At 69.4% G+C, this 56,902-nt stretch carries 45 protein-coding genes and 7 pseudogenes (1 of these 52 only partly in view); 26 read left to right on the top strand and 26 right to left on the bottom strand.

Annotated elements, in window-relative coordinates; all coding sequences use genetic code 11:
* The 5 genes from Q8A52_RS37385 to Q8A52_RS37405 all read right to left on the bottom strand — a co-directional run.
* On the bottom strand, positions 1-477 hold the 5' portion of the coding sequence (locus Q8A52_RS37385; protein WP_316759934.1) for an alpha-amylase. It extends 897 nt beyond the left edge of the window; 477 of the gene's 1,374 nt are visible here — the first part of the coding sequence; it begins with the start codon at positions 475-477; its stop codon lies beyond the left edge, outside the window.
* A 135-nt stretch (positions 478-612) separates the two neighbouring features.
* The gene (locus tag Q8A52_RS37390; protein ID WP_316760211.1) at positions 613-2,295 is read right to left on the bottom strand and encodes a glycoside hydrolase family 13 protein; all 1,683 of its coding nucleotides are present in this window, start codon (positions 2,293-2,295) and stop codon (positions 613-615) included.
* 162 nt (positions 2,296-2,457) lie between these two features.
* On the bottom strand, positions 2,458-3,366 hold the full coding sequence (locus tag Q8A52_RS37395; protein WP_316759936.1) for a sugar ABC transporter permease: 909 nt from the start codon (positions 3,364-3,366) through the stop codon (positions 2,458-2,460).
* A 13-nt stretch (positions 3,367-3,379) separates the two neighbouring features.
* On the bottom strand, positions 3,380-4,384 hold the full coding sequence (locus Q8A52_RS37400; RefSeq protein ID WP_316759937.1) for a carbohydrate ABC transporter permease: 1,005 nt from the start codon (positions 4,382-4,384) through the stop codon (positions 3,380-3,382).
* A gap of 105 nt (positions 4,385-4,489) precedes the next feature.
* Positions 4,490-5,764, bottom strand: coding sequence for an extracellular solute-binding protein (locus Q8A52_RS37405; protein WP_316759940.1), 1,275 nt, complete (start codon positions 5,762-5,764; stop codon positions 4,490-4,492).
* A gap of 432 nt (positions 5,765-6,196) precedes the next feature.
* On the opposite strand from Q8A52_RS37405, the gene Q8A52_RS37410 reads away from it, so the two are divergent.
* The gene (locus Q8A52_RS37410) at positions 6,197-7,231 is read left to right on the top strand and encodes a LacI family DNA-binding transcriptional regulator (protein WP_316759942.1); all 1,035 of its coding nucleotides are present in this window, start codon (positions 6,197-6,199) and stop codon (positions 7,229-7,231) included.
* A gap of 161 nt (positions 7,232-7,392) precedes the next feature.
* Complete coding sequence (locus Q8A52_RS37415) at positions 7,393-8,256, top strand: phosphatase PAP2 family protein (RefSeq protein ID WP_316759944.1); 864 nt, start codon at positions 7,393-7,395, stop codon at positions 8,254-8,256.
* A gap of 785 nt (positions 8,257-9,041) precedes the next feature.
* On the opposite strand, the gene Q8A52_RS37420 is transcribed toward Q8A52_RS37415, so the two are convergent.
* The gene (locus Q8A52_RS37420; RefSeq protein ID WP_316759946.1) at positions 9,042-12,038 is read right to left on the bottom strand and encodes a bifunctional [glutamine synthetase] adenylyltransferase/[glutamine synthetase]-adenylyl-L-tyrosine phosphorylase; all 2,997 of its coding nucleotides are present in this window, start codon (positions 12,036-12,038) and stop codon (positions 9,042-9,044) included.
* Between the two features lie 483 nt (positions 12,039-12,521).
* Here Q8A52_RS37420 and Q8A52_RS37430 point away from each other — a divergent pair.
* From Q8A52_RS37430 to Q8A52_RS37440, 3 genes and pseudogenes are all read left to right on the top strand, one after another.
* Positions 12,522-13,276: pseudogene (locus Q8A52_RS37430) on the top strand (TolB-like translocation protein).
* A 66-nt stretch (positions 13,277-13,342) separates the two neighbouring features.
* On the top strand, positions 13,343-13,951 hold the full coding sequence (locus Q8A52_RS37435) for a hypothetical protein (RefSeq protein WP_316759949.1): 609 nt from the start codon (positions 13,343-13,345) through the stop codon (positions 13,949-13,951).
* A 1-nt stretch (position 13,952) separates the two neighbouring features.
* Positions 13,953-14,411: a toll/interleukin-1 receptor domain-containing protein gene (locus Q8A52_RS37440; RefSeq protein WP_316759951.1), complete on the top strand. Its 459-nt coding sequence runs from the start codon at positions 13,953-13,955 to the stop codon at positions 14,409-14,411.
* On the opposite strand, the pseudogene Q8A52_RS49270 reads toward Q8A52_RS37440, so the two are convergent.
* From Q8A52_RS49270 to Q8A52_RS37455, 4 genes and pseudogenes are all read right to left on the bottom strand, one after another.
* A pseudogene (locus Q8A52_RS49270) lies at positions 14,371-14,457 on the bottom strand (glutamine synthetase); the annotation flags it as partial. The gene Q8A52_RS37440 and the pseudogene Q8A52_RS49270 sit on opposite strands and share 41 nt — an antisense overlap.
* Positions 14,458-14,666: 209 nt before the next feature.
* The gene (locus tag Q8A52_RS37445) at positions 14,667-17,111 is read right to left on the bottom strand and encodes a DUF6185 family protein (protein ID WP_316759954.1); all 2,445 of its coding nucleotides are present in this window, start codon (positions 17,109-17,111) and stop codon (positions 14,667-14,669) included.
* A gap of 86 nt (positions 17,112-17,197) precedes the next feature.
* On the bottom strand, positions 17,198-17,578 hold the full coding sequence (locus Q8A52_RS37450) for a hypothetical protein (protein ID WP_316759955.1): 381 nt from the start codon (positions 17,576-17,578) through the stop codon (positions 17,198-17,200).
* A 124-nt stretch (positions 17,579-17,702) separates the two neighbouring features.
* On the bottom strand, positions 17,703-17,891 hold the full coding sequence (locus Q8A52_RS37455) for a hypothetical protein (protein WP_316759958.1): 189 nt from the start codon (positions 17,889-17,891) through the stop codon (positions 17,703-17,705).
* 851 nt (positions 17,892-18,742) lie between these two features.
* Here Q8A52_RS37455 and Q8A52_RS37460 point away from each other — a divergent pair.
* From Q8A52_RS37460 to Q8A52_RS49275, 3 genes and pseudogenes are all read left to right on the top strand, one after another.
* A complete protein-coding gene (locus tag Q8A52_RS37460) occupies positions 18,743-19,363 on the top strand; it encodes a hypothetical protein (protein ID WP_316759961.1) in 621 nt (206 codons plus the stop codon).
* Positions 19,364-19,394: 31 nt separating this feature from the next.
* On the top strand, positions 19,395-19,811 hold the full coding sequence (locus Q8A52_RS37465; protein ID WP_316759963.1) for a hypothetical protein: 417 nt from the start codon (positions 19,395-19,397) through the stop codon (positions 19,809-19,811).
* Between the two features lie 310 nt (positions 19,812-20,121).
* Positions 20,122-20,871: pseudogene (locus tag Q8A52_RS49275) on the top strand (helix-turn-helix domain-containing protein); the annotation flags it as partial.
* Between the two features lie 75 nt (positions 20,872-20,946).
* On the opposite strand, the gene Q8A52_RS37480 reads toward Q8A52_RS49275, so the two are convergent.
* A complete protein-coding gene (locus tag Q8A52_RS37480) occupies positions 20,947-22,308 on the bottom strand; it encodes a glutamine synthetase family protein (protein ID WP_316759965.1) in 1,362 nt (453 codons plus the stop codon).
* A 303-nt stretch (positions 22,309-22,611) separates the two neighbouring features.
* Here Q8A52_RS37480 and Q8A52_RS37485 point away from each other — a divergent pair, with 303 nt between their 5' ends.
* Positions 22,612-23,799, top strand: coding sequence for a globin domain-containing protein (locus tag Q8A52_RS37485; protein ID WP_316759967.1), 1,188 nt, complete (start codon positions 22,612-22,614; stop codon positions 23,797-23,799).
* On the opposite strand, the gene Q8A52_RS37490 is transcribed toward Q8A52_RS37485, so the two are convergent.
* Positions 23,796-24,230: an Rrf2 family transcriptional regulator gene (locus Q8A52_RS37490; protein ID WP_316759971.1), complete on the bottom strand. Its 435-nt coding sequence runs from the start codon at positions 24,228-24,230 to the stop codon at positions 23,796-23,798. The genes Q8A52_RS37485 and Q8A52_RS37490 overlap by 4 nt on opposite strands.
* Positions 24,231-24,372: 142 nt before the next feature.
* Here Q8A52_RS37490 and Q8A52_RS37495 point away from each other — a divergent pair, with 142 nt between their 5' ends.
* The 4 genes from Q8A52_RS37495 (at position 24,373) to Q8A52_RS37510 (ending at position 29,956) form a co-directional block, all read left to right on the top strand.
* On the top strand, positions 24,373-25,044 hold the full coding sequence (locus tag Q8A52_RS37495) for a DUF3105 domain-containing protein (RefSeq protein WP_316759974.1): 672 nt from the start codon (positions 24,373-24,375) through the stop codon (positions 25,042-25,044).
* Positions 25,041-25,667, top strand: coding sequence for a DUF305 domain-containing protein (locus tag Q8A52_RS37500; protein WP_316759977.1), 627 nt, complete (start codon positions 25,041-25,043; stop codon positions 25,665-25,667). Before Q8A52_RS37495 ends, Q8A52_RS37500 begins: the two co-directional genes overlap by 4 nt.
* A 209-nt stretch (positions 25,668-25,876) precedes the next feature.
* Positions 25,877-27,817 (top strand): S53 family peptidase, encoded by a 1,941-nt coding sequence (locus Q8A52_RS37505; RefSeq protein ID WP_316759979.1) that lies wholly within the window; start codon positions 25,877-25,879, stop codon positions 27,815-27,817.
* 90 nt (positions 27,818-27,907) lie between these two features.
* Positions 27,908-29,956 carry an NAD(+) synthase gene (locus tag Q8A52_RS37510; protein ID WP_316759981.1) on the top strand — a complete coding sequence of 683 codons (2,049 nt, stop codon included), beginning with the start codon at positions 27,908-27,910 and terminating at the stop codon, positions 29,954-29,956.
* A gap of 84 nt (positions 29,957-30,040) precedes the next feature.
* On the opposite strand, the pseudogene Q8A52_RS49280 reads toward Q8A52_RS37510, so the two are convergent.
* From Q8A52_RS49280 to Q8A52_RS37535, 5 genes and pseudogenes are all read right to left on the bottom strand, one after another.
* Positions 30,041-30,613, bottom strand: a pseudogene (locus Q8A52_RS49280) (Scr1 family TA system antitoxin-like transcriptional regulator); the annotation flags it as partial.
* Positions 30,614-31,360: 747 nt separating this feature from the next.
* Positions 31,361-32,584, bottom strand: coding sequence for an MFS transporter (locus tag Q8A52_RS37520; RefSeq protein WP_316759984.1), 1,224 nt, complete (start codon positions 32,582-32,584; stop codon positions 31,361-31,363).
* Between the two features lie 113 nt (positions 32,585-32,697).
* Positions 32,698-33,762 carry an endonuclease/exonuclease/phosphatase family protein gene (locus tag Q8A52_RS37525; protein ID WP_316759986.1) on the bottom strand — a complete coding sequence of 355 codons (1,065 nt, stop codon included), beginning with the start codon at positions 33,760-33,762 and terminating at the stop codon, positions 32,698-32,700.
* A gap of 182 nt (positions 33,763-33,944) precedes the next feature.
* Positions 33,945-34,574, bottom strand: coding sequence for a TetR/AcrR family transcriptional regulator (locus Q8A52_RS37530; protein WP_316759990.1), 630 nt, complete (start codon positions 34,572-34,574; stop codon positions 33,945-33,947).
* An 87-nt stretch (positions 34,575-34,661) separates the two neighbouring features.
* The gene (locus Q8A52_RS37535) at positions 34,662-36,260 is read right to left on the bottom strand and encodes an MFS transporter (RefSeq protein WP_316759993.1); all 1,599 of its coding nucleotides are present in this window, start codon (positions 36,258-36,260) and stop codon (positions 34,662-34,664) included.
* 274 nt (positions 36,261-36,534) lie between these two features.
* Between Q8A52_RS37535 and panB the strand changes: the two genes are divergently transcribed.
* From panB to Q8A52_RS37550, 3 genes are all read left to right on the top strand, one after another.
* Positions 36,535-37,401: a 3-methyl-2-oxobutanoate hydroxymethyltransferase gene (gene panB, locus Q8A52_RS37540; RefSeq protein WP_316759995.1), complete on the top strand. Its 867-nt coding sequence runs from the start codon at positions 36,535-36,537 to the stop codon at positions 37,399-37,401.
* Positions 37,402-37,644: 243 nt separating this feature from the next.
* Positions 37,645-38,670 (top strand): ATP-binding cassette domain-containing protein, encoded by a 1,026-nt coding sequence (locus Q8A52_RS37545; protein WP_316759998.1) that lies wholly within the window; start codon positions 37,645-37,647, stop codon positions 38,668-38,670.
* Positions 38,667-39,494, top strand: coding sequence for an ABC transporter permease (locus Q8A52_RS37550; RefSeq protein ID WP_316760001.1), 828 nt, complete (start codon positions 38,667-38,669; stop codon positions 39,492-39,494). Before Q8A52_RS37545 ends, Q8A52_RS37550 begins: the two co-directional genes overlap by 4 nt.
* Positions 39,495-39,509: 15 nt before the next feature.
* Here Q8A52_RS37550 and Q8A52_RS37555 read toward each other — a convergent pair whose 3' ends face one another.
* Together Q8A52_RS37555 and Q8A52_RS37560 are read right to left on the bottom strand one after the other, a co-directional pair.
* Positions 39,510-42,830 carry an AfsR/SARP family transcriptional regulator gene (locus Q8A52_RS37555; RefSeq protein ID WP_316760004.1) on the bottom strand — a complete coding sequence of 1,107 codons (3,321 nt, stop codon included), beginning with the start codon at positions 42,828-42,830 and terminating at the stop codon, positions 39,510-39,512.
* A gap of 14 nt (positions 42,831-42,844) precedes the next feature.
* Positions 42,845-43,288: a DUF6578 domain-containing protein gene (locus Q8A52_RS37560; RefSeq protein WP_316760007.1), complete on the bottom strand. Its 444-nt coding sequence runs from the start codon at positions 43,286-43,288 to the stop codon at positions 42,845-42,847.
* Between the two features lie 104 nt (positions 43,289-43,392).
* Here Q8A52_RS37560 and Q8A52_RS37565 point away from each other — a divergent pair, with 104 nt between their 5' ends.
* Positions 43,393-44,196 carry a site-2 protease family protein gene (locus Q8A52_RS37565; RefSeq protein WP_316760009.1) on the top strand — a complete coding sequence of 268 codons (804 nt, stop codon included), beginning with the start codon at positions 43,393-43,395 and terminating at the stop codon, positions 44,194-44,196.
* Here the strand turns inward: Q8A52_RS37565 and Q8A52_RS37570 are convergent.
* The 3 genes from Q8A52_RS37570 to Q8A52_RS37580 all read right to left on the bottom strand — a co-directional run bounded on the left by Q8A52_RS37570 (position 44,186) and on the right by Q8A52_RS37580 (position 46,310).
* Complete coding sequence (locus Q8A52_RS37570; RefSeq protein WP_316760011.1) at positions 44,186-44,398, bottom strand: hypothetical protein; 213 nt, start codon at positions 44,396-44,398, stop codon at positions 44,186-44,188. The two genes, Q8A52_RS37565 and Q8A52_RS37570, sit on opposite strands and share 11 nt — an antisense overlap.
* A gap of 87 nt (positions 44,399-44,485) precedes the next feature.
* Positions 44,486-45,199 (bottom strand): NADPH-dependent F420 reductase, encoded by a 714-nt coding sequence (gene npdG / locus Q8A52_RS37575; protein WP_316760014.1) that lies wholly within the window; start codon positions 45,197-45,199, stop codon positions 44,486-44,488.
* Between the two features lie 37 nt (positions 45,200-45,236).
* Complete coding sequence (locus Q8A52_RS37580) at positions 45,237-46,310, bottom strand: sialidase family protein (RefSeq protein ID WP_316760017.1); 1,074 nt, start codon at positions 46,308-46,310, stop codon at positions 45,237-45,239.
* 116 nt (positions 46,311-46,426) lie between these two features.
* On the opposite strand from Q8A52_RS37580, the gene Q8A52_RS37585 reads away from it, so the two are divergent.
* Together Q8A52_RS37585 and Q8A52_RS37590 are read left to right on the top strand one after the other, a co-directional pair.
* Positions 46,427-47,023 carry a hypothetical protein gene (locus tag Q8A52_RS37585; protein ID WP_316760020.1) on the top strand — a complete coding sequence of 199 codons (597 nt, stop codon included), beginning with the start codon at positions 46,427-46,429 and terminating at the stop codon, positions 47,021-47,023.
* A 94-nt stretch (positions 47,024-47,117) separates the two neighbouring features.
* Positions 47,118-47,525: pseudogene (locus tag Q8A52_RS37590) on the top strand (MFS transporter); the annotation flags it as partial.
* Here Q8A52_RS37590 and Q8A52_RS37595 read toward each other — a convergent pair.
* On the bottom strand, positions 47,526-47,759 hold the full coding sequence (locus tag Q8A52_RS37595; RefSeq protein WP_316760023.1) for a hypothetical protein: 234 nt from the start codon (positions 47,757-47,759) through the stop codon (positions 47,526-47,528).
* A 58-nt stretch (positions 47,760-47,817) separates the two neighbouring features.
* Here Q8A52_RS37595 and map point away from each other — a divergent pair, with 58 nt between their 5' ends.
* Together map and Q8A52_RS37605 are read left to right on the top strand one after the other, a co-directional pair.
* On the top strand, positions 47,818-48,675 hold the full coding sequence (gene map / locus Q8A52_RS37600; protein WP_316760025.1) for a type I methionyl aminopeptidase: 858 nt from the start codon (positions 47,818-47,820) through the stop codon (positions 48,673-48,675).
* 130 nt (positions 48,676-48,805) lie between these two features.
* Positions 48,806-49,453, top strand: coding sequence for a biliverdin-producing heme oxygenase (locus Q8A52_RS37605; protein ID WP_316760026.1), 648 nt, complete (start codon positions 48,806-48,808; stop codon positions 49,451-49,453).
* Here the strand turns inward: Q8A52_RS37605 and Q8A52_RS37610 are convergent.
* Positions 49,450-50,121, bottom strand: a complete 672-nt coding sequence (locus Q8A52_RS37610; RefSeq protein WP_316760029.1) for a PhzF family phenazine biosynthesis protein — start codon at positions 50,119-50,121, stop codon at positions 49,450-49,452. The genes Q8A52_RS37605 and Q8A52_RS37610 overlap by 4 nt on opposite strands.
* 75 nt (positions 50,122-50,196) lie before the next feature.
* Here Q8A52_RS37610 and Q8A52_RS37615 point away from each other — a divergent pair.
* The 5 genes and pseudogenes from Q8A52_RS37615 to Q8A52_RS37635 form a co-directional block, all read left to right on the top strand.
* Positions 50,197-50,466: pseudogene (locus Q8A52_RS37615) on the top strand (hemin ABC transporter ATP-binding protein); the annotation flags it as partial.
* Between the two features lie 196 nt (positions 50,467-50,662).
* Positions 50,663-51,805: an iron uptake system protein EfeO gene (gene efeO / locus Q8A52_RS37620; RefSeq protein ID WP_316760032.1), complete on the top strand. Its 1,143-nt coding sequence runs from the start codon at positions 50,663-50,665 to the stop codon at positions 51,803-51,805.
* A 10-nt stretch (positions 51,806-51,815) separates the two neighbouring features.
* The gene (gene efeB / locus Q8A52_RS37625; protein WP_316760034.1) at positions 51,816-53,078 is read left to right on the top strand and encodes an iron uptake transporter deferrochelatase/peroxidase subunit; all 1,263 of its coding nucleotides are present in this window, start codon (positions 51,816-51,818) and stop codon (positions 53,076-53,078) included.
* 3 nt (positions 53,079-53,081) lie between these two features.
* Entirely contained in the window at positions 53,082-53,936 is an 855-nt protein-coding gene (gene efeU, locus Q8A52_RS37630; protein WP_316760037.1) for an iron uptake transporter permease EfeU, read from the top strand.
* A 526-nt stretch (positions 53,937-54,462) separates the two neighbouring features.
* Positions 54,463-55,464 carry a hypothetical protein gene (locus Q8A52_RS37635; protein ID WP_316760040.1) on the top strand — a complete coding sequence of 334 codons (1,002 nt, stop codon included), beginning with the start codon at positions 54,463-54,465 and terminating at the stop codon, positions 55,462-55,464.
* 12 nt (positions 55,465-55,476) lie between these two features.
* Here Q8A52_RS37635 and Q8A52_RS37640 read toward each other — a convergent pair whose 3' ends face one another.
* Together Q8A52_RS37640 and Q8A52_RS37645 are read right to left on the bottom strand one after the other, a co-directional pair.
* On the bottom strand, positions 55,477-56,211 hold the full coding sequence (locus Q8A52_RS37640; protein WP_316760043.1) for a bifunctional DNA primase/polymerase: 735 nt from the start codon (positions 56,209-56,211) through the stop codon (positions 55,477-55,479).
* A 109-nt stretch (positions 56,212-56,320) separates the two neighbouring features.
* Positions 56,321-56,763, bottom strand: a pseudogene (locus Q8A52_RS37645) (TetR-like C-terminal domain-containing protein); the annotation flags it as partial.
* Positions 56,764-56,902 lie beyond the last annotated feature (139 nt).

A 56,902-nucleotide genomic window follows, 5' to 3' on the forward strand; every position in this document is an offset into this window, starting at 1 on the left:
GTCGGCGTAGTTGGTGACCTGGGCCGTGCAGTCGTCGAAGTCGTAGGAGGAGTACAGGCCGGGGTAGTCGTACTTTGTGTACGAAGAGCCGCCGGTGCCGGTGCCGCTGCCCGCCGCCATGTGGTTGACGACGGTGTCGACGACGACCTTGACGCCCGCCGTGTGGCAGGTGTTCACCATGCTCTGGAAGGCCGTGCGGTCGCCGAGGCGGCCGGCGATCTTGTAGCTCACCGGCTGGTACGACGTCCACCACTGTGGGCCCTGTATGTGCTCGGCAGGCGGGGAGACCTGCACGTATCCATAGCCGGCGGGGCCGAGGGTGTTGGTGCACTCGCGGGCGACCGAGGCGTACTTCCACTCGAAGAGGACCGCGGTGACGTCCTTGGTGCCCGGTGGGGAGGCGTGTGCGATCGTCGGGGTCATGACAAGGGCGGCGGCCGTGAGAGCCAGCGCCCCGGAGAGGGTTCTGCGTGCCATGTGGGGGTTCCTTCGTCGTTGAAGGCTCTTGCTGAAACCTTGCTGAAACCTTTCGGTTGGCGAGATGTTAAAGGCCCGCCACCCAAAAGGGCAGCGGGCCGTTGAAAGTTGATGCAAGAAGTTATGGAGCGGTGATCACGCGGTCGTCCACCACACGGTCGTGTCCGCGGGCACCTTCGCCTCGCCGTCGGCCTCCGTCAACTCGCCGCTGGCGAGCAGGACACGGCCGTACGCCGGGGTCGTCACCGACTCCCCCGTCGTGTTCGCGACGCACACGAACTCCCCGCGCCGGAAGGCCAGGACGCCCTCGGGGGCGCGCAGCCACTCGACGGAGTCGCCGGCTCCGAGGTCCGGCTGCGAGCGGCGGGCGCTCAGCGCGGAGCGGTACAGCTCCAGCGTCGAGCCCGGCACGCCCGTCTGCGCCTCGACGCTCAGCTCGGCCCAGGTGGCGGGCTGCGGAAGCCAGCTGCCGCCGCTGCCGAAGCCGTACGAGGAGCCCGCACGGGTCCACGGAATCGGGACACGGCAGCCGTCGCGGAAGCCGTCCTGACCGGCGCCCCGGAAGAACGCCGGGTCCTGGCGCACCTCGTCGGGCAGGTCGACGACGTCGGGCAGGCCGAGCTCCTCGCCCTGGTAGACGTAGGCCGAGCCGGGCAGCGCCAGCATCAGGAGGGTGGCGGCACGGGCCCTGCGCAGGCCCAGTTCGCGGTCGCCCGCGGTGCGGATCTGGGTGCCGAGGCCGGGCGGGTTGGCGAAGCGGGTGGCGTGGCGGGTGACGTCGTGGTTGGACAGGACCCAGGTGGCGGGGGCGCCCACGGGGCGCATGGCCTCCAGGGTGCGGTCGATGACCGTCCTCAGCTCCTTGGCGTCCCATTCCGTGCCCAGGTACTGGAAGTTGAAGGCCTGGTGCAGCTCGTCGGGGCGGACGTAGTTCGCGGTGCGCTCGACGGTCGGGGTCCACGCCTCCGCCACAAAAATGCGCTCGCCCGCGTACTCGTCCAGGATCGTGCGCCACTGGCGGTAGATGGCGTGCACGCCGTCCTGGTCGAAGAACGGCATGACATCGTTGCCCAGCAGTTTCAGCTGGTCGTGGGAGCCGAGGTCCGGCAGGCCCGCCGCCTTCACCAGGCCATGGGCGACGTCGATGCGGAAGCCGTCGACGCCCATGTCCAGCCAGAAGCGCAGGATCGAGCGGAACTCGTCGCCGACCGCCGGGTGCTCCCAGTTGAAGTCGGGCTGCTCCGGGGCGAAGAGGTGCAGGTACCACTCGCCGGGGGTGCCGTCCGGCTCCGTCACGCGGGTCCACGCCGGGCCGCCGAAGATGGACTCCCAGTCGTTGGGCGGGAGTTCGCCGTTCTCGCCCTTGCCGGGGCGGAAGTGGTAGCGGTCGCGCAGCGGCGAGCCGGGGCCCTCGGCGAGCGCGCGCCTGAACCACTCGTGCTGGTCGGAGGAGTGGTTGGGGACCAGGTCGACGATGATGCGCAGGCCCAGTTCGTGGGCGTCGCGGATCAGCGCGTCGGCGTCCAGGAGGTTGCCGAACATGGGGTCCACGGCGCGGTAGTCGGCGACGTCGTAGCCGGCGTCGGCCTGCGGCGAGGCGTAGAAGGGGCTGAGCCATACGGCGTCCACGCCGAGGTCGCGCAGGTACGGCAGTCTGGAGCGTACGCCCTCCAGGTCGCCCATGCCGTCGCCGTTGCTGTCGGCGAAGCTGCGCGGATAGACCTGGTAGATCACCGCGTCCCGCCACCAGTCGCGGCGCTTGGCGACGGTGGCGACGGTGGCGGTCGGGGCCGGGGCGGCAGGGTGCTGCTGACTCATGGCGTCCTTGATGCGTAACTCGGTTCGGGTCATGGGGGTCTGCGTACGGCGGCAGGGGTACGGCCGGGGTGTGTGAGGCGGCCGCGGTGCCAGCGGGGTCGGAGGTGCACCGCGGCCGCCACCCGCGCGGTCAGGCGCGCGGGAGCCTTTTCCGGAAGGGGGTCAGCCCTTCGTGCCGCCTGCGGTGAGGCCGGTCACCAGGTTCTTCTGCACGAGGTAGAAGAACGCGGAGACGGGTATCGCGACGAGCACGGCCGTGGCGGCCATGAGGTTGCGCTGGGCGTCGTGCTCGCTGACGAAGCTCTGCAGACCGACGGCGAAGGTGTACTTGCTGTCGTCCAGCATGAACGTCGAGGCGAAGGCGACCTCACCGAAGGCGGTGATGAAGTTGTAGAAGGCCGCGACGGCGAGTCCGGGCTTGGCGAGCGGCAGGATGAGCCGCGCGAAGGTGCCGAAGGGGGTGAGACCGTCGACGCGTCCCGCCTCGTCGATCTCGAAGGGGATGGTGTCGAAGTAGCCCTTGAGCAGCCAGGCGCTGTAGGGAACCGCGGTCGAGCAGTAGACGAGGATCAGGCCGAAGTAGGTGTCGATGAGCTGCAGGTCCGAAAGGATCTGGTACATCGGCACGATAAGGACGGCGATCGGGAACATCTGGGTGACCAGCAGCACCCACATCAGCTTCTTGTAGCCGGGGAAGCGCATGCGGGAGACGGCGTAGCCGGTGGTGGCGGCGACCATCACACCGATGACCGTGGTGCCCAGCGAGACGATCAGCGAGCTCTTCATCCAGTCGAAGAAGTTCGTGTGCTGGAGGACGAACGAGTAGTTGTCGAACGTCATCTTCGACCAGATGCCTCCGGGGTGGAGGTAGTCGTCCTTGTCCGGGCCGAGCGAGAGGAAGATCAGCCAGGCGATCGGGAAGAGCGCGATCAGGCTCGCGACGATCAGGATGCCGTGGGAGGCGAGGGAGGCGATGAAGCCGCGCTCGCCACGGCCGCGGGTCGTGCGACGGGTGTCCGCAGAGCTCTGCTTCGTCACTGCGGCGGGGGTCTCGACGGTGGTCGTACTCATGTGAACTCCTGCCTCAGATCGCGAGCTGCTGCTCGTTGCGGTTCAGCCAGCGGCGGTAGAACGAGGTGAAGACGATCAGGATGGCCAGCAGCAGGATGCCGTAGGCGGCGGACTGAGCGAAGTCACGCGGCTGCTGTCCGAAGCCGAGGTAGTAGGCCCAGGTGACCAGGATCTGCGCGTCGGGGGCGGTGTTGCCGAACAGCAGGAAGATGACGGCGAACTGGTTGAAGGTCCAGATGATGCCGAGCAGTACGACGGTGGAGCTGACGGACCGGAGGCCCGGAAGGGTGACGTACCGGAACCGCTGCCAGGCGTTGGCGCCGTCCATCTCGGCGGCCTCGTACAGGGAGGAGTCGATGGACTGCAGTCCGCCGAGCAGCGAGACCATCATGAACGGCACACCGCACCAGGTGTTGACCATGATGGCGGCGAAGCGCTGCCAGAAGGTGTCCTCCAGCCAGTCCGGTGCCGGCAGGTGGAGTGTGTGCAGGAACGAGTTGATGATGCCGCCGTCGGCGAGCATGAAGCGCCAGCCGAACACGGTCACGAAGGTGGGCACCGCCCACGGCAGGATCAGGATCAGCCGGTAGAAGGTGCGGCCGCGCAGCTTCTGGTTGAGCAGCAGGGCGAGGCCGAGACCGATGCCGTAGTGCAGGGCGACACAGAGCGCCGTCCACACGATCGTCCAGATGAAGTGCGACCAGAAGCGGTCGTACGACGTCGGGCCGAACAGGATGTCCTTGTAGTTGTCGAGGCCGATGAACTTGTACGTCGCGTCGATGTGGTTGACGCCGATGGTGCGGGCCGTGTTGAGGCTGTTGGCGTCGGTGAGGGTCAGGTAGAGGCCGTACACCAGGGGGTAGATCACCAGGACGCCGAGCACGACGGCCACCGGGGCGATCATCGCGTAGGCGTACCAGTGCTTCTGGAATCCGTGCTTCAGGCGCTGGCCCAGCCCGGGCCGCGGCGCGCGGTCACCGCGGCGCTTGCCGGTCGCGCGGTCGATGGCGACTGTCATGGTTCGACACCTTCTGGATGTTCAAGGGGGACGGGCTGGGCACGGCCGGTGGCCGCCGGATCTCTCCCCCCATATTTCTAGGGCGATCCGGCGGCCACAGGGGGCTTACTTGCTGAAGTCCGGAACCAGCTTCTGGATCGCGAGCTCAACGTTGCTCAGGCCCTTGTCCAGGGACTCCTTGCCACCGGCGATCTTGGGCAGCTCGGTGTCCAGCGGGCCCCACAGGGAGCTGTACTCGGGCAGCGCGGGACGCGGCTGGGCGGCGGCGAGGACCGTGCCGTAGCCGGCGATGCCCGGGTCGGCCTTGACCTGGTCGGTGTAGGCGTCGTCACGGGTGGGCAGCGTGGAGTTCTTCAGGGCGATGGTCGACTGGGACTTCGCCGAGGTCATGAAGTTGACGAACTTCAGCGCGGCGGCCTGGTGGGCCTTGTCGGAGCCGGCGTAGACCGAGAGGTTGTGGCCGCCGGTCGGGGCGCCCGCCTTGCCGGAGGAGCCGGCCGGGACGGTGGCGATGCCCAGGTTGGACTTGTCCTTGAAGGCAGCGCCCTTGTAGAAGTTCGTGATCTCCCAGGGGCCCTGGATGATCGCGGCGACCTTGCCGTTGACGAACGCGTCCTGGATGTGGGCGTAGGCGTCAGCGGTGGTGTCGGCCTTGTGCAGGCCCTTGCCGGAGAAGAGGCCCAGCCAGGTGCCGTACGCCTTCTTGGCGGCGTCGGAGTTGACCGTGATCTTCTTGGCGGAGGCGTCGACGGTGTCGGTGCCCTCGCCGTAGAGGAAGGACTGGGCGTAGTAGGCCTGGGTGGAGCCCCAGTAGCCGTCGACGCCGGCCTTGGCCTTGACCTTCGCGGCGTCGGACTTCAGCTCGTCCCAGGTCTTGGGGGCCTCGGTGATGCCGGCCTTCTTGAAGAGCGCCTTGTTGTAGACGAGCGCGAGGGTGTCGGTGACGATCGGCACGCCGTACGTCTTGCCCTCGTACTGCGCCTGCGTGATCAGGTTGGACTTGAACTTGTCCTTGTCCGCGAGGGCGTCGGTGCCGTCCAGCGGCAGGAAGTAGCCCTTCTTGGCGAAGGCCGGGGTCCAGCCGACCTCGGAGCGCAGCACGTCCGGGGCGCCCTTGGAGCCCGCGGCGGTGTCGAACTTGTTCTGCGCCTGGTCGAAGGGCACGTTGACGTACTTGACCTTGATGTTCTTGTTGGCGGCCTCGAAGTCCTTGATCAAGGCCTGGTACGTCGGTGCCTCATTCGTGGCGTTGGACGTGTCCCACCAGGTGATGGTGACAGGGCCGTCCGACTTGTCACTGCCGCTGTCGCTCCCGCCGCACGCCGTCGCCGTGAGGGCGAGGGACGCCACCAGCGCGGAGGCCGCTATGCCACGCCGCATGAGTTCTCCTTGAGGGTTAAAGCCCGAGTGGTGCAGAGAGCGGTCCCGTCCGCCGCTCCTGCGACTTGCCGACTGCGCCTTTGCGGCCGCCGGGCGTCGAGAACGTAACAGCGATGTAAGCGTTGCGAAAGACCTTGCAGAAAAAAAGTGCAAGAGAACACGAGGGTTACCCCGCCGTGACCTCGACCAGACCCCGCCGTAACCGTGTTACCCAGCCGATCAGCGGGTAGGGGCACACTTGTGCAAGACTCTGCAAGCTCTTGCCATGGCTTTCCGAGACAGGAATCATCCCTTGCGGAACGGACGCCGACCAGCCGACCAGAAGGACGAGGGAGCGCGATGACGCAGCAACCCGCAGCGGGCCGTGGGACCGCTCGCGCACGGCGTCCCATTGGTGTGCAAGGCGAGATTCGGCCGGTACAGTCCGGTGCCGTGACCACACGGCTTGCCGATATCGCAGCGCAGGCGGGGGTGAGCGAAGCGACCGTAAGCCGCGTCCTCAATGGGAAGCCGGGCGTCGCCGCCACCACCCGCCAGTCCGTGCTGGCCGCGCTGGACGTGCTCGGTTACGAGCGTCCGGTACGGCTGCGACAGCGCAGCGAGGGCCTGGTGGGCCTGATAACGCCCGAGCTGGAGAACCCGATATTCCCGGCGCTGGCCCAGGTCATCGGCCAGGCGCTGACCCGGCAGGGCTACACGCCGATTCTGGCCACGCAGACGCCGGGCGGGTCGACGGAGGACGAGCTCACCGAGATGCTCGTCGACCGCGGGGTCGCCGGGATCATCTATGTCTCCGGGCTGCACGCGGACACCACCGCCGACATGCAGCGCTATGAGCGGCTGCGGGCGCAGGGTGTGCCGTTCGTGCTGGTCGACGGCTTCTCGCCGAAGGTGCAGGCCCCGTTCATCTCCCCGGACGACCGGGCGGCGATGACGCTGGCCGTGACGCACCTCGCCTCCCTGGGTCACACCCGCATCGGTCTCGCCCTGGGGCCGAAGCGGTTCGTGCCGGTGCAGCGCAAGATCGAGGGCTTCGTGCGCGCCATGCAGGACCAGGTGGGGCTGAGCGCCGAGGTGATCGAGGCGGAGCTCGTCCAGCACTCGCTGTACACCCTGGAGGGCGGTCAGGCGGCCGCCACGGCGCTCATCGAGCGCGGCTGCACGGCGGTCGTCTGCGCCAGCGACATGATGGCTCTGGGCGCGATACGGGCGGCCCGGCAGCGGGGTCTGGAAGTGCCCCGGGACGTCTCGGTGGTGGGCTTCGACGACTCCCCGCTGATCGCCTTCACCGATCCGCCGCTCACCACGGTCCGCAAGCCGGTGCCGGCGATGGGGCAGGCCGCGGTGCGCACGCTGCTGGAGGAGATCGGGGGGACGCCCGCCCCGCACAGCGAGTTCGTCTTCATGCCGGAGCTGGTGGTGCGCGGTTCGACCGCTTCGGCCCCCGGGGAGCGCAATCGTCCCTGATTCCTGAACCGGCCTCGAATCGTCCTTGAGGGGGAGAAATCCCCCATTTCGCACACTGCGCTGGTAGGAGGCCCGGGCGTCGTCCTGCCGTAGAACGTGCGGCAGGAACCCGACCTTGGGATGATCGGTCGGACAAGCCTTTTCTGGCAGACTTTGTGCCTATGAGTGACTCGACCGTGACAGAGCCGGAAGGTCGCGAGCAGGTGGCCGTTCCGCAGGCCGTCACGGGCGAGGGCGAACAGGGTTTCCTCCGTCGGTTGCGCACTGTGCGGCGGCCCCGTATCTGGTTCGAGGTCCTGCTGATCGCGGTGAGTTACTGGACGTACTCGCTCATCCGCAACGCGGTTCCGGAGCAACGGGGTGCGGCGCTGCGCAACGCCGACTGGCTCTGGAGGACCGAGCACCAGCTGGGGATCGCCGTCGAGGAGTCGGTCAACCACGCCGTGAACTCGGCGTCTTGGCTGATCGTGGGCATGAACTACTACTACGCGACGCTGCACTTCGTGGTGACGCTGGGTGTGCTGGTGTGGCTCTACCGCAGCCATCCGGGGCGCTACGCGGCGACGCGACTGGTGTTGTTCGCGACGACGGGCGTGGCCCTGGTCGGTTACTACCTGTATCCGCTCGCCCCGCCCCGGTTGATGAACGGCGGCCACTTCGTCGACACCGTGATGGTCCACCACACCTGGGGTTCGATGGCCTCGGGGGATCTGAAGCACATGTCGAACCAGTACGCCGCGATGCCGTCCATGCACATCGGCTGGTCGCTGTGGTGCGGCCTGACGATCTTCGCGCTGGCCAAAACCCCATGGGTCCGCGTCCTGGGCATGCTTTACCCGGCGACCACCCTCCTCGTCATCGTCGCCACCGCCAACCACTTCTGGCTGGACGCGGTGGGCGGCATCCTCTGCCTCACCTTCGGCTTCACGGTGGCTGGCCTGTGGTACGGCACCCTGCCGTACGCGCTGCCGCGCGTGGCGCCGGGGAGACGCAGGGTGGGCACGCTCCTGCCGAACAAGGCGTGATCGCTGCGGGGCTCGGCCGAGGGTTCAGCGGCTTGGGCGCGGGCCGGGGGCGATGGTGGGGCCGTTGGGGGGCAGTGAGGGTTCTCCTGGGCGTGACACCGCCACTCACGGGAGGGGTTCGCACGGGTGGGCACCGCCGGGCGGCGGCCGCGGGGGTTCGGCCTAGTACGGCACCGCCGGTCGACGCCGTGGTGGCTGAGCGCCGCGGCCGCGGGGGTGAGCGGTGGTGTTCTTGCGGCTGGGGGGCGGCGGATTCTGGTCGGCGGCGTAGCAATGTGCGGCTCGGCCGAGGAGGAGCGCCGCGGCGGCCGATTTCTGGTGGGCGGCGGTGTTCTTGCGGCTGCGGGGTTGTTGCCGACCGCGGGCACACGGTGGCAGCGGACGTCAGTGGCCGACCGCGGAGCAGCCTGGCGGCAGGCTGTGGCCGCCACTGCGCCGCGCGGCGGCCACAGCACCTTCACGGCGGTCCGCGGCCCGCGGTCGTCGCGGCAGTGCGCGAGCGGCGCGGCAGTCCAGGCGGGCAGTTGCGCCCGACCCATGGGACCGCCGGTTCCAGCAGCCGCCGCAGCGGTGGCGCCGGTCGCGGCGGTGGCAAGCGGCGGTTTCACCGCGTACCCGCACCACCACGGCTTTCACACGCCTCCCGAGCCCCCACGGCGGTGACGCCCCGCTCCCAACCGCCACGGCTGAACAGCCACGGCTGCCGTCGGCCCATGCCTCGAACCCCGGCCTCCGCAGCTCCAGGCCCCCGCGACCCCGCGCCCCCCTGCCGAACCGCAGGAGGCTCACGCTCCGTAGAAGAGCTCTTCCACTACCGCCCGTGCCCGCCGCGTCGTGCGGCGGTATGCGTCGAGCATGTCGCCCGCGTGGCCGGGCCCGTAGCCGAGGTAGCGGCCGACCGCGGCCAGTTCGCGGCGTTCCGAGGGGAACGTGTCGCCGGCTCGGCCGCGGACCAGCATGACGGCGTTGCGGACGCGGGTGGCGAGGACCCAGGCCTCGTCCAGGATCGCCGCGTCCTCGGTGGAGATCAGGTCCGCCGCACAGGCGGCGGCCAGCGCCTCGCGGGTGCGCGTGGTGCGCAGGCCGGGTTCCGCCCAGCCGTGCCGGAGCTGAAGCAGCTGCACGGTCCACTCGACGTCGGAGAGGCCGCCGGGGCCGAGCTTGGTGTGGAGCTTGGGGTCGGCGCCGCGGGGGAGGCGCTCGGACTCCATGCGGGCCTTCAGGCGCCGGATCTCGCGGACCGCCTCGTCGCCGAGGCCCTCCGCCGGGTAGCGCAGGGGGTCGATGAGCTCCATGAAGCGGCCGGCCAGCTCCCCGTCCCCGGCGACCGGCTCGGCCCGCAGGAGCGCCTGCGACTCCCAGACCAGGGACCAGCGGCGGTAGTAGGCGTCGTACGACTTCAGGGTCCGTACGAGCGGGCCCGACTTGCCCTCCGGGCGCAGGTCCGCGTCGATGAGGAGGGGCGGGTCGGCGCTGGGGATCTGGAGCAGGCGGCGCATCTCGGAGACGACTTTGTTGGCCGCGTCCGCGGCCTCCCGTTCCTCGACGCCCTCCCGCGGCTCGTGCACGAACAGGACGTCGGCGTCGGAGCCGTATCCCAGTTCGTTGCCGCCGAACCGGCCCATGCCGATGATCGCGAAGCGGGTGGGCAGGGTGTCGCCCCAGCCGTCGCGGACCACGGCCCGCAGCGTGCCCGCGAGCGTCGCCGCCGTGAGGTCGGAGATCGCGGTGCCGACGCGGTCGACCAACGCTCCCTGGTCGGGCTCGGCGGGCTTCGTCTCGGTGCCGTAGGAGTCGACGATGTCCGCGGCGGCCGTACGGAACAGCTCCCGGCGGCGCACGCCACGGGCGGCCGTGACGGCCTGCTCCACGTTCTCGGCGCGGCCGACCGCGGCGAGTATCTCCTGCTCCAGGTGTGCGCGTCCGCGTGGTTCCAGCCCGCTGCCGCCGTCCCCGTCGCCGAGCAGGGCGACCGCCTCGGGGGCCCGCATCAGCAGGTCGGGGGCGAGGCGGCCGGCGGACAGGACGCGGGCGAGGTTCTCGGCCGCGGCCCCCTCGTCGCGCAGCAGCCGCAGATACCAGGGGGTCTTGCCGAGCGCGTCGGACACCTTGCGGAAGTTCAGCAGGCCCGCGTCGGGGTCGGCGGAGTCCGCGAACCAGCCCAGCAGGACCGGCAGCAGGGTGCGCTGGATGGCCGCCTTGCGGGTGACGCCCGAGGCCAGCGCCTCCAGGTGGCGCAGGGCCGCGGCGGGGTCGGCGTAACCGAGGGCGACCAGACGTTCGCGGGCCGCCTCGGGGCTCAACCGGGCCTCGCCGGGGGCGAGCTGGGCGACGGCGTCGAGCAGCGGGCGGTAGAAGAGCTTCTCGTGCAGGCGCCGTACGACACCCGTGTGCCGCTTCCACTCCCGGGTCAGCTCGGCCACCGGGTCGGCACGCAGCCCCAGGGAGCGGCCCAGGCGGCGCAGGTCGGCCTCCTCCTCGGGGACGAGGTGGGTGCGGCGCAGCCGGTAGAGCTGGATGCGGTGCTCCATGGAGCGCAGGAAGCGGTAGGCCTCGTCGAGCTGGACGGCGTCGGACCGGCCGACGTAGCCGCCCTCGGCCAGGGCCCGGAGGGCGTCCAGGGTGGTGCCGCTGCGCAGCGCGGCGTCGGACCGGGCGTGCACCAGCTGCAGCAGCTGGACGGCGAATTCGACGTCCCGCAGACCGCCGGGGCCCAGCTTCAGCTCGCGCTCGATCTCGGCGGCGGGGATGTTCTCGACGACGCGGCGGCGCATCTTCTGCACGTCGGCGACGAAGTTCTCGCGCTCCGCGGCCTTCCAGACCAGGGGGTCGAGCGCGGCGATGTAGTCCTGCCCGAGTTCGATGTCGCCGGCCACCGGGCGGGCCTTGAGCAGCGCCTGGAACTCCCAGGTCTTGGCCCAGCGCTGGTAGTAGGCGAGGTGGCTGCTGAGGGTGCGGACGAGCGGGCCGTTGCGGCCCTCGGGGCGCAGATTGGCGTCCACGGGCCAGATGGAGCCCTCGACCGTCGTCTCCGAGCAGATCCGCATCATGTGCGAGGCCAGTTTGGTGGCGGAGCGCAGCGCCTTGCCCTCGTCGCCGCCGTCCAGGGCCTCGCCGACGAAGATCACGTCCACGTCGGAGACATAGTTCAGCTCGTGGCCGCCGCACTTGCCCATCGCGATCACCGCGAGCCGGCACTGGGCCGCGTCGCCGGGGGCGGCGGCCTCGGCGATGCCGAGGGCGGCGCGCAGGGTGGCGGTGGCGAGGTCGGCGAGCTCGGCGGCGGTCTCGGCGACGCCGGTGGTGCCGCACACGTCACGGGCGACGATGGACAGCAGGCAGCGGCGGTAGGCGACGCGCAGGGAGAGCGGGTCGGTCGCCCCGGCCAGGCCCCGCTCGAACTCCTCCACCCCGGGGTGGAGGTCGCGCGGCTCGTAGGTGACGAGCGCCTCCCAGTCGCGGGGGTGCCGGGCGAGGTGGTCGGCAAGGGCGGCGGAGGCGCCGAGGACGCCGAGCAGACGGTCGCGCAGGGGCTTGGCCGCTATCAGGGTGTCCAGCAGCTCGCGGTGGGCCGTGGGGCCGGGCTGGGCCTCCAGGAGCCGTACGAGGCCGTGCAGGGCGAGGTCCGGGTCGGCGGTGGCACCCAGTGCCTCCAGGAGGACCGGGTCGTCGCGGACCGCGGAGAGTTCAGTGCCGTCCAGGAGCCGCTCGGCCGCCGACGGGTCGGTGAAGCCGTGCCGCAGCAGCCGAGTGAAGGTACTGCTCCTGCGCCCCGGCGTCATCCGCGGCCTCCCCTCGGATCAAGGTCGTCCTGGGCCGAGCCTAACCGGAGAGTCCGGCACCGGCTCCAAAGCGGTCGGCGATGGATTCCGTCGTCGTGCGGGGGCCTCACCGGTGGGGTACTCCAGCCCGGACGCCGCCGCACCCGCCTGGTCCGCGGTGGCGGAGCTGTTCCGGATCTCCACCGTACGGCCGGACGGGCGACCGCACCCGGCCCCGCTGCCCGCGGTCCGGGCGAACGGGGCGCCGCGCTTCTGCAAGGCCTCTAGGAGCGCAAGGCGCGCAATCTGGAGCATGCCCCGGACGTCGTCCTGGCAACCGGCACGGACACCTGGGACAAGGGCTGCGACGTTGGGTTCCCGGTGAGCTTCTGCGTGGCAGTGCTCGGCGTACCGGTGCTCGTGCTGTTCGTGCCGGGCGGCCGGGACCGCAAGCCCGCGGACACCGCGCGCCACCGTGCTCGCCGCCGTCGCCCTCGTTCCCGCATCCTCGTCCTGCTGTCGGCCGTCGTCGTCCTGGCGGCGGTGGCGCCGGCCTGCGTCCCGCACGCGTCGGCGCGGGCGGACCGCCGCAACCACACCCGGTCCGGCGGCCCGAAGGTCACGTCGGGGCGGGTGACCCTGACGGCACCGGGCCGCATGGTCTTCCGCAACATGGCGTGGCGCCCGCACCGCGACGAACTCACCACGGTCCCGGCATCGGACCCGTCCGGCCCGCGCACCATGTCGGGCGTCAAGTGCCTGCGTTGCCACGCCGGTTCGGGCACGGGCGTGTGCCTCCAGGCGCTGCACGGCCCGGTCTCGGACACCTGGCGCGGCGATCCTGGACGCCTCGCTGCACATGAAGGCCCACTACGAGGTCCCGGGCATCCCCTCGCGTGCCCGGGTGTCGCCGTCCGGTCCCTTCGCCGCGTGGACGGCGTTCGGCGGCGACTCGTACGCGGGCACGAACTTCTCGACCCGCACGGCGATCGTGGACACCCGTGCGGTCACCACCCTCCACGCCAACGTCGAGTGCCCGTCCCGCTCCCCCGACGGCGCCCCCATCGCCTACAAGGAGCGGATGAAGGTCCTGCCTGAGGACGCCCCTTGGCATCTGTACGTCCTCGACCTGCGCACGATGCGCGAGACTCCGCCGGCCGAGCCACGGCGCGGACCTGTACGAGATCCCGGCGAACGGCACCGAAACCCCACACCGCATCAGCACGGCGGCGGTGTCCCCGGCATACCTCACGCGGTGATCTACCCAAGCTCCGGAATACGGGTCTACGGTATGTCTGTCGCTCCGGGCGATTACAGGGGGTTCATTGCTCGAAGACCCGTGGGGGATCGCCACCCTCGTCTTCCTCGCCACCATAATCGCATCGGCGGCCGCACTGGCCTTGAAGACGAAACCCCGATTCCCGGTGAAGACGGCCGGCTCGGCCACGAATGAAGATCCGTTCTCCGACGCCATGTTCATCGACGATGAATTAGGGAATTGGCTGAGAAGTCACTACGAACGGACCTGTCCCGTCCTGAGGGTCTGGCAGCGCAGGGCATGGATCTACGGCTGGATGCACTACTACGCGGTCACCTGGACCACTCTTATTTCGCTCTCGCTCCCCTTCCTCATCCCGTACAGCTCCCACGGCTTCTACCAGAAGGTCTTCACCCAGGTGGTTTCGGCTTTCGGAGCGACGGTGTACGGAATGCACGAGGCTTTCAAGATCCGCGACAACTACGTCAGATTTCGAATGCACGAATCGAACGTCTACACCCTGATCCGGCGCATGAAGGACGCGCCGGAGACGTTCGGAGAATCGAACCAAGAGATCATCAGGCGCTATGCACGCGAAGTGGAAGCGGTCCGCGAACAGGCCCGCGCCGACGAACTGGGAAACGTGGCGAAGATCACCAAGATGGACCGCGGTTGAGATGACGGAATCCATCACTGCTTTCATCAGCTACCCGCGGGCACTCGAACGAATTGCCGCCGAAATCGCAGGCGTACTGCGAGCCAATGGGTACAGCATCTGGATCGACGTAAAAGACTTCAGAAAAGAAATGGACGCACATTCGCAGCTGAGGAGGGCGATCGAGGACTGCGACTACTTTCTCTCGATCGTTCCACTCGCCGGCGAGCAGTCGTACTGGGTCAGATTCGAGAACTCGATTGCCGCACGGACGTGCACCGTCCTGGCCGACTCCTGCTTCTTTCGCGGAAATCGGCTCGAGGTCCGACGAAAGGAAGGGGTCGAGACCCGGCATCCGGACGATGTGATGCTCGACCTACTGAAGCAGATGCAGACGGGGGGCCGGCGGTGCGTGACCGTCGGCCCCCCGTCCGCCCGCCCTACAGCACCGGCAGATTCTTCCGCAGCTCGAACGCCGTGACCTCGGAGCGGTACTCCTCCCACTCCTGGCGCTTGTTGCGCAGGAAGTGATGCCGGGTCAGGCTGAGCTTACGCGATCGACGTCGGCGCTGCGCTGACCTGTGTTCGAAGGGCCGTCATTGGTCGTTGGTGGCCGCTGTGGGCCACCCTTCGACGGCCCGGAGACGGCCCGACCCTCGGCCCTACGTCCACGCCGTGTTGCCCTGCCCTGATGTGCGACGGGACGGCAGCGAGGGCGCGGTCAGTGAGCCAGCAGTCACTTTCGCGTTGTGATGCTCTGCCAGATGGTCACCATGGCCACCAACTGCGCGATCAAGAAGGCAACCTGCCCGGAGAAGCCACGCACCTCGTAGAGCGATGTCAGCAGGCCGAGGCGTTTCGTCCCATACAGCCGTTCACGACTGAACGTGTCGGTATCCATCCACATGCTGGTCATTGTCAGCACCGTGAGCATCAGGACGACCTTCAGGACTTCCAGGCCCAGTTCCCTGGGGTTTTCACTGACGCTGTGCACGGCAACGACAAGGATGGCGATGAGCCAGGCGATGAACAGACTGAAGGCCCGCATGGGGCCGTGTTCTCCAGGGAGTACGCGCCACAACGCCCCGAGGACCAGCCCCGAACCGGCGAAGGCGATCTCCTGCGTCAAGAACTTCCCGACCGTGTCCGGAATCCCCGTTGGTGAGTTGAATGTGAACGTCCAATTCTGGGCGCCGTATACATACCGGTACCAGGCGATGACCATACTGGGAAGTATTCCGAACACCGATGCCCAACGCGCGCCAATGAGGGCGTTGTTCCACCAACGCCGACCGGGCCCCCAGCACAGGGCGACGTCTACCACAGATACCGCGTCCGGTAGGCAATCGTGGCTACATCCGGTGGGCCGCCAGTGGTGCAGTGAGCGGAGTTGCTTCTCGAGATTTCGTCTCGTGCCGTCCTCGGTATTTCCCTGATCGACCACACGCAGTCGGCGGACCAGATCGCGGAAGCGATGGGCATATTCCGTCAGTAGTTGGTACCCCGCCGGGCTGCTCAGCTCCGCCACAATGCATTTCATCCCTGCTTTTCTTCCCACTCGCCCCAGCACCGACCATCGACTCCCTGCCTTCACCACGACATACAGAACGATCATATTCAGAGGAAGCCAGAGACCATACACTGATCCAAATGCCCCTCCGAACTCGGCTCCCCTCAAGGGCACGACGATAGCGAAGACGGCAGTCACCAGCACCAGATCCCACCCCTGCGGCCCAAGACTTTCCGGATTGGTCCGAGAGCTGCTGTGGAGGAGTGCCACAAGTGCGAAACCCGAGAGTACCCAAGTGTAGGAGTACAGCCATGCGGTGCCGCTCGATGCGAAATTCGTGAATTGCTGACTCAGTACGCCCAAGTGGTCGACGCCGAAAAGATCCCGACCTTCCCCAAGCCAGTCGGCGCGATGCCACCTATCCTCAAAGGTGCGGTAGCGGAAGAATATCACCGCAGCTGCGACCACGGCGAGTGCGACTCCGATTGCAGCCATACGCCGGAGGGGATACTCAGGCCCCCTTCCGGCCATGGATTCACCCAGCCTGCCCTCTCGTGCAAACCGCCAGGCCCATGCGGCGATGGCGGTTAGCCACATCCACAGCATGGATAGGTCCAACACGACCAAGCCAGCAATTCCTAGAGCCGGCGGCCGAGCCGCCGGCTTCAAACTCGGCGACAGGCCGAAGAGATCGGGAGTTCCGATCACCAGCAGGCTGATCGCTGCAGCTACCGCTGCAACTGCCGACACGGCGACGACCACCGCGCGCCTCTTCATCCCTTTGTGACTGTTGTCTGAGCCCTGAGCCAATGGGAGCCATGGCCGCGCGAGGAGCACGAGAGTCAGGCCCGACAAAATTCCGATGAGGGGGCGCCAGGCGTCTAGCCTGAAGATCCCGAGCAGCAGTAACAATGCCAATCCGAGGGCCGCACTCAGTCCGGCCCACTGCAGAACAGTGGCGGCCAACACACTGACGGCGGCCTTCTCTGGGTTGCCACCCTTTTTCCTGCGGTCAAGGAAAGGCCATGCCGAAACGGCGATCACGGCCGAGGCACAGACCCACCAGGAGACGATAAACAGAGACCTGAGCCTGGCATTATCGCTCAGCGCCAGGGACTTTGGCGGCACTACACCGACCTTGACATTCAGGCCCTGGCCGATCCAAATCCTGGTGCCGCTTTCCTTTTCCGTTTCCCAATCTCCGAGAGCGTCGCTAATTCCCAGACCGCCCGGATCTATCCTGATATCCTTCCATGAGGCTCTTCTCAGGGCATCCGGCAAGTGAAGGGCCACCGTCCACGCCTGGCCCGGTTCAACGTTGACCTTCCATGGACCCACTTGGAAATCACCAGGAGTACTGATGAGATTCCAGGACTCGTATCGCACCATGACGCGGTCTTTTTGCTCGGTAACTTGGGAGCCGGGAGGTCGCCACTCTGGATTCCATGCGTCAAAATCTTGTTCACTATCCCCGCCCAGCAGGCGCCGCATGGCTTCTTTACACTTTGGGGAGTCTGCGCTGAGGGCGAGGTCGTGTGCGTTCTTCCACGATTTCGGCACCTCGATGCATGTTACCTGTCGCACCTCGACGAACCTGGCATGCCGCTTGAATACCAGCTGGGAATTGGCGTTGATCTCCTTGGAATTTCCAATCGCCGAGCAGTCACCCATTTCGCGGGCGTATGCGTGTGTCGGTTGCACTGCCCACCACCCGAGGGTCGCGACCGCGAGCAGAATCCACCACCATCCCCGGGAATTCATTTCCGAGGCGGACATCCGCTGTAGGGGTCGCACACCAGGACGACCTCGTAGGGGTCGCCGGCGAACTCGGCTCGGCGTGGGTGGTGGACGCCGGGTAGGAAACGCCACTGGGAGGGCTTCTTGTGCCTGGTCTGGCTCGCTTTCTCCACGTGGGTGTGGAGGGTGCGTGCCTCCGTATCGGTTGTCTCGACCAGGATCTCGTCCACAGCCAGAGAGAAGTGGTCGTGCAGCAGGCACAGGCCGAAGCGCTCCAGGTTGCCGTGCTTTTCCAGGACCGCGACCAGATCCTGAACGAACGCCCAGTCATGAGGCCCGAGAGGCTCGGCCTCTTCGAACCGGGGGAGAGAGGATCTCAGGCTCTTCTTCTGGATGCTCACGACTACCTCCACGGATCACTCAAAGTATCGACACGATTACCGTAAGTGGCCAATTGTTGGCCCGCAACAGATGCAGATGGGCTGATGGGTGGCAACGCTGTACGAGGCGCCACTGACAACGCTGCTACGGCCAGCTGGCAAGCGCCTCGCCCGCCTCTTTGTCTACGAGGGCAATGTGCGCACCGGGCAGGCTGCCGTACTCACCAACCCACGACCGGAACTTGCGGTTTGCCAAGACGCGGTCGCTCCACCAGCCGTGCATGAACGGCCGGCCATCGATGGTCAGGATCAGGTGGTAACGCTGCTCATCCACGACGGTCGTCCCGAAAGTCTCCGTCGGTGAGGATTGTCAGATCCACCCCGACCGCTTCGTATGACCGTCGACCAGTTACTGCAGGAGCAGCAGGTCGACGTGCATCACCAGCCTATGAGCGCCACAGGTAACCCGCATGCGCCCTGAATCGACCCAGACCGCACGCTGGCGCCATGGCCTCTGGAAGCCCATTTGCCTATCGCGCGCGACCGCTTGTTGCGCACGGAAGTGACGTTGGCCCGGAGCAACCTCGGGCGATCGTCGTCGGGGCAGCACTGCCCTGTGATCGGGTGGCCGTCGTTGGTCGTTGTTGGCTGCTGTGGGCCGCCCTTTGACGGCCCACGGACGGCCCGGAGGCACCGCCGATCCCTGCCCCCTACGGTCTGGTACGCAGGCAAGCATGAGTGCTCCCAGAGCACTGGATCAGGCGCCGCGACCCCACACCCACGCCGGTCGTAGATCGTGGCCACCGGAATGACCACGGGTTCTGTCCAATCATGCGTAACCGCTGGCGTGTCAGTCACAAGCCGTGGAGACTGTATCGACGTACAGTGCGCACGTTGCTCGTCATCAGTGGCACGCGCGCCTGCACTCAGGGGGGTGGAGTGGACGTTCACGTAATTCTTATCGCGTTCGGTTTTTGGTATGTGCTCGCGCTCCCCTTTCTCCGTGAATCCCTGGCGCCCTCATTAGACCTGGGCCACCTACCGCACATTTTTTCCTGGTTCAGATATGAGCTAGCCCCCCCTTATGATCGCCCTCTAGCGATCACCATAATCGAAGATCGACGCCGAGCACAAATCGAAACACTTCTGAAATTTGCTGAATTCAGCTCCAAAAGAAGTAGGCGCGTGGCAGAGGTTTCCCTCTTTTGGAGTGTGAGGCCTTCCGACATCATCCCTTCTCAAGATCCCATTCCGGTGACCGACGAAGCCCTGATGCACAAACTTGCTCACGTTTACTCTGTCATTGAGGCACAAGAATTGGAGCTTGCAGCTACTCATTTCAGAAGCTTGGGCATATTAAACGACACCCAAGTGACAGGGTTGGCTGAGGCGGTATTTCAATTCAAGCCATACCTGGGCGCCGGGCACCGCCATGAGATTCGATATATAATTCAATGGTGGCTGGAAGCCAACGATAGCCCGAAGCCATCTAAGCGCAATCTTCGGGAGATAAAGTACGCAATCCGAGGGTTCCGCCCCGTTGGACTTTACTACTCAGACGAGACTCAATTCGAGGTCCCGGAAAGCGGAAGCGCCATTCCAATGGATGGAAACCGCGACCCGTCGATTCATGGTAAGGCCGATGGTGACCTCTTGGACATCGGATCCGACCGCGGCACCCCTGCCGCTGCCGCCAAAATGGTTGAGGGGCTCGACCTGTTGTTTCGTCGGCTAGGCCCTCCGCCTGAGAACTCCACATTGCAGGCATCAGCCACATCTTCGGATGGGGGCGGTTATGGCGGTTAACGATCCCACTGATGCAGCTGAGCGACTACCAGTGACCGGCATAGAAATCGCTACAGAGTGGGCAAAACTTCCCCCCGAGCATCTACAGGTCGCCCTCAAGGCTCTAAATCCTCAGCTCGAAAGGGAACATCTGGCGAGAATCGAACAGATGCGAATATCGGCCCAAAACACCCAGTGCCTACGCCAATTCAGAATCCAAGTTTACAGCCTGTGGGCCGGGTTCTTCCTTTCTCTGGTGATGCTGGGGGCTGCAGTTTTTGTAGGGGTGAATAACCAGCCCTGGCTGGCACTTGGTTTCAGTGGCCCATCTCTGCTTGCTTTGACAAAAATATTTGTGCTCAGGCGTTCTGATTCCTACGATATGCGCGCGATGGTCAGCTCGCAGCGTGCCGCTTCATCGCTTATCCCCCCTGACACGACAGGTGGATCCCAAGCAGGTATCCCATAGCTTATCGATGGGCGAATTCCAGGCGCCTGCCCCATAGGCGAGCCAGCCTCGCGAGGGGCGCCTTTCGCCAACAATTGGGAATTTTATCGACTCCCCATTGACAGCACGTCCAACCCGGTAATCTTTAGGTCGATTCGGGACGGATCACGGATCACGGATCACGGATCGCCGATCACCGTTAACCACTTGAGCCTGACTTTCATCACAGCTCGTTTGCAGGGACCCTGACATTCTGTCCGGGTCCCTGCGCTACATGCCCATCATCCTTGTTCCAGCCTCGGACGAGCAGGCCAACTACCTACCCACTCACCGGATCTGTACCGTGAGACGGGCCCCCAACCCCCGGAGGAGGCAGCACGTAATGCGCGGTCTCGGAGATCACCTCAGCATCGGTGAACGCATCGCGTTCTACCGCAAGCGTCGTGGCCAAACGCAAGAGGTGCTCGCCGGTCTGGTCGGGCGCAGTACCGACTGGCTTGCGAAGATCGAGACGGGGCGCCGGAAGCCTCCCCGGATCGACATGCTCGCGGAGTTGTCGCGCATCCTGCGCGTGCCCCTCGGGGACTTGCTCGGCCAGACGGTGCTGATGGAGGACGAGAAGCAGCAGGACGACGTTCCGGCCGTGCGCGACGCACTCATGAGCCCGCGTCGGCTGTCCCGCCTGCTCTTCGGCCCCGAGGCTGAGACGCAGCTCCCCACGCCGGCGCCCGTGGCCATGCGTGTGGAGCAAGCATGGAACGACTACCAGGGTGGGCGTCTCGGCAGCGTCATCGTCGCGGCTGAGGTGATCCCCGAACCGAAGCCAGGCGAGCGTCACCAGGCTGCCCGCGAACACGGTATGCACGCCCTCCGGCACTTCTACGCTTCCGTGCTGCTGGACGCCGGCGAGAATGTCAAAGCGCTGAGTGCCTTCCTCGGACACAACGATCCGGGGTTCACGCTCCGGGTCTACACGCACTTCATGCCGAGCAGCGACGCACGAGCCCGGAAGGCCGTGGACAGCCTGTACGAGGGCACTGTTCCGGGGCCGGACGGCCCACAGACGGCCCAGGGCCAGTGAGGCACCATGGGGCCGACGGTCCATGACCGTCGGCCCCATGCGTCGCTACAGCGGGAAACCCGCGCTGACCGGCGCCTACAGCACCGGCAGATTCTTCCGCAGCTCGAACGCCGTGACCTCCGAGCGGTACTCCTCCCACTCCTGGCGCTTGTTGCGCAGGAAGAAGTCGAAGACGTGCTCGCCGAGGGTTTCGGCGACCAGGTCGCTGGCCTCCATGAGGGTCAGGGCCTCGCCGAGGTTCTGCGGGAGGGGCTCGATGCCCATCGCGCGGCGCTCGGCGTTGGAGAGGGCCCAGACGTCGTCCTCGGCGCCGGGCGGGAGCTCGTAGCCCTCCTCGATGCCCTTCAGGCCCGCCGCCAGCAGCAGGGCGTAGGCGAGGTACGGGTTCGCGCCGGAGTCGATGGAGCGGACCTCGATGCGCGCCGAGCCGGTCTTGCCGGGCTTGTACATGGGCACGCGGACCAGGGCCGAGCGGTTGTTGTGACCCCAGCAGATGTACGAGGGAGCCTCACCGCCCGCGCCCGCCGTGCGCTCGGAGCCGCCCCAGATGCGCTTGTAGGAGTTGACCCACTGGTTGGTGACGGCGGAGATCTCCGCGGCGTGCTTGAGCAGGCCCGCGATGAAGGAGCGGCCGACCTTGGAGAGCTGGTACTCGGCGCCGGACTCGTAGAACGCGTTGCGGTCGCCCTCGAAGAGGGACAGGTGGGTGTGCATGCCGGAGCCGGGGTGCTCGGAGAAGGGCTTCGGCATGAAGGTCGCCTGGACGCCCTGCTCGAGTGCCACCTGCTTCATGACCAGGCGGAACGTCATGATGTTGTCCGCCGTGGACAGGGCGTCGGCGTAGCGCAGGTCGATCTCCTGCTGGCCCGGAGCGCCCTCGTGGTGGGAGAACTCGACCGAGATGCCCATCGACTCCAGCATCGTGATGGCCTGGCGGCGGAAGTCCATGCCGATGTTCTGGGGGGTGTGGTCGAAGTAGCCGGAGTTGTCGGCGGGCGTCGGGCGCGTGCCGTCCAGCGGGCGGTCCTTCAGCAGGAAGAACTCGATCTCGGGGTGGGTGTAGAAGGTGAAGCCCAGGTCGGAGGTGCGGGCGAGGGCGCGCTTGAGGACGTAGCGCGGGTCCGCGAAGGACGGGGAGCCGTCCGGCATGAGGATGTCGCAGAACATGCGGGCGGTGCCGGGGGCCTCGGCGCGCCACGGCAGGACCTGGAAGGTGGACGGGTCCGGCTTGGCGATCATGTCGGACTCGTACACGCGGGCGAAGCCCTCGATGGCGGAGCCGTCGAAGCCGATGCCCTCGTCGAAGGCCTGCTCCAGCTCGGCGGGGGCCACGGCCACGGACTTGAGGAAGCCCAGCACGTCGGTGAACCACAGGCGCACGAACCGGATGTCGCGCTCCTCCAACGTCCGGAGCACGAACTCCTGCTGCTTGTCCATCTTCCGATTCCCCATCCTTGCTGGTCAGGCCGCCCTCCCCGGATCCCGCCGGGAGGCGGTCGGGCACCTGAGCATCACACCACAACACCATTTCACGCGCGTTGCGGACCATGAGCGCCCGGCCGACCTCGGCCTGAACGCGTCGCGTCCGGCAGGTGTACTGCTCTGCCGCCCATCTTGCCTGCTCGCAGCGACAGAAGTAATGGCCGGACGGCTTCCCCTCACCCCCGCTTTAATTTGCATCCAAGATGCAAGTTTTAATGGCTGACGACCACAGCCCACCCTCAGGAACCGAGGAACCCGATGCTGTCCGAGCAGTCCGCCGCCACCGTCCGTGCCACCCTTCCCGCCGTCGGCGCCGCCATCGGCGAGATCACCGAGCGCTTCTACGCCGGACTCTTCACCGCCCACCCCGAACTGCTGCGCGACCTGTTCAACCGGGGCAACCAGGCCGCCGGCACCCAGCGCCAGGCCCTGGCGGGGTCCATCGCGGCCTTCGCCACGCACCTCGTCGAGCACCCCGACCGGCGGCCCGACGCGATGCTGGGCCGCATCGCCCACAAGCACGCCTCGCTCGGCGTCGCGCCCGAGCAGTACCCGGTCGTCCACGAGCACCTCTTCGCCGCCATCGCCGAGGTCCTCGGCGAGGCCGTCACGCCCGAGGTCGCGGCCGCCTGGGACGAGGTCTACTGGCTGATGGCGAACGCCCTGATCGCCATCGAGCGGCGGCTGTACGAGGAGAGCGCCGACGAGACCGGGTGGCGCGAGTGGGAGGTCGTCGAGCGGGTCGCGGAGACCGCGGACGTCATCAGCCTCCTGCTGCGGCCGGTGGGCGGCGGGCCGGTGCGCGGCTTCCGGGCGGGCCAGTACGTCTCCGTGCGCGTCATCCTCCCCGACGGCGCCCGCCAGATACGGCAGTACAGCCTCTCCGGGGCGCCCGGCGCCAGCGTGCGGCAGATCAGCGTGAAGCGGGTGTCCGGCGGTACGACCCCCGAGGGCGAGGTCTCGAACCACCTGCACGCGCGCGTGCAGGCGGGAAGCGTGCTGGAGCTGTCCGCCCCGTACGGCGACCTGGTCCTGGACGACGTCACGGACACCCCGCTGCTGCTCGCCTCCGCCGGTATCGGCGTGACCCCGATGATCGCGATGCTGGCTCAGCTGGCGGAGGACGGTCACCGCGCCCCGGTCACCGTCGTGCACGGCGACCGCTCCCCCGCCGACCACGCGCTGCGCAACGACCACGAGGCGTACGCCGCCAAGCTGACCGATGCGGCCGTGCACTTCTTCTACGAGCAGGGCGCCGAGCCGGCCGACCGCTCGGGGCTCGTCGACCTCACGGCCCTGCCGGTGGCGCCCGGCACGCGCGCGTACCTGTGCGGTCCGCTGCCGTTCATGCGCGCGGTGCGGGCCCAGCTGATCGAGCAGGGCGTGGCCCCGGCCGACATCCACTACGAGGTGTTCGGCCCCGACCTCTGGCTGGCGCAGAACTAGGGACGCGAGGAGATCCCCAGCAGCAGCGGGCCGGTCGGCTCCGCGACCATCTCCTCCAGCGTGACCGGGTCCAGCGCCGTGTAGAACGCCTCCTGGGCCCGGCGCAGCGCGCCGCGCAGCCGGCAGCCGGAGTTGAGGGGACAGGGCGAGGCCCCCTCGCATTCGACGACCTCGCCGTCCCCCTCGAAGGTGCGCACCACGGCCCCGACAGATGCCCTCCGCCCCTTCTCGCTGAGCGCGAGACCGCCGCCCCGGCCGCGCCGGGCGTCGACGAGGCCGAGGTGCTGGAGCTCGGCCACCACCTTCGCGGCGTGCGTGTACGGCACGTCCATGTCCGCCGCGACCTGGCGCGTCGTGGGGGTGGACGCACCGGCCACGGCGAGCCGCATCAGGAGACGCAGGGCGAGGTCGGTGGAGCGCAGCAGCCGCATACCCGCAGCGTAAATAATGCGCATTCGGCGTTCAAATATTCTTTCCCATGCCCTCCCTACGGCCGGGCGCCCCTCCCCCATTACGATCAGTGAGCCCGACCGTCCCGTCGTTCCGGCCCTTTCCCCCAGAAGGACAACAGCCATGGGTTCCGCCAAGGACAGCAACACCGCCGCGCGCAAGGCGCGCATCGAGGAGATGCGGCGCGCCGAGCAGGCTCGCGAGCGCCGCAACCGGGTGCTCACCATCGCCGCGAGCGTGGTGGTGGTCGCCGGTCTCGTCGTCGGCGGTGTGGTGCTCGTGAACTCGCAGAAGGACAGCGACAGCGCGTCGAGCGACGCGAAGGGCTCCGGGGACTCGGGCCACTTCACCACGGGCAAGGACGGGGTGCAGACCTGGTCCGGCAAGCTGTCCCGGACCCATGTCACCGCGTCCGTGAAGTACCCGATGCACCCGCCGGTGGGCGGCAACCACAACCCGGTCTGGCTCAACTGCAACGGTGACGTCTACACCTCGGCCGTGAAGGACGAGAACGCCGTGCACTCGCTGGAGCACGGCGCGGTCTGGGTGACGTACACCAGCAAGGCGAAGAAGGCCGACGTCGACGCGCTCGCGGCCAAGGTGAAGAAGACGCCGTACACACTGATGAGCCCGTACGAGAACCAGGCGGCGCCGCTCGTTCTCTCGGCGTGGGGCCACCAGCTCACGGTGCAGAGCGCCGACGACCCGGGCGTCGACAAGTTCTTCTCCACCTACGTCCAGGGCAAGCAGACGCCCGAGCCGGGCGCCTCGTGCACCGGCGGGACGATGAAGTGAGGCGGCACATCGGCTGGATCGCGGGCGCCGCGGCGGCCGTGCTCGTCGCCGCCGGCGCGATCACCTACGCGGTCGCCGAGGACGGGGACTCGGGGGCAGGGACCCCGGACGCCGACTCGGCGGACGCCGGGTTCGCGCGGGACATGGCGGTCCACCACCAGCAGGCCGTCGAGATGTCGTACATCGTGCGCGACCGTACGACGAACGAGGAAGTTCGCCGGCTTGCCTACGACATCGCGCAGACGCAGGCCAACCAGCGCGGCATGCTGCTGGGCTGGCTGGACCTGTGGGAGCTGCCGAAGGTGTCGGCCGAACCGCCGATGACCTGGATGGGCATGGGCGACATGGCCTCCGGCAAGGACGGCGCGCTGATGCCGGGCATGGCGACGAACGCCGACCTGAAGAAGCTCGGCACACTCAGCGGCAAGCAGGCCGAGATCTTCTATCTCCAGTTGATGACGGACCATCACAAGGGCGGCATCCACATGGCCGAGGGGTGTGTTGCCAAATGCACCGTCGGTGTGGAGAAGAAGCTCGCGCAGGGCATGGTCGACGCGCAGCAGTCCGAGATCCAGCTGATGGCCGACATGTTGAAGGAGCGGGGCGCAAAGCCGCGTTCGTAACAAGGCCATCAGGGCGAAAGCCGCAATTCACCCTGGATGACGGTTCCTTGGGGTTCTCTTGACTTTTGCGTTCCCCTGGCATGAACGGTTCATCGAAAGAGTGGCCACCATCGTGTGATCCATTCGCGGGCCGAACCGCCGCGGGCCTGCGCCCGGATCCACGACGTACCGACCACTACATGCATGCGAACCGCATCGCAGGGGGTTCTATGAGATCCAACCGCGCCAAGGTGCGCGCCGGTGTGAGCATGGCAGCGACACTGCCCATGATCGCCGGTGCGCTGGCGCTCGGCATACCCGCGGCGCACGCCGCGGACAACCCGGGCCGAGACGCCCTCGCGGGCACCAAGCCCGCCTGGGCCACCACCAAGGCGGACAAGGGCGCCACCTCGAACAGCGCCCAGGTCTCCGCCCGGGTGTACCTCTCCGGCCGGAACGCGGCCGGCCTCGCCGCCTATGCCAAGGCGGTGTCCGACCCGAGCTCGAAGTCGTACGGCAAGTACCTGAGCGCCAAGCAGACGCAGTCCCGCTTCGGTGCGACCAAGGCCCAGGTGGCCGCCGTCAAGTCCTGGCTCAAGTCGTCGGGCCTCACGGTCACGAAGGTCACGCAGCACTACATCGCCGTCACCGGTGACGTGTCCGCCGCCGAGAAGGCGTTCGGCACCCAGCTGCACAACTACACCAAGGGCTCGAAGACCTACCACGCGCCGTCGAAGACGGCCTCCGTGCCGGAGAGCCTCAAGGGCGCCGTCCTGACCGTCACCGGCCTGGACAACGCGCCGCACAAGGCGACCCACAACGACCAGCTGCCTCCGCCGGACGCGGTGTTCAAGAACTCCGGGCCGTTCTCCTCGTACTACGGCTCGAACATCGCGACCACGCTGCCGGACGCGTACGGCACGAAGATCCCGTACGCCGTCAAGGGCTACACCGGCAAGCAGCTGCGCGCCGCCTACGGCGCCGGCACGTACACCGGCAAGGGCGTCCGCGTCGCCATCACGGACGCGTACGCCTCGCCGACCATCGCCTTCGACGCCGCCACCTACGCGAACAAGCACGGTGACGCTGCGTGGAAGACCGGTCAGCTGAGCCAGGTGCTGCCGAAGAACTACACGAAGACCAAGGAGTGCGGCGCGGCCGGCTGGTACGGCGAGGAGACCCTCGACGTCGAGGCCGTGCACGCGGTCGCGCCGGACGCCAACGTGACCTACGTGGGCGCCGGTTCCTGCTACGACGACGATCTGCTCGACTCGCTCAGCAAGGTCGTCGACAACCACCTGGCCGACATCGTCTCCAACTCCTGGGGCGACATCGAGGCCAACCAGACGCCGGACCTCGCGGCCGCGTACGACCAGGTCTTCCAGTTCGGCGCGGTGCAGGGCATCGGCTTCTACTTCTCCTCCGGTGACAACGGCGACGAGGTCGCCAACACCGGTACGAAGCAGGTCGACACCCCGGCCAACTCGGCGTGGGTGACCGCGGTCGGCGGTACCTCGCTGGCCGTCGGCAAGGGCGACACGTACATGTGGGAGACCGGCTGGGGCACCGACAAGGCGACCCTGTCGGCCGACGGCAAGAGCTGGACCGGCTTCCCCGGCGCCTTCACCTCGGGCGCGGGCGGCGGCACCAGCAAGACCGTGCCGCAGCCGTACTACCAGAAGAACGTCGTCCCGAAGGCGCTGGCCACGGCCAACAACGCCGCCGGCAACCGCGTCGTCCCGGACATCGCGGCCATCGCCGACCCGAACACCGGCTTCAAGGTCGGCCAGACCCAGACCTTCCCGGACGGCACCGAGCAGTACAGCGAGTACCGCATCGGCGGCACCTCGCTGGCCGCCCCGGTGATCGCGGCGGTCCAGGCGCTGGCCCAGGAGGCCCGGGGCGGCAAGGCGATCGGCTTCGCCAACCCGGCGATCTACGCCAAGTACGGGACGAAGGCGTACCACGACGTCACGGACAACCCGACGGGCTCCGGCCTCGCCGTGGCGCGGGTCGACTTCGTGAACGGCCTCGACGCCAGCGGCGGGCTCGCGACCTCGGTCCGCAGCCTCGGCAAGGACAGCTCGCTGTCCGCGGTGAAGGGCTACGACGACGTGACCGGCGTGGGCTCGCCCGCGAACGGCTACGTCTCGTCGTACCGTCGCCACTGATCCGCTGACGCGGTAGGTGCGACCAGGGGGCGTGGGGTGCTCGACACCCCGCGCCCCCAATCGCGTCGCTCTGACGATTACACTGGGCGCGTGCCTTCGTTGAACTTCTGGTCGATCTATCAGCATGGCTTCGCACGCGTCGCCGCGTGTACGGGTCACACCGTCATCGCGGATCCGCACGCCAACGTCCAAGCGGTCCTGCGCCACGCACGCCGGTGCGCCGAGGAGGGGGTCGCCGTCGCCGTCTTCCCGGAGATGGTGCTGTGCGGCTACTCGATCGAGGACCTGCTGCTGCAGGACGTGCTGCTCGATCAGGTCGAGGAGGCGCTCCAGGAGGTGGTGGCCGGGTCGGCGGAGCTTCTGCCGGTCCTGGTCGTGGGTGCCCCGCTGCGCCACCGCAACCGGATCTACAACTGCGCGGTGATCGTGCACCGCGGCCGGATCCTCGGTGTGGTCCCCAAGTCGTACCCGCCGAACTACCGGGAGTTCTACGAGCGCCGGCAGATCGGCGACGGCGCCGACGAGCGCGGCGGATCGATCCGGTTCGGCGGCGAGAGCGTACCGTTCGGCGTGGATCTGCTGTTCGCGGCGGAGGACGTCCCCGGTCTCGTGCTCCATGCCGAGATCTGCGAGGACATGTGGGTGCCGGTGCCACCCAGCGCGGAGGCGGCCCTCGCCGGTGCGACCGTCCTCGTCAATCTCTCGGGCAGCCCGATCACGGTCGGACGGGCCGAGGACCGCAAGCTGCTGTGCCGCTCGGCGTCCTCGCGCTGCATCGCCGCGTACGTCTACGCGGCGGCCGGCCTCGGCGAGTCGACCACCGACCTGTCGTGGGACGGCCAGACCATGATCTACGAGAACGGCGCGCTGCTGGCCGAGACCGAGCGGTTTCCGCTCGGCGACGAGTACGCGGTGGCCGACGTGGACCTCGATCTGCTGCGGCAGGAGCGACAGCGGACGGGCACGTTCGACGACAACCGCCGTACGCACCACGCGCGGACCGGTGACTTCCGGACGGTCGGCTTCGAGCTCGATCCGCCGCTCACCGACCTGGGGCTGCGCCGTCGCCTGGAGCGCTTCCCGTTCGTGCCGGCCGACCCCGACCGCCTCGCCCTGGACTGCTACGAGGCGTACAACATCCAGGTCGAGGGCCTCCAGCAGCGCCTCAAGGCGATCGGCGGCCCGAAGGTGGTCATCGGGGTGTCCGGCGGCCTGGACTCCACGCACGCGCTGATCGTCGCCGCCCGCGCGATGGACCGCGCGGGCCGCCCGCGCAGCGACATCCTGGCCTGGACCCTGCCCGGCTTCGCCACCAGCGACCACACCAAGGACAACGCCCACAAGCTGATGAACTCGCTCGGCGTCACCGCGGCCGAGCTGGACATCACGCCGACCGCACGGCTGATGCTGCAGGAGATGGGCCACCCGTTCGCCTCCGGCGAGCCGGTGTACGACGTCACCTTCGAGAACGTGCAGGCGGGTCTGCGCACGGACTATCTGTTCCGGCTGGCCAACCAGCGCGGCGGCATCGTGCTCGGCACCGGTGACCTCTCGGAGCTGGCGCTCGGCTGGTCCACGTACGGCGTGGGCGACCAGATGAGCCACTACAACGTCAACTCGGGCGTACCGAAGACGCTGATCCAGCATCTGATCCGCTGGGTCATCAGCAGCGGTCAGTTCGACGAGGAGACCGGCAAGACGCTCGCGGCGATCCTCGACACGGAGATCAGTCCGGAGCTGGTGCCGGGCGAGGAGATGCAGTCGACGGAGTCGAAGATCGGCCCGTACGCGCTGCACGACTTCACGCTCTTCCACGTGCTGCGGTACGGCTTGCGGCCGTCGAAGATCGCCTTCCTGGCCTGGCACGCCTGGCACGACCCGGAGGCCGGCGCCTGGCCGCCGAACTTCCCCGAGGCCAAGCGGGTGGCGTACGACCTGCCGGAGATCCGACGCTGGCTGGAGGTCTTCTGCCGCCGCTTCTTCGGGTTCGCGCAGTTCAAGCGATCGGCCATGCCGAACGGACCGAAGGTCTCGGCCGGCGGTTCGCTCTCGCCGCGGGGTGACTGGCGCGCGCCGTCGGACAGCTCGGCACGGGCGTGGTTGCGGGACTTGGCGCGGTTCGACAGCCCGGGGGCGTGAGGATAACGGCCCCCTGGGTTCACCAGGCGCGTCCGGGAAGGTCATCACCATGATGGAGGCGGCCATCAGGGGATACGCGCCGTACGTCCGCGGAACGATCTGCGGAGTGATCCGGCGCCGCTCGGCCAACTCCACGGCCCGGTCCAACTGTTCGGCCATCTCCGGTGGAGGAAGGATCGGGTCCGCGATCAGCGACTCGCGCAGGACCGCCCAGTACTCCGGGGTGGAGTGATCCTCCTCGAAGAGGCGGGCGCGGGCGAGTCGGGCCGTCACCTTCTCCTCGACCCACTCGTCGGAGGCCGCCGGGTGAGCCGACCGGACCAGCGTCCGAGCGTAGGGGGCTGTCTGGAGCAGCCCGGGAGATACGCGCACCCTGCCCGTCCTGCTGTCCGCCTCGGCAACATCGGAGTCCGGGCGGGGCATGGCCCCTCTCGACGCGCTGACCGACCGGTTGGGCGTGGACCGGGCCCCGGACCGCAAGACGGTCTGGTACGAACCGAGGAACTCAGGAACTGAGGCGGCGCCGGTGCCACCCTGGGGGGTCGGCGCGGGCCCAGGCTGAAGGGTTGCCTTTGGGGCCGCTCGCGTGTCGTGCTTCCGTGAGGCGAGTAAAGGGCGGTGGCCCGACGGGGGTTTGCGGGCAACCGTGGGCTGCATGGTCGCCGTCTGCTGCCGGGCGCGGTCGCGCCTCGCCGGCACGCCGGGCGGGCTTGGCGGCGAGCGGTGGGTGGGGGTGGGGAGGGGACAGGCGGCCGGAGTGGCTGGAGTGCGGGCGGGTGACAGGCCGACGGCTGTGGCGGCCCCCCGAGGCCGTCACAGCTGCCTCTCAAGTCACACAAAGGCGATGATTGGAAGGATTGGGCCACGTCCGAGCCGAACTCGCCCCTTCCACCTCGTGGCCAGCCCCGGCCCCTTGACCCGAATCGACCAACCGCCTTGGAGGACGCGACCACCAACGGGCACCATCGGGGGCGCCGGCTCCCAGCCGGCCGTGCGACCCGCCCCACCCATCGGCCGCCTGCCCTTACCCCCACCCACCCCCACCCACCCCCATCCCCCACCCACCGTTCGCCGCCAAGCCCGCCCGGCGTGCCGGCGAGGCGCGACCGCGTCCCCTCCCGCCGACGGCACACTCGCAGCGGACCTGAAGGGTCAACCCCGGTCGGGCCACCGCTCTTCCGGGCCGCTCGCTCGCTTCTGACCCGTGCTTCCGCGAGGCGTGTCAAGGGTGGCCCGCAGGGCCATCGCCGAAGGCGACGCGGAGCGACAGCGGAGCGACAGCGGAGCGACAGCGGAGCGACAGCGGAGCGCCCTTTACTCGCCTCACGGAAGCACGACACTGAGAAAGAAGCGAGCGGCCCCAACGGCAACGCTCCAGGCTGGGCCCGCGCCAACCCCCCAGGGTCAGTGGTGCAGCGCGCCCGGCTGCTCCGGCACGTGCGACGCAACCACCCGCTCGCTGCCGACCGACGGAGTCGCCCGGCGTCGCCGGTCCACCAGGTACGCCGTAGTCGCCACCGCAAGTCCCAGTACCGCCAACCCCGCGCCCGCGAGCGCCGGGGACGTCGTACCGAAGCCGGCCGCCAGGGCCAGGCCGCCGATCCAGGCGCCGCCGGCGTTGGCGAGGTTGAAGGCCGCCTGGTTGGCCGAGGAGGCCAGGGAGGGGGCCGCTGAGGCCTTTTCCATGACCATGAGTTGGAGGGGGGATCCCGTGATGAATGCCGCCGTGCCCAGCAGGATCACCGCCAGGGCCGCCGTCAGCGGCGTGCGCATGAGGAGGGGGAACAGGGTCAGGACCGCCGTCAGCGACAGCAGACCGCCGAACAGCGTGCGCCGCATCGCATGGTCCGCCAGGCGGCCTCCCACCAGGTTTCCGACCGTCGCGCCGACGCCGAACAGCGCCAGCAGCAGCGTCACGCTGGAGTCGGCGTACCCCGCGACGTCCGTGAGCATCGGCGTGATGTAGCTGTACGCCGCGAAGAGCGCGCCGAAGCCCGCCACCGTCGTACCGAGGGCCAGCCACACCGGCAGCGACCTCAGCGCCGACAGTTCGCCCCGCAGGCCCACGGAGGGTGCGTGTCCGTGGTCCCGCGGGATCAGCAGGGCCAAGGAAGCTGTCGCCGCCACGCCGATCGCGCTCACGCCGAGGAACGTGGCCCGCCAGCCCAGGTGCTGGCCCATGAGCGTGGCCACGGGGACGCCCGCGATGTTGGCGACCGTCAGGCCGAGGAACATCAGGGAGACGGAGCGGGCCTTGCGCTCCGGGGCCACCATGTTCGTCGCGACCACCGCACCGACGCCGAAGAAGGCGCCGTGCGGCAGACCGCTCAGGAAGCGTGCCGCCAGGAGCGAGTCGTAGCCGGGGGCGAGGGCGGACAGTGCGTTGCCCGCGACGAACAGGCCCATCAGGGCCATGAGGACGGTGCGGCGGGGCATGCGGGCGGTCAGCGCGGCAAGGAGCGGGGCGCCGATCACCACGCCGAGCGCATAGGCCGAGACCAGGTGCCCGGCGACGGGGATCGAGATGTGCAGGTCGGCCGCGACTTCGGGCAGCAGGCCCATCATCACGAACTCGGTGGTGCCTATGCCGAAGGCACCGACGGCCAGTGCGAGCAGGGCCAGGGGCATGAAGGGCCTTTGCCTTTCAGGAGCGGTGTTCCGCACATCATATGTTCAACGACGGAACAAAGTCTCCCGGGCGAAGTGTTCCAGCGCGTCAAGCCCTGGTTGCCAGGGCCCTTTCACGAGCCGGATGTGGTGACATTCACACGCGCGGCGACCGGAAGGTGGTCGCTGTTCGTCTTCGGCAGCGTCCAGGAGCTCTCCGGTTCGACCCCCTTCACCATGATCTGGTCGATCCGCGCCATCGGGAACGAGGCCGGCCAGCTGAACCCGAAGCCGCTGCCCGCCGCGCCCTGCGTGGAACGCAGCTGGGAGGTGACCCCGTTGAGGGAACGGTCGTTCATGGTGCCGTTCAGGTCGCCGAGCAGCACCACCCGCTGCAGCGGCTCGTCGGCGATGGCCTCGCCGAGGGCGTCGGCGCTCTTGTCGCGCTGCCGGGCGGTGAATCCGGCTTCCATTTTTACCCGCACCGAGGGGAGGTGGGCGACGTACACCGCGACCTGCCCGGCCGGCGTGGCCACCGTCGCACGCATGGCGCGTGTCCAGCCCAGCTTGATGTCGACGGCCCTGACCCCGGTGAGCGGGTACTTGCTCCACAGCCCGACCGTGCCCTGCACCGAGTGGTACTTGTAGGTCGCCGCCAGCGCCTTCTCGTACACCGGCACGGCCGACGCCTTCAGCTCCTCCAGCGCGAGCACGTCCGCGCCGGACGCGGCCACGTCCCGGGCCGTGTCGGACGGGTCCGGGTTGTCGGCGTTGACGTTGTGCGTCGCGACCATGAGGTCGCCGCCGGAGCCGGTCTTGTCGGTGAGCAGCCCGCCGAAGAGGTTCAGCCACACGATGGCCGGGAGCAGCACCGCGATCAGCGCGGTCGCCGACTTCCGTACGACACCGAGGACCAGCAGCACCGGGATCAGCAGACCCAGCCAGGGCAAGAACGTCTCTGTGAGACTGCCGAGGTTGCCCACCCGGTTCGGGATGCGCGAGTGCACCAGCATCACCAGGGCCAGCAGCAGCGCGATCACGGCCGTCACGATGCCGCGGCGCCAGATGCGCGGATCTCCGCGCCAGCCCTCGAACAAGCCTCTCCGCAGCCGCCCCAGCAGGCGCCGAAGCCGGGATCCCCGGTGCTCGGGCCCCGAGCCGCCGTTGTCCGTCTCCGTCATGTACGCCTGCTGCGCCATACCGTCTGCCTCACAACCTGCCGTGCGCACCGTCTTCCCCCGGTTACGACCCTAGGGGATGATCGGATCCGTTCCTGCCGCCGTGTCGCGGCCGTACGGAAGACGATGACGAACAAGTCGGCGCGAGGGGTTCCGGTTGCGGCGACACCCGTCCGGACTGTGACGAAACGCGCACATTCGGGCTAAGTGCCGGGGGAGCTGACGGGCCGTAGGCCTTCGAGCACCGTGTCGACGATCTGCTCGGGCAGCCCCTCCGGGAGGTCCGCGTCCGGGCGCATGAAGGAGCGGACGAGCATGGTGCCGACGAACATGTCGTTGGCCAGCTCGAGGTCGACGTCCTCGCGGAGCTCGCCGTTGCACTGTCCGCGGCGCAGGACTTCGAGGCCCTTGTTGCGCCGGGGCGTTATCACGCCGGCGTGGTACGCGGCCCAGATCTTGGGGCTGCTCTTCATCTGGGCGTGGACGTTGTGCAGGATCACCGACGAGCGGGTGACCAGACCGCGCTGGCGCAGCGACTCGAGCAGGACGACCAGGTCGTCGCGCATCGAGGTGCCGGGGAGCACGGGGTCGGGGGGCTCGGCCGCGCGCACGACGTCGACGAAGAGCTCCTCCTTGCCGCTCCAGCGGCGGTAGATGGTGGCCTTGCCGACGCCGGCGGTGCGGGCGACGCGCTCGATGGAGAGCTCGGCGAGGGGCACGCCCTCCTCCAGGAGCTTCATCACGCCTTCCAGAATGGCGTGTTCCACGGCCTCGCTGCGCGGGCGGCCCCGTACGGGACCGAGCTGCTGCGGTCGGCTGCCGGCAAGACTCACGTCGTTTCTTCCTTTCACTGCGCTGCGGGAATTGTCCCGCAGCCGCCTCCTCCCCCCGTGGTGCCTCTCCGGACGCCGCCTCGCGGACTAGTCCGCGGCGGCGACCAACTCCTGCTCCGGCTTGCCCTCCTGCGGTGCCTGCGGCTTGCCCGGCAGGAAGAGTGCCGTCACGATCGCGCCGAGGATCGCCACGCCCGTGCCGCACAGCGCGGTGACGTGCATGGCGTGCAGGAAAGCGTCGTTGGCGGGGTCGATCAGGGCCTTGCCCTGCGGACCGAGCTTCCGGGCGACGCCCAGGGTGGCCTCGATGGACTCGCCCGCCGTGTCCCTGAGGCCGGGCGGCAGCAGGCCGAGCTTGTCCTCGATGCCGGTGCGGTACGAGGTGGCCAGGACCGAGCCGAGCACGGCGATACCGAGCGCGCCGCCGACCTGGCGGAAGGTGTTGCTGAGCGCGGAGGCCGAGCCGGCCTTCTCGCGCGGCAGGGCCTGCATGATGACGACGGAGGTCGGCGTCATGATGTGCGCCATGCCGGTGCCCATGAGGAAGAAGTCGACCTCGAGGAGCCAGATCGGCGTGTCCGCCTCGAAGGTGGCGAAGATGACCAGCGTCACCGCGATGAGGAGCAGACCGGCCGTGGTGGTGGCCTTGTTGCCGAACCGGTCGACGACCAGCCGGGCCCTCGGCGCGAAGATCATCTGCGCGGCGGCCAGCGGCAGCATCAGCACACCGGACTCCAGCGGCGAGTAGCCGCGCACGCTCTGGGTGTAGAACACACCGAAGAAGGTGACGCCCATCAGCGCGAAGAAGACCAGCGCGATGGCGCTCATGGCGGCCGAGAAGACCTTGTTCTTGAAGTACGTGACGTCCAGCGACGGGTGGTCGCTGCGCTTCTCGAAGACGACGAAGCCGGCGAGGACCGCGAGACCGGCCGCGATGGTCGCGAGGACCTTGGCATCCGTGAAGTCGGCGAGCTCGCCGCCCTTGATGATGCCGTAGACGAGCAGGACCAGACCGACGACCGAGAGCACGACCCCGACGGGGTCGAGGCGGCCGGGCTTCGGGTCGCGCGAGTCGGGCACCAGCCAGATCATCAGCGCCAGCGCGAGGATCACGATGGGTACGTTGACGAAGAAGACCGAGCCCCACCAGAAGTGGTCGAGGAGCGCACCGCCGGTGATCGGCCCGATGGCGATGGCGAGCCCGACGCCGCCGGCCCAGATGCCGATGGCCTTGGGCTGCTCGTCGCGCTCGAAGACGTTCATCAGCACGGCGAGCGTGGCGGGCATGACGAAGGCGGCACCGAGGGCCATCAGCGCGCGGTAGGCGATCAGCTCGTCCGGGGAGCCGGACTCGGCGGCGAGGGCGGAGCCGATACCGAACACGAGGAGGCCGCCGAGCAGGACCTTCTTGCGGCCGAGCCGGTCACCGATGAGCCCCGCGGTGAACAACAGGCCGGCGAAGACGAGGGTGTAGGCGTTGATCGCCCACTCGATCTCGCTCTGGGTGGCCCCCAGTCCGGTGGGTGCCGGGGTGGAGATGGTCTTGACGGCGACGTTCAGGATCGAGTTGTCGAGCACCACGATCAACAGGCTCAGCATCAGGACGCCGAGGATCGCCCAGCGGCGGCGGTGCACCGCTTCAGGTATCCGGGAACCGTGAGGGGCACGGTCGGCAGGAGTTGTCATGGCGACGACCCTAGGCCATTTCCAATACGGAACCGTCTCGTATCTAAATTCCTTTACCGAGACCTTACACAGCGCGGTCCCGGCCACCTCGGACAGCGAGTTCACGGCCCACCCGGGACCGAGCGGCACACGGGCGGGGTGCGAGCGGAGTGCGATGGGATGACGTAAGGGATCACACGGGGGTCCCCTGGCCCTCCCTGGCACGAGGTGCCACCATGGAGGGGATCCGGGGACGCCGTGAGGGCGCCTCGAGATGACTGAAGGAGCCGTTGCAATGACGCAGCTTTCGGCTGCCCAGAACAGGCCCTCCGACGGCAGCAAAGCGCTGTACGGGGGCAAGGGCACACGCCGCATCACCGTCCGCGACATCGCGCTCGCCAAGGAGCGGGGCGAGAAATGGCCCATGCTCACCGCCTACGACGCGATGACCGCGTCCGTCTTCGACGAGGCCGGAATCCCGGTGCTCCTGGTCGGCGACTCGGCGGGCAACTGCCACCTCGGGTACGAGACGACCGTGCCCGTCACCCTCGACGAGATGACCATGCTGTCGGCCGCGGTCGTGCGCGGCACCCAGCGCGCCCTGATCGTCGGCGACCTGCCCTTCGGCTCGTACCAGGAGGGCCCGGTGCAGGCGCTGCGCTCGGCGACCCGGCTGGTGAAGGAGGCCGGCGTCGGCGCGGTGAAGCTGGAGGGCGGCGAGCGCTCCCACGAGCAGATCCGGCTGCTGGTGGAGTCCGGCATCCCGGTCATGGCCCACATCGGTCTGACCCCGCAGTCCGTGAACGCCATGGGCTACCGCGTCCAGGGGCGCGGCGAGGAGGCGGCCGCGCAGCTGCTGCGCGACGCCAAGGCCGTGCAGGACGCGGGCGCGTTCGCGGTGGTCCTCGAACTGGTCCCGGCCGAGCTCGCGGCCGAGGTGACGCGGGTGCTGCACATCCCGACCGTGGGCATCGGCGCCGGTGCTCAGACGGACGCGCAGGTGCTGGTGTGGACCGACATGCTCGGTCTGACGGGCGGCCGGATGCCGAAGTTCGTGAAGAAGTACGCCAACCTGCGTGAGGTCATGGGCAGCGCGGTGAAGGAGTTCGCGGAGGACGTCGTGGGCGGGACGTTCCCGCTCGAGGAGCACTCCGTCCACTGAGGCCGCGCCACTGAGCCACCGTCGCACCACCGACAGCCCCGCCGATCGTCCCCCGTCGGCGGGGCTGTCACCCCTTTGCGCCTACGCCGGCGCCGCTCTCGCGGAGGTGGCTGCCCGCCGTCTTGGTTCCTCAATTGATGGTTGCTGTGCTTGTCGGGGAATTGTCGGTGGTGTCGGTGGCCCGCCGGGCGCTGTAGGTGGTCTGTAGGTGGTTTGTCGGTCGGGGCTGACAACGTCTTGGGCATGACGCGAATCGACGACAACCCCAGTGGCGCGAACAGCGCCGTGACCGTGCGGGGGCTGGTCAAGCACTACGGCGAGACCAGGGCACTGGACGGTGTCGACCTGGATGTGCGCGAGGGCACCGTGATGGGTGTGCTCGGGCCGAACGGAGCCGGCAAGACCACCCTCGTACGCATCCTCTCCACCCTGCTGACCCCCGACGCCGGACACGCCACCGTGGCCGGATACGACGTCGTACGGCAGCCCCGGCAGCTGCGCCGGGTCATAGGCCTCACCGGGCAGTACGCGTCCGTGGACGAGAAGCTCCCGGGCTGGGAGAACCTGTACATGATCGGGCGGCTGCTGGACCTGCCGCGCAAGGAGGCCCGCGCCCGCGCCGACGAGCTGCTGGAGCGGTTCTCGCTGACGGAGGCCGCCCGGCGGCCCGCGGGAACGTACTCCGGCGGTATGCGGCGGCGGCTCGACCTGGCCGCGTCGATGATCGGCCGGCCCGCCGTCCTCTACCTCGACGAGCCGACGACGGGGCTCGACCCCCGTACCCGCAACGAGGTCTGGGACGAGGTCAAGGCCATGGTCGGGGACGGTGTCACCGTCCTGCTGACCACCCAGTACATGGAGGAGGCCGAGCAGCTCGCCTCCGAGCTGACCGTCGTCGACCGCGGGAAGGTCATCGCGAACGGCGGCATCGAGGAGCTCAAGGCCAGGGTCGGCGGACGCACCCTGCGCGTCCGGCCCGCGGACCCGCTGGAGCTGCACCCGCTCGCCGGGATGCTCGACGAACTGGGCATCACCGGTCTCGCCGGCACGACCGTGGACACCGCCGCGGGCTCCCTGCTGGTGCCGATCCTCAGCGACGAGCAGCTGACCCACGTGGTCGGCGCGGTCACGGCGCGCGGCATCACCATCTCCTCGATCACCACCGAACTGCCCAGCCTGGACGAGGTGTTCCTGTCCCTCACCGGCCACCGCGCCAGTGCCCCGCAGGACGCCACGCCCGCCGAGACCCGCGAGGAGGTCGCCGTATGAGCGCCGCCACCCTGACCCCGGCCGCGGCCGCCTCCAAGGGCGACGCACCCATCCCGCTGCGCGCCCATCTGCGCCACACCGGCGCGCTCGTCCGCCGCAATCTGCTGTGGATCCGGCAGGACCCGGAGTCGATGTTCGACGCCATCCTGTTCCCGGTGATCTTCACCCTGCTGTTCGTGTACGTCTTCGGCGGCTCCATCGGGCAGTCGCTGGGCGGCGGTCAGGACCAGTACGTGCAGTACGTCGTGCCCGGCCTCATGGCCATGATGGGCATGAACATGGCCCAGGGCGTGGGCACCGGCTTCAACCAGGACTTCAACTCCGGTGTCATGGACCGCTTCCGGTCCCTGCCGATCGGGCGCGGCTCGGTGCTGTTCGCCAAGATCGCGGTGGAGCTGATGCGGATGCTCTTCGCGACCGTCGTGCTGATGATCGTCGGCGTGCTCGTGGGCTTCGACATCACCAACTGGCCGGGGCTGCTCGCCTCGGTGGGCCTGTCCGCGGTGTTCGGCTCGGCCCTGATGTGGGTGTTCCTCACTCTTGGCGTGATCATGAAGAGCGCGCAGTCCGTGCAGGCCATGGGCTTCCTGGTGCTGATGCCGCTGCAGTTCGGCTCGTCGATCTTCGCGCCGACCGCCTCGATGCCGGGCTGGCTGCAGAACTTCACCGACTACAACCCGCTGTCGGCGCTCGCGGACACCGCGCGCGGTCTGATGGTCGGCGGACCGGTCGCGCACGGTCTGTGGGTGACCCTGGCCTGGTCGGCGGGCCTCACCGCGGTGATGGCACCGGTCGCGATCCACAAGTTCCGCACCAAGAACTGACGTTCGTCGCGCCTGTCAGACCAGGGCGGTGGCCTCCTCGAGGGAGAGGCCACCGCCCTGCGCGTACGCGGCCTCGTACGCCTCGCCGTCGAGCACGGCCCGGATCCGGGCCACGGTGCGCTCGCGCACCTCGTGCTCCGTTCCGGAGGCCACATGGCCCGGCGGCAGCAGCGCGTCCGCGGCGGCCAGGCACCGGGCGGCGTCGGCGGCACGAGTGCCGCCGTCGAAGCCGGCGAGCGCCATCGCCGCGACGGTCAGGCAGATGGAGTTCAGGTGCGGGGTGATGACCTGGGACAGCGGGTCGGCGGCGTGCCGGAGCGCCGCCCGGACCCGGACCAGGCTCTCCGCGTGGCGGCCGTCGACGGCGTCCACCCAGGCCTCCTGGCCGAGGATCATGGCGTCGAAGACGACAAAGTGCGCGATCTTGAACTCCTCGCGCAGCAGCCGGAGTTGCTCGCGTGCCTCCCGGGTGCGGCCGGTCAGGCCGAGCCGGCAGGCGAGGAAGAGCCGGGCGGCGGGCATCGCCTCGTGGTTCGTGCCGTGATTGTGGACGATGACCTCGCGCAGCAGGCTCTCGCCGCGTTCCGTCTCGCCCGCTTCGATGAGCACGCCGCCCAGCCGGGCGCTGAGCACCGCCATCTGGGCACGGGCGCCGAGGCGTTCGGCGTGCTCGACGGCCGCCCGGTAGTCGGCGGCGGCCCGCACGTAGTCGCCCTTGCGTTCACGGGCCTCGGCGCGTGCGGAGAGCGCCTCGGCGGTGCCCCAGTCGTCACCGAGGCGCCGGAAGATCTCCAGCGCCTCCTCCGCGTCCCGGGTCGCGTCGCCCGCCCAGGCGGTGCGGTTGGCGAGGAGGTTGGCCCGCATCTGCAGGGATCCGGCCAGTTCCCACTCGAAGCCAGGAGTCTCCCGGCAGGTGCGGACGCAGCCGTCGATGATCTCCAGCAGCCGGTCCGCGCTGCCGGTCAGCATCACGGCGAAGAACCAGTACATGCCGGGGGAGCGGCATGTCTGCGGCAGACCGGGCTCGTACACCTCGGTGATCACGCGCAGCTTCGCCTGCGCCGCCGGGACCTGCCAGGCGTCCAGCTCCGTGTCCATGCAGGAGAGATGGACCAGGTGGACGCCGCGACGGGCCTCGAGGAGGAGTTCGCCGGTCAGCGGGGGCGGGGTGTCTACGCAGCGCTGCCAGACCGGTGCGGCGCGGCGCAGCGGCTCGGTGAAGGGGTCGGGGCCGAGTGCCATGACCTCGCTGCACCAGTTGCGGGCCTCGATGCGCAGATCGCGCATCTGCCAGTACCAGACCAGGGACAGGACCAGGCAGAGCCCCTCCTGCTCGTCCTGCTCGGCGACGGCATGGCGCAGGGCCGTGCGCAGGTTCTCGTACTCCAGCTGGAACCGCCGGACCGCGCTGCGCTGGCCGGGGCCGCGCAGCAATGGATCGGTGGTGCGGGCGAGTTCGCGGTAGTACGTCAGGTGCGCGCGCTCGGTCTCCTTGCGCTGCCCGGCCTCGTCGAGCCGTTCGCCCGCGTACTCGGCCACGGTCTCCAGGAGCCGGTAGCGCATCGCGCCGTCGGGCGCGGGAGCGGCCACGACGAGGGACTTGTCGACCAGTGAACCGAGCGCCTCCAGCGCGACCGGTCCGCACACCGCCTCGGCGGCCGCGAGGTCGCAGCCGCCGGCGAACACCGACAGGCTGCGCAGGACGTCCCGTTCGTCCTCGTCGAGCAGGTCCCAGGACCAGTCGACGACGGCGCGCAGGGTCTGCTGGCGGGGCAGCACGGTGCGGCTTCCCGAGGTGAGCAGCCGGAAGCGGTCGTCGAGCCGGTCGGCGATCTGACGCGGTGTCATCATCCGCAGCCGGGCGGCCGCCAGCTCGATGGCGAGGGGGAGGCCGTCGAGGCGGCGGCAGATCTCCGCGCAGGCCTCGAGATCGTCGTCGACATGGAACCCGGAGCGCGCCGCCGTGCCCCGGTCGGCGAGCAGCCTGAGCGCGATGGGCTCCGGCAGCGGTTCCACCGGGCGCAGCAACTCGCCCGGTACGCCGAGGGGTTCGCGGCTGGTGGCCAGGACCGTCAGCTCCGGGCAGCGTTCCAGGAGCCGCTCCACCAGGCGGGCGGCCGCGTCCACGACGTGCTCGCAGTTGTCGAGGATGATCAGCATGCGGCGGCGGCCGCAGTGCTCGACCAGTCGCTCCACGGGGTCGTCGTGCCGGTCGGCGACGGCGGCCCGCATGCTTTCGGCACCGGCGCCGTGCAGCACGGTCTCGCGGGCGCCGATCGCGGTGAGGACGGCTGCCGGTACGGCGGCCGGGTCGTCGACGGGGGCCAGCTCGGCCAGCCACACCCCGTCCCGGGTCGCATGGCGCACGGTCTCGGCGGCCTCCTGCGACAGCCTGGTCTTGCCGGCGCCGCCGGGCCCGAGCAGCGTGACCAGCCGGGCGGCCGCGAGGTCACCCCGGATGGCCTCGATGTCGCTCTCCCGGCCGACGAAGGAGGTGAGACGGGCGGGGAGGTTGCCGGACGGGCGGCCTTCGACGGGGGCGTCCGCACCACGGCCACCTGCGGAGAGGTCCGCTCCTGCCGCGCCGGTGAGCTCGCGGGAGCCCGCCGAGAGGTCCAGCAACTCCGCGTGCAGCGCGCGCAGCTCCGGTCCGGGGTCGGAGCCGAGCCGGTCCGCGAGCAGCTGTCGTACGTCCTCGTAGGCGGCCAGTGCCTCCGCGGCGCGGCCCGCGTCGCGCAGGGCGCGCAGCCGCAGGGACTGGAGGGACTCGTCCAGCGGGTGGGTGTCGCACAGGGCGGTGAGCTCGGGCAGGGAGTGCTCGGCCTCGCCCAGGGCCAGCGCGGCGGTGTGCCGGGCGCGCAGGGCGTCGAGGCGGCGGGCCTCCCAGCGGGCCGCCTCCGCGGTGCGGTCCGGCAGATCGGCGAGGGCGGGGTCGTGCCACAGCGCGAGGGCGTCGTCGAGGGCACCGGCCGCCTTGGCGGGGTCGCCGTCGGCCAGGGCGCGCAGGCCGTCGCCGGTGAGCCGCTCGAAGCGGTGCAGATCGACGTCGTCGGGCACGGCGGCGAGCCGGTAGCCGCCCTCCGCCGAGGCGACCGCCTCCGCGCCGAGCGCCCGTCGCAGCCGGCCCACCAGCGCCTGCAGCGCACCGGCCGCGTCGGCGGGCGGGTCCCCGTGCCACACCTCGTCGACCAGCAGGCCCACCGGCACGGTGCGGCCGGGTCGCAGGGCCAGCACGGTCAGCAGGGCACGCAGCCGCGCCCCGCCCACGGGAACGGCCGTGCCGTCGGGGCGGAGCGCCTGGGTGGTGCCGAGGATGCGATAGCGCACGGGGTCCATTGTCTCCGGTGGTGTCAGGGCCGGTCACGGAGTTCCGGCGGCGGGGCGCCCGGGACGTCGAGGGTGACGAGGACACCGGTCGCGAGGCGGGCGCGGCGCAGCCCCGACTTCGTACGGGCTTCTTCGTGCTCGAACCACTTCGGGCAGACGTCGACGGGCGTGAGCGACCTCGTGTCGGACACCGGTTCGAGAGTGTCCGCTCCGGGGCTGCGCTCGGCGTACTCCTGGTGCACGAGACGGATGTCGAGGACCCGGCCCCGGGTCGCGGGCAGGCGGCCGCCGTGGGCCTCGAACCTGACCGTCCCGTCGTACCGGTCGTGCTCCCCCTCCCGGCGCCACGCCCGGACCTCTTCGGGGTCCATGGGCGCGAGCGGCCAGTTCACCTCCTCCCCCACCGAGAACGGTGTACCGCAGCACTCCATCTGCCAGCTTTCGTAGAACACCCGCCACATTCCCATGCGCCCACCCTTCAGGAACCGACCGCGCACCGCGAGACGTTTTCCCCTCGTGCCCGGTACGGTCGGGCTCGCCGACCGCCCCAGTCCCCCAGGGAGCCTTGCCGATGACCTCCGCAACCGCCCGCAGTCGCAGCGACCGGCGGATCAGTCCCGTCTTCCTCGGCATCCTGGCCGTCACGGCGGTCACGGGGTGGGCCACCTGGACCGGCTTCGCCGAGCAGCCGGGACTCGCCGTGTTCCTGTTCGTGACGGCGGCCTGGATCGTGTCCCTGTGTCTGCACGAGTACGCGCATGCGCGCACCGCGCTGCACAGCGGGGACATCTCGGTCGGCGCCAAGGGCTACCTCACGCTGAACCCGCTGAAGTACACGCACGCGCTGCTGAGCATCGTGCTGCCGGTGCTGTTCGTGATCATGGGCGGGATCGGTCTGCCGGGCGGCGCGGTGTTCATCGAGCGCGGCCGGATCCGGGGGCGCTGGCGGCACAGCCTGATCTCGGCGGCGGGCCCGCTGACGAACGTGCTGTTCGCGGCGGTGTGCACGGCCCCGTTCTGGCTGGACGCCCTGGACGGGGTGCCGCGCGACTTCCGGTACGCGCTGGCCTTCCTCGCGCTGCTCCAGGTCACGGCCGCGATCCTGAACTTCCTGCCGGTGCCCGGCCTGGACGGCTACGGCGTGATCGAACCCTGGCTGTCGTACAGCGTGAAGCGCCAGGTGGAGCCGTTCGCGCCGTTCGGTCTGCTGTTCGTGTTCGCGCTGCTGTGGGTGCCGTCCCTCAACCACGCGTTCTTCGATGTGATCGACACGATCCTGCGCGGTCTGGGGATCACCGCCGACGACCGGTACTGCGGCCAGGAGCTCTACCGCTTCTGGCTGGGCACCAACGAGTACTGCTCGGTCAGCCCGTGACGGACTTGCCGCCGGCGCCCCGGCCGCGCTTGATGTAGTACCAGGTCATGTTGGACGACAGACCCGCGAGCAGCACCCAGACGATCCCCAGCCAGCTGCCCTGGACGAAGGAGACGACCGCCGCGGCCACGGCGAGCAGACAGACGACCAGGGTGTAGAGGGCGAGTCGCCGGGCCGGGCCGGGTGGGGACAAGGGGGGCATGTCGGTGGGCTCCTGTCGGGGGACACTGCTGATGGCGTCCAGTGTCCCCCATGCGCCCTGACGTCTCACACGACGGTGGCCGCGAACTCACACATCTGTGATACGGAGTCCCGCGTGTGCCTTGTACCGGCGGTTGACGGAGATCAGATTCGCGACCAGTGACTCCACCTGGTGGGCGTTGCGCAGCCGCCCCGCGAAGATGCCGCGCATGCCGGGGATGCGTCCGGCCAGCGCCTGGACCATCTCCACGTCGGACCGGTCCTCGCCGAGCACCATGACGTCGGTGTCGATCTGCTCGGTCTCCGGGTCCTCCAGCAGTACCGCCGACAGGTGGTGGAAGGCGGCGGTCACCCGGGAGTCCGGGAGCAGGGCGGCGGCCTGCTGGGCGGCGCTGCCCTCCTCCGGCTTCAGTGCGTAGGCGCCCTGCTTGTCGAAGCCGAGCGGATTGACGCAGTCCACGACGAGCTTGCCGGCCAGTTCCTCGCGCAGGGACTCCAGGGTCTTGCCATGGCCCTCCCAGGGCACGGCGACGATCACGATGTCGCTGCGCCGGGCGGTCTCGGCGTTGTCGAAGCCCTCGATGCCGTGGCCGAGCTCGTCGGCGGCGGCCCGGGCGCGCTCGGCGGCCCGGGAGCCGATGATCACCTTCTGGCCGGCCCTGGCGAGGCGGTAGGCGAGGCCCTTGCCCTGTGGGCCGGTGCCACCGAGCACGCCGACGACGAGCCCGGAGACGTCGGGCAGGTCCCAGGGGTCCTTGGCGGGGGCCTTCGCGGGCTGCTGTGCACTGTCGGTAGAGGTCATGCGGCGACTTTACGTCCGTGGCCGTCGGCGCACCGCGTCAGGTGAGATCCGTGACCGGCAGCCGCCTGAAGGTGATCGTCTCGTAGGGGCCGAAGTCGCCGGTCTCGTAGAGGAGTCCGACGGTGTCCTCGTCGACGCGGACCAGGTCGGAGTAGGCGGCGGGCAGTCCGTCGACGGTGTGGACCGGGCGCCAGGTGCTGCCGCCGTCGGCGGAGGCGCGGACGGTCATCAGGGCGCGGGCGGTGGGGTCGGCGGGGCCCGAGTAGAGGAGCAGGTCGGGGTCGCGGAGCTGGAGGACGCTCGCCTCGCAGACGGGGGCGGTGAGGCCGGCCTGCGGGCGGAACGGTCTGACGAGGGTCTTCCCGCCGTCCTTCGAGTGGGCGTCGGCGCGGTTGCCGGGCGACGGGGAGTCGTTGCGGGCGTTGAAGTAGACACGGCCGTCGGGGAGTTCGGCGGCGGTGGTCTCGTTGACGTTGACATAGCCGTCGGTGTTCTCGTCGACGTAGCCGAGGAACCAGGTCGCGCCGCGGTCGTCGCTGAGCAGGCAGTGGCCGCTGTTGTACCTGGGCTCGTTGCCGAGGTCGGTGCCAGTGGGCGGCGCGGTGTGGTTGCCGGGGACGAGGACCCGGCCGGTGCGCAGCTGGATCGCGTGGCCGGGGCAGGTGGCGTACCAGCGCCAGCCCGCCTTCTTCACCGACTTGGTGATCTCCTTCGGTTCGGACCAGCTGACGCCGTCGTCGTCGCTGTGCTGCACCCACACGCGGCGGCCGTCGGCGGCCTTCACCCGGCCGCGCAGGATGGAGTCCTCGCTCGCGGCGGCGGCGGCGCGGACGTGGACGAGCAGGATGCGGCCGGTGTCGAGGACCACGGGGGCGGGGTTTCCGGCGAGGTCGTCGCCGTTGCTCGCGGCGACCTGGAGCGGGCCCCAGGTGTGGCCGCCGTCCGTGGAGCGCTTCAGCACGATGTCGATCTGGCCGTGGTCCCTCGCGGAGCCGACCCGGCCCTCGCAGAAGGCCAGCAGGGTGCCGCTTGCTGCGGCGACGACCGCCGGGATCCGGTAGCTGGCGTAGCCCTCTTTACCCGCGCGGAAGGGGACGGTGACTGCTGTCATCTGGCGGGCTCCCAAAGCAGACGTGGGTCTCCGGTGACAGGGCACTGTCCCCGAGTTGAGCGAATTCGTGGTGAACTCCGCGTCACGAGTGACCGGTTACGGCAGGATGCGGTCGTATGGACGCCGTACGGGTCGCGCTGCTGCGCGAAGTACTTGCCGGGACGGAGTGGCTGGGTGCCACGCGGCGGTTCGCCGGGGCGCTGCGCGGGTCCGTGGTGGCGCACGGGGGCGGGCTGCTGCTCGTGGGCACACCGGAGTACGAGCCGTGGCATCTGGCGGCCCACCTGGTGGACGAGGCCGCGTGGTCGGGGACGCCGGAGCTGGCCCCGACGCTCGTCCGGCACGACGCGCGTCCCTCGGACCCCGCGCACCTGGCGGTCGGGCCGGGGCGGATCGGGGCGGCGCAGCGCGGCGAGACCCTGCTGGTCGTGGCTCCCGAGGAGCCCGCGCCGCTGCTGGAGCGGGTGCACGACGCCCGGCGGTCCGGCGTGACGGTGCTGGCCCTGGGCTCCGGCGGAGGCGAACTGGAGGCGATGGCACACGAGTCACTGGCCGTGCCGGAGGGCGCGGAACTGGACCTGGACACGGTGCAGCACCTGGTGAGCGCAGCGGCTGGCGAGAACGGGGCCTCTCCGAGGGCTCGGCGGGGTTTCCGCGACCGCCTGTCCCGACTGGCGGAAACCCTCACGGCACCTCCGGCCGCGCCCTGGTGACCCACCGATTCTCCCCGAGGGTCCGACGCGACTTCCGGGGCTGCGTGTCGATGGTGGTGTCGGCCGCGGCGTGTGGTGCCGGCCGCGGCGTGGGGTGTCGGCCGCGGCGTGGGGGCTGGCCGTCGGCGCCGCCGGCGTCTGCGGCGATCTCTGGCTCGTGCTGCTGTTCCTGACCCTCGGTGGCGGGTTCGACATGGTCAGCGGGATCTTCCGGGCCGCCATGTGGAACCAGGCGATCCCGGACGAGCTGCGCGGCAGGCTCGCCGGGATCGTGCTGTTGTCGTACTCGGTGGGGCCGCGGCTCGGTCAGGTCCGGGCGGGCGGTTTGCCGCCCGGGCGGGTGTGCGGGCCCGCCGTCTGGTCCGGCGGGCCGGCGTGCGCGGGCGCGGTGGGGCTGCCGGCGCTGTGCCTGCCGGGACTCATGACGTACGACGCGCGGACGAACGAGCACGCGGTACGGCTGCGCGAGCGGCGCGCCGCCGCCGTACCCGCAAAGGCCTGATCACTCCTCGTCCGGGTCACCGCCGGCCGGCGCGTCGTGCCAGCGTGGGTCGTTCTCCCACTGGAGGTTGCGCTCGCGGGCGGTCTCCATCGCGTGTTCGGCCTCCGCCCGGGTGGCGTAGGGCCCGAAGCGGTCCTTGGCCGGGCACTCCGGGCCCTCCTCGACCTTCTTGTGCTCCAGGCAGTAGTACCACTCGCCCGGCTTGCCGACCGTGCGCTTCTTGAACAGGGCCATGACCAGCTCCTCTCGCCAACGACATGTTCCCCCATGTCCGCTGGTTAGACTCGCTGGCATGTCTGGCCAGTCGCTGCTCGTACCAGGGGAGCTCTCTCCCACCCGTTCGGTACCCGGGAACATCCGCCGCCCCGAGTACGTCGGCAAGCCCGCGCCGACGCCGTACACCGGTCCGGAGGTGCAGACCCCGGAGACCGTCGAGGCGATGCGGATCGCCGGGCGCATCGCCGCGCAGGCGATGGCCGAGGCGGCGAAGATCATCGCGCCGGGTGTGACCACGGACCAGCTGGACAAGGTCGCCCACGACTACATGTGCGACCACGGCGCCTACCCGTCCACGCTCGGCTACCGCGGGTTCCCCAAGTCGCTGTGCACCAGCCTCAACGAAGTGATCTGCCACGGCATCCCGGACTCGACGGTGTTGCGGGACGGCGACATCGTCAATCTCGACGTGACCGCGTACATCGGCGGCGTGCACGGCGACAACAACGCGACATACCTGGTCGGTGACGTCGACGAGGAGTCGCGGCTGCTGGTGGAGCGGACCCGGGAGTCACTCGACCGGGCGATCAAGGCGGTCAAGCCGGGCCGGCAGATCAACATCATCGGCCGGGTCATCGAGTCGTACGCCAAGCGGTTCGGGTACGGCGTGGTGCGGGACTTCACCGGCCACGGGATCAACTCGTCCTTCCACTCCGGGCTGATCATCCCGCACTACGACAGCCCGCACGCGACGACGGTCATGCAGCCCGGGATGACCTTCACGATCGAGCCGATGCTGACGCTCGGGACGCACGAGTACGACATGTGGGACGACGGGTGGACCGTCGTGACCAAGGACCGGAAGCGGACCGCGCAGTTCGAGCACACGCTGGTGGTGACGGACACCGGGGCAGAGATCCTGACCCTGCCGTGATCGCGCGCCCCTGCGCCTGAGCCCGTCCTCGGTCATCTGTGGAGGACGGGCTTCCTCTTGTAGACTTTTACCGACAGGGTGTCGGCAAAGCCGTTGACTTAGGTAAGGCTTACCTTAGAGGATATTGCCCATGGACTCCTTCTCGACACTCATCCGCACGGCGTCCCACGAGCAGCACATGGAGGCCGAGACCTCGACGTTCATGAGCGACCTGCTCGGCGGGCGGCTCGGCGTGGCGGCTTACGCGCGGTACACCGAACAGCTGTGGTTCGTGTACGAGGCGCTGGAGGGCGAGGCCGAGCGGCTGGTGTCGGACCCGGTGACCGGGCCGTTCGTCCGGCCCGAGCTGTACCGGCTGGCGGCGCTGGAGCGGGACCTGGCGCATCTGCGCGGGCCCGAGTGGCGGGCGGGGCTGACCGCGCTGCCGGCCACGCGGGCGTACGCGGACCGGGTGCGGGAGTGCGCCGAGCGGTGGCCCGCCGGGTACCTCGCCCACCACTACACCCGGTACCTGGGCGACCTCTCCGGCGGCCAGATCATCCGGGACAGGGCGGAGCGGACGTGGGGGTTCGCGAAGAAGGGCGACGGCGTCCGCTTCTATGTGTTCGACGGGATCCCCAACCCCGCCGCGTTCAAGCGGGGTTACCGGGAGCTGCTGGACGCGGTCGTCGCCGACGACCTGGAGAAGCAGCGCATCATCGCCGAGTGCAAGCGGGCGTTCGCGCTGAACACGGCGGTCTTCCGGGAGCTGGGCGAGGAGTTCCCGCTGAGCGCCTAGACCGGCCGGCCCTGGCGCTCGGGCTGGCGCTCCAGGAACACCCGTCCGCCCACCTCGACCCAGCCTCCCGGCTGCGGTGCCGTGAGGATCTGCGAGCCCGCGCCCTGCGTGATGTTGAGTGCCCGGCCGAGCTGTGCGGTGAGCAGCAGTGCCGCCGCGCCGGTGGCCTCGTCCTCCTCGATGCCGTCGTCACGGCCGGGGAAGGCACGGGCGCGGATCCGGCCGGCCGCCTCGTCCTCCCAGGCCCAGGCGTAAATCCATTCGCCGGGTGGCGGGACGGGCAGGGCGTCGACCTCCGCGGCGGTGGCGTACCGGCGCAGGGTGCGCGGCGGGGCCCACTCCGGGAGCGCCTCGATCCAGCTGAACTCGCCGTCCAGCCGGGCCCCGACGGTGCCCGCGGGCGTGACCAGCTCCGGCACGTCCAGCAGCCAGGCCGCGCCGACGCAGGGGTGACCGGCGAAGGGGAGCCGCAGGGTGGGGGTGTAGATGTCGATGACCCCGCGCTCGGGGTCGTCCACGAACACGGTCTCGCTGAAGCCGAGCTTCGCCGCGAAGGCCTGCCGGTCCTCCCGGTCGGGCAGACGTGAGCCGTCACGGACGACGCCGAGCTCGTTGCCGTATCCGCCGTTCGCCGCGCAGAACACTCGCAGCACGTCGTAATCAGTCACCCGGGCATTGAAACATTGCGCCACCGGCCACCTCGTCCGAGGCGGCTCCGCGCGCCCCTGCTCCTGCTCCTGCTCCTGCTCCTGCTGCACGAGCCGCTCGCCGCACTCGACCTGAAACACCGGGAGTTGATGCTGCGGCTGTGCCGGGAAAGGGCGCACGCCGGTGACGCGGTGGTCGTGGTGCTGCACGATCCGGCGCTCGCCGCGGCGCATGCGCACCGGGTCGCGATCCTGTGCGCCGGTCGTGTCGCGGCCGGCGGTCCACCGGCCGGGGTTTTCACCGAACGACCGCTCTCGGACGTCCACGACCAGCCGGTCGAGGTGTTTCCGCACCTCCGCACGGGGCCGTCCTGGTGGCCCCCGCACCACGCCCCCTTGACCTTCCCTTTACCATCTCTTGGTGTCGGTTTTGAGCCGTCGAGATCAAGCCGTGTCTGTGAGATTTCCGTGAGAGCTGAATCACGACCCGGACGGGTATTGGTGAGGTAAGCCTCATGTAAGTTAGGCCAGCCTCACCACACCATTCCCGCTTGGAGCCTGAATGCGAGCCGCCCGACTCTCCGTCACCGCCGCCGTCGCCACGGCGGCCTTGACCGCCCTCACGGCCTGCACGGCGAAAAGCGATGCCAAGGACGGCGACGCGATCCAGGTGACCGCGGCCGACTCGAAGTGCGAGACCTCCACCAAGTCGGCCCCGGCCGGCCAGGTCACGCTGAAGATCGAGAACAAGGGCTCGAAGGCCACCGAGGTCGAGATCCTCTTCCCGGACGACCGGATCGTCTCCGAGAAGGAGAACATCGGCCCCGGCACCAAGTACACGCTGACCGCCGAGATCAAGGCCGGCTCGTACGAGATCGCCTGCGTCCCGGGCATGAAGGGCCGCGGTGTGCGGCAGAAGCTCACGGTCACCGGCGGCGGCTCGACCGCCAAGCGGGACCCGCAGCTGGACAAGGCGGTCGCCGACTACCGCGAGTACGCCCAGGAGCAGGCCGACGCCACGCTGCCACTCGTCGAGACCTTCGTGAAGGCGATCAAGGACGGCGACCTGGCGGCCGCGCAGAAGGCGTACGCACCCTCGCGTCTCGGCTGGGAGCGGACCGAGCCGGTCGCCGAGTCCTTCGGTGACATCGACCCCAAGGTCGACGTCCGTGAGGACGGCCTGGAGGACGGCCAGAAGTGGACCGGCTGGCACCGCCTGGAGAAGGCCCTCTGGCAGGACAAGAAGATCGGCGACGAGGAGAAGACCCTCGCCGACCAGTTGGTGACCGACCTGAAGGACTGGCAGGAGCGGGTCGGCAAGGCCGAGATCAGCCCGACCTCCATGGCCAACGGCGCCAAGGAACTGCTCGACGAGGTCGCCACCGGCAAGGTCACCGGCGAGGAGGACCGCTACTCGCACACCGACCTGGTCGACTTCAAGGGCAACGTCGAGGGCGCCGAGAAGGCGTACGAGCTGCTCAAGCCGGTCGCGTCGAAGAACGACCAGGCGCTGACCACGGAGCTCGACAAGCAGTTCACCGCGCTGAACGCGGAGCTCGACAAGTACCGGTCCGACAAGGCCTCGTACGACTTCGTCTCGTACGACAAGGTCACCAAGGACCAGCGCAAGGAGCTGTCCGACGCGGTGAACGCCCTCGCGGAACCGCTGTCGAAGCTCGCCGCCGCCGTCGTCGTGAAGAAGTAGGGGCGCTCCGATGACCGAGATCCAGGACAGCACCTCTCCCACCCGCCGTTCGCTGATCGGCTGGGGCGGCGCCGGGCTCGCGCTCGGTGCCGCCGCGGCCGGCGGTGCGGTGGCCATGGCCAGGACGGGCAACGACGTGGACCCGGTCGCCGCCGAGGCCGGCGCCGCGGTGGAGTTCCACGGCGCCCACCAGGCGGGCATCGCCACGCCGGTGCAGGACCGGCTGCACTTCGCCGCGTTCGACGTGCAGACCGACGACCGCGCCGAGTTCGTGCAGATGCTGAAGGACTGGACGGCGGCCGCGCACCGGATGACCGCCGGGAAGGCGGTCGGCGAGGGCGCGTACGGCGGACTGGCCGAGGCGCCGCCGGACGACACCGGTGAGGCGCTGGGTCTCAAGCCGTCGCGGCTGACGCTGACGATCGGCTTCGGTCCGTCGCTGTTCGACAAGTTCGGTCTGGCGGACCGGCGGCCCGAGGCGCTGGTGGACCTGCCGAAGTTCCCCGGCGACAACCTCGACCGCAGCCGCACCGGCGGCGACCTGTGCATCCAGGCCTGCGCGGACGATCCGCAGGTCGCCGTGCACGCGATCCGCAACCTGGCCCGCATCGGCTTCGGCAAGGTCGTCATCCGCTGGTCGCAGCTCGGCTTCGGCAAGACCTCCTCGACCACGCCGGACGCCCAGACCCCGCGCAATCTGATGGGGTTCAAGGACGGCACGCGCAACATCGCGGGAACGGAGAGCGATCGCCTGAAGAAGTTCGTCTGGGTCGGCGAGCGCGACGGCGGCAAGAACTCGGCGTGGATGACCGGTGGGTCGTATCTGGTCGCCCGGCGCATCCGGATGCACATCGAGACCTGGGACCGCACCTCGCTGCAGGAGCAGGAGGACATCTTCGGCCGGGACAAGGGCGAGGGTGCACCGGTCGGCAAGGCCAAGGAGCACGACAAGCCGTTCCTGAAGGCGATGAAGCCGGACGCGCATGTGCGTCTCGCGCATCCCGACTCCAACAACGGGATCACGATCCTGCGCCGGGGCTACTCCTTCACGGACGGCACGGACGGGCTCGGGCGTCTCGACGCGGGTCTGTTCTTCCTGGCCTACCAGCGTGACGTGCGCAAGGGGTTCATCCCCCTGCAGCGGCAGCTGTCGGCGAAGGACGCGCTCAACGAGTACATCCAGCACGTGGGTTCGGCGGTGTTCGCGGTTCCGCCCGGAGTCCGGGACAAGCAGGACTGGTGGGGCCGGACGCTGTTCTCCGAGGAGGCGTAGCCCGTGTTCTCCAACTATCTGATCGGCCTGCGCGAGGGTCTTGAGGCGTCGCTCGTCGTCTGCATTCTCATCGCCTACCTGGTCAAGACGGACCGCAAGGACGCCCTCAAGCCCATCTGGATCGGCATCGGCACGGCCGTCGCCATCGCCATGGGCTTCGGCTGCGCCCTCGAATTCGGCTCGCAGGAGCTGACGTTCGAGGCGCAGGAGGCGCTCGGCGGGTCGCTGTCCGTCGTCGCGGTGGGCCTGGTGACCTGGATGGTCTTCTGGATGCGGCGCACCGCCCGGCATCTGAAGACGGAGCTGCACGGCAAGCTGGACGCGGCCCTGGCGATGGGCACGGGTGCGCTGGTCGCCACCGCGTTCCTCGCCGTCGGCCGGGAGGGTCTGGAGACCGCGCTGTTCGTGTGGGCGTCGGTGCACGCGGCCAGCGACGGCACCCCGCGCCCGCTGGTCGGTGTGGCCCTCGGCCTGCTCACCGCCGTCCTGCTGGGCTGGCTGTTCTACCGTGGCGCGCTGAAGATCAACCTCGCCAAGTTCTTCACCTGGACCGGCGGCATGCTGGTCGTCGTCGCCGCGGGCGTGCTGGCCTACGGCTTCCACGACCTGCAGGAGGCCAACTGGATCCCCGGCATCCGGAACCTGGCCTTCGACATCAGCGACACCATCGAGCCGGACAGCTGGTACGGCACGCTCCTCAAGGGCGTGTTCAACTTCCAGCCCGACCCGACCGTCGTCCAGGTCACGGTATGGCTGCTGTACCTGATCCCGACACTGGCCGTCTTCTTCGCCCCGGCAGGCCTCCTCACCCGCAAGAGCCCACAGCCGACGCCACCGGCCGTCCACGACAAGGTCTGACAAGGCAGCACCAGAGAACGACGACGGGGTCGCACGGACCACGGGGCCGCGCGACCCCGCCGCCATTCCGCCCGCGCAACACGGCGCCCAGCTGCGGTCCTCCCCGCCCCAACGGGCCTCATCGCGCGCCCAGTAACGGAACCCGGCACCCGTCCGCCGCCCCGCCCAGGCCGACCAACCCCAACCCACCCGGGCCGGGCCACCGTGTGGCTGCTGCACCCGATGCCGACGCCGGCGGCCTTCCCCGCCCCGACCGGCCTCCCCGCCCGCAAAGGACCACAGCCGCCGACGCCACCGGCCGTCCACGACAAGGTCTGACAAGGCAGCACCAGAGAACGGCGACGGGGTCGCACGGACCACGGGGCCGCGCGACCCCGCCGCCATTCCGCCCGCGCAACACGGCGCCCAGCTGCGGTCCTCCCCGCCCCAACGGGCCTCATCGCGCGCCCAGTAACGGAACCCGGCACCCGTCCGCCGCCCCGCCCGGGTAGGGTTCGGCTCCGGGAAGGGGAAGGTGAAGGCAGCAATGAGCAGGGATCGCAGCCCTCGAAGGCTTCGTAGGCGTGACCGGAACGCACTCATAGCGGCCTCGCTGGCCGCTGTGTCGCTGACGGCGAGCGGGTGCGTGGTGGTGCACGGGGAGCGCGAGGTGATCCCCGCCACCACCAAGGCCGAGGCCGCGAAGGCGCTGGCGCGGTTCACGGACGCCTACAACCGGGCCGACCAGGCGTTCGACAGCTCCCTGGACGCGGACTACGTCACCGGCGCCCTCGGCGACATCGACAGCGCCCGGCTGAAGGCCGGCCATGCGAACAACCCCGGCGGCAACACGGCGCACGTGCCGCTGAAGCTGTCGGACGCGAAGTTCACCATCCCCAAGAAGGCGGGCTGGCCCCGCTGGTTCGTCGCCGACACCGCCGCCAACAAGGGCGGCAGCGCCCGCTGGCTGTTCGTCTTCACCCGCGACAGCCTGTCCGAGCCCTTCCAGGTGGCGTATCTGACGCTCCTCGCCCCGGACAGCGTGCCCCGGTTCAAGACGGACAAGGACGGCTGGGCCGAGGCCGTACCGGCGACCGCGGCCGAACTGGCCGTCCGCCCTCAGGACCTGAGCGGGCAGTACGCGACGTACCTGAAGAGCGGCGGCAGCGTCTTCGCGGACGGCGAGCACACCAGCGGCTGGCGCAAGACGCGCGCCAAGGAGGCCCGCAAGCCGGGTCTGGCCACGCAGTACATCGACGAGCCGCGCACGGACGGCGACTACGCGCCGCTTGCGCTGCGCACGAAGGACGGCGGGGCGCTGGTGTTCTTCACCACGCACCACTACGAGAAGGAGACCGCCGCCGCGGGCACGTCCGTCCCCGCCCCGAACAAGGACGTGCAGGCCCTGACGAAGGGCGAGGTCAAGCAGTCGTTGACGCTGGAGTTCGTCTCCAACGAGGTCGTCCTGGACCCGAAGACGGGCTCGGGCGACGGCAAGGTGTCGATGCTGGGCCGCATCCAGGGGCTGACGGCGGCGCAGGGCGAGTAGCCGGACGCGCCCTCAGTGGCGCAGGGGCCAGGCCGCCGCCGCGTGGCCGGGTTCCTCGCCGGCGTGCCGGGCGCAGGCGTCGGTGAGCACCTCGAGAAGGCTGAGCGGGTCGGGCAGCGCGTGCTCCGGGCCGCGTACCCAGCGCACCTTCTGGTCGTCGTCACCGGGCAGCCGGGCGGGCGGTACGAGCACGTAGGAGCCCCGGCAGTGCCAGCGCAGCCCCGGGTGCTCGTCCATCGTCTCGGGGTGGCAGTCCAGTTCGCACGGCCACCACTCGTCCTCGTCCTCGGGAGTGCCGCGGGTGAGGGTGAAGAACAGCAGGCGGCCGTCGTCGCTCTCGGCGACCGGCCCGACCTCGACCCCGGCGCCGAGCAGCCGCTCCAGCGCCTGGCGGCCGGCCTCCAGGGGGACGTCGAGGACGTCGTGCACCATGCCGGTCGCGGTGATGAAGTTGGCCTGCGGCTGATGCCGGGCCCAGCGCTCGATCTGGGCGCGGTCGGTGGTGGACTGCGTCTGCCAGGCGAACGACACCGGGTGCCGGGCGGGGGTGGGACAGCCGACGCGGTCGCAGGAACAGCGGTAGCCGGGCGCGGGGTGCGCGGCGGGCGCGAGGGGCAGTCCCGCTCCGGCGGCGGCGAGCAGCAGGGCCTCACGGCCGTCGTCGGCCGCCTCCTGCGGGCGGCGTCCGCGCAGCCACTGGGAGAGTTTGCCCTGCCGGCCGGTGCGGCCGCCGAACGTAGCGCTCATCTATCCCCTCGCCTCGCTGTGGTGCGGACAGCATGCCCTATGCTCGCACCTTCCCGTGCTCCGGGGTGCCTTGTCTGGACATGCCGGGCTTCCGACCTGCGATTTTCGGTCAGCGCGGGGCGAGTCCACCCAGCGCGTAGTCGACCAGGGTGTCGGTGTAGCCGTACGAGATCGGTCCGTGCGCTGCAGCCGGCGCTGGGCGAGGGGCGAGACGAACAGTTCCAGGGCGATGCGCGGGTCCACGTCGGGTCGTACCTGCCCCTGGGTCTGTGCGCAGCGCAGCCGGTCGACGTACAGCTGGAGCCGGGGTTCGAGGAGCTTGCCGACGAACTCGCGGCCGAGCTGCTCGTCGACCACGCCCGCGGCGGCCAGGGCGCGGGAGGGCGCCTCGAAGCGGGGGTCGAGCAGTTCGTCGACGGTGGCGCGCAGGACGGCCTTGAGATCGGCCGCGAGGTCGCCGGTGTCCGGGATCTCGTACGGCTCCTGCCCCGCGGCCCGCGCCGCCTGCTCGCCGAGGTCCAGGAAGGCCTCGAGGAGGACGTCCGCCTTCGCCCCCCTCGCTGCGCCGGGTGGCGTCGGGGGGCCTTGTTGACCATGGGTCGGGGCTGACCAGGAAGACAACCCGTTCGGCACACGCGCCCGGCCCGCCGGAACCGCACCATGGGCACCAACGACCCCTGCGGTACCGGAG

It is taken from the genome of Streptomyces herbicida, assembly GCF_032656585.1.
Lineage (GTDB): Bacteria > Actinomycetota > Actinomycetes > Streptomycetales > Streptomycetaceae > Streptomyces > Streptomyces herbicida.

What these genes read in the sequence shown, in the direction of transcription:
- Q8A52_RS37390 (WP_316760211.1), bottom strand. Translation starts at nt 2,295, where the DNA reads ATGAGTCAGCAGCACCCTGCCGCCCCGGCCCCGACCGCCACCGTCGCC.
- Q8A52_RS37395 (WP_316759936.1), bottom strand. Translation starts at nt 3,366, where the DNA reads ATGAGTACGACCACCGTCGAGACCCCCGCCGCAGTGACGAAGCAGAGC.
- Q8A52_RS37400 (WP_316759937.1), bottom strand. Translation starts at nt 4,384, where the DNA reads ATGACAGTCGCCATCGACCGCGCGACCGGCAAGCGCCGCGGTGACCGC.
- Q8A52_RS37405 (WP_316759940.1), bottom strand. Translation starts at nt 5,764, where the DNA reads ATGCGGCGTGGCATAGCGGCCTCCGCGCTGGTGGCGTCCCTCGCCCTC.
- Q8A52_RS37415 (WP_316759944.1), top strand. Translation starts at nt 7,393, where the DNA reads ATGAGTGACTCGACCGTGACAGAGCCGGAAGGTCGCGAGCAGGTGGCC.
- Q8A52_RS37420 (WP_316759946.1), bottom strand. Translation starts at nt 12,038, where the DNA reads ATGACGCCGGGGCGCAGGAGCAGTACCTTCACTCGGCTGCTGCGGCAC.
- Q8A52_RS37440 (WP_316759951.1), top strand. Translation starts at nt 13,953, where the DNA reads ATGACGGAATCCATCACTGCTTTCATCAGCTACCCGCGGGCACTCGAA.
- Q8A52_RS37445 (WP_316759954.1), bottom strand. Translation starts at nt 17,111, where the DNA reads ATGGGTGACTGCTCGGCGATTGGAAATTCCAAGGAGATCAACGCCAAT.
- Q8A52_RS37480 (WP_316759965.1), bottom strand. Translation starts at nt 22,308, where the DNA reads ATGGACAAGCAGCAGGAGTTCGTGCTCCGGACGTTGGAGGAGCGCGAC.
- Q8A52_RS37485 (WP_316759967.1), top strand. Translation starts at nt 22,612, where the DNA reads ATGCTGTCCGAGCAGTCCGCCGCCACCGTCCGTGCCACCCTTCCCGCC.
- Q8A52_RS37490 (WP_316759971.1), bottom strand. Translation starts at nt 24,230, where the DNA reads ATGCGGCTGCTGCGCTCCACCGACCTCGCCCTGCGTCTCCTGATGCGG.
- Q8A52_RS37495 (WP_316759974.1), top strand. Translation starts at nt 24,373, where the DNA reads ATGGGTTCCGCCAAGGACAGCAACACCGCCGCGCGCAAGGCGCGCATC.
- Q8A52_RS37505 (WP_316759979.1), top strand. Translation starts at nt 25,877, where the DNA reads ATGAGATCCAACCGCGCCAAGGTGCGCGCCGGTGTGAGCATGGCAGCG.
- Q8A52_RS37520 (WP_316759984.1), bottom strand. Translation starts at nt 32,584, where the DNA reads ATGCCCCTGGCCCTGCTCGCACTGGCCGTCGGTGCCTTCGGCATAGGC.
- Q8A52_RS37525 (WP_316759986.1), bottom strand. Translation starts at nt 33,762, where the DNA reads ATGGCGCAGCAGGCGTACATGACGGAGACGGACAACGGCGGCTCGGGG.
- Q8A52_RS37535 (WP_316759993.1), bottom strand. Translation starts at nt 36,260, where the DNA reads ATGACAACTCCTGCCGACCGTGCCCCTCACGGTTCCCGGATACCTGAA.
- panB (WP_316759995.1), top strand. Translation starts at nt 36,535, where the DNA reads ATGACGCAGCTTTCGGCTGCCCAGAACAGGCCCTCCGACGGCAGCAAA.
- Q8A52_RS37545 (WP_316759998.1), top strand. Translation starts at nt 37,645, where the DNA reads ATGACGCGAATCGACGACAACCCCAGTGGCGCGAACAGCGCCGTGACC.
- Q8A52_RS37550 (WP_316760001.1), top strand. Translation starts at nt 38,667, where the DNA reads ATGAGCGCCGCCACCCTGACCCCGGCCGCGGCCGCCTCCAAGGGCGAC.
- Q8A52_RS37555 (WP_316760004.1), bottom strand. Translation starts at nt 42,830, where the DNA reads ATGGACCCCGTGCGCTATCGCATCCTCGGCACCACCCAGGCGCTCCGC.
- Q8A52_RS37560 (WP_316760007.1), bottom strand. Translation starts at nt 43,288, where the DNA reads ATGGGAATGTGGCGGGTGTTCTACGAAAGCTGGCAGATGGAGTGCTGC.
- Q8A52_RS37565 (WP_316760009.1), top strand. Translation starts at nt 43,393, where the DNA reads ATGACCTCCGCAACCGCCCGCAGTCGCAGCGACCGGCGGATCAGTCCC.
- Q8A52_RS37570 (WP_316760011.1), bottom strand. Translation starts at nt 44,398, where the DNA reads ATGCCCCCCTTGTCCCCACCCGGCCCGGCCCGGCGACTCGCCCTCTAC.
- npdG (WP_316760014.1), bottom strand. Translation starts at nt 45,199, where the DNA reads ATGACCTCTACCGACAGTGCACAGCAGCCCGCGAAGGCCCCCGCCAAG.
- Q8A52_RS37580 (WP_316760017.1), bottom strand. Translation starts at nt 46,310, where the DNA reads ATGACAGCAGTCACCGTCCCCTTCCGCGCGGGTAAAGAGGGCTACGCC.
- Q8A52_RS37585 (WP_316760020.1), top strand. Translation starts at nt 46,427, where the DNA reads ATGGACGCCGTACGGGTCGCGCTGCTGCGCGAAGTACTTGCCGGGACG.
- Q8A52_RS37595 (WP_316760023.1), bottom strand. Translation starts at nt 47,759, where the DNA reads ATGGCCCTGTTCAAGAAGCGCACGGTCGGCAAGCCGGGCGAGTGGTAC.
- map (WP_316760025.1), top strand. Translation starts at nt 47,818, where the DNA reads ATGTCTGGCCAGTCGCTGCTCGTACCAGGGGAGCTCTCTCCCACCCGT.
- Q8A52_RS37605 (WP_316760026.1), top strand. Translation starts at nt 48,806, where the DNA reads ATGGACTCCTTCTCGACACTCATCCGCACGGCGTCCCACGAGCAGCAC.
- efeO (WP_316760032.1), top strand. Translation starts at nt 50,663, where the DNA reads ATGCGAGCCGCCCGACTCTCCGTCACCGCCGCCGTCGCCACGGCGGCC.
- efeB (WP_316760034.1), top strand. Translation starts at nt 51,816, where the DNA reads ATGACCGAGATCCAGGACAGCACCTCTCCCACCCGCCGTTCGCTGATC.
- Q8A52_RS37635 (WP_316760040.1), top strand. Translation starts at nt 54,463, where the DNA reads ATGAGCAGGGATCGCAGCCCTCGAAGGCTTCGTAGGCGTGACCGGAAC.
- Q8A52_RS37640 (WP_316760043.1), bottom strand. Translation starts at nt 56,211, where the DNA reads ATGAGCGCTACGTTCGGCGGCCGCACCGGCCGGCAGGGCAAACTCTCC.